Annotated in this window: 47 protein-coding genes, 3 rRNA genes and 1 pseudogene (2 of these 51 running past the window's edge); 19 read left to right on the forward strand and 32 right to left on the reverse strand. The window is 70.8% G+C overall.

Features of this window, described 5'->3' with window-relative positions:
- Nucleotides 1-506, reverse strand: partial view of a hypothetical protein gene (locus tag B7C62_14130; GenBank protein ID ARF73278.1) — the beginning only. It extends 1,111 nt beyond the left edge of the window; only the first 506 of its 1,617 coding nucleotides appear in the window; its start codon is at nt 504-506; its stop codon lies beyond the left edge, outside the window.
- 26 nt (nt 507-532) lie between these two features.
- On the reverse strand, nt 533-1,126 hold the full coding sequence (locus tag B7C62_14135) for a deaminase (protein ID ARF73279.1): 594 nt from the start codon (nt 1,124-1,126) through the stop codon (nt 533-535).
- Between the two features lie 328 nt (nt 1,127-1,454).
- Here B7C62_14135 and B7C62_14140 point away from each other — a divergent pair, with 328 nt between their 5' ends.
- The 4 genes from B7C62_14140 to B7C62_14155 all read left to right on the forward strand — a co-directional run bounded on the left by B7C62_14140 (nt 1,455) and on the right by B7C62_14155 (nt 4,149).
- Nucleotides 1,455-2,180, forward strand: a complete 726-nt coding sequence (locus tag B7C62_14140; protein ID ARF73280.1) for a hypothetical protein — start codon at nt 1,455-1,457, stop codon at nt 2,178-2,180.
- A 169-nt stretch (nt 2,181-2,349) separates the two neighbouring features.
- Entirely contained in the window at nt 2,350-3,165 is an 816-nt protein-coding gene (locus tag B7C62_14145; protein ID ARF73281.1) for a hypothetical protein, read from the forward strand.
- Nucleotides 3,166-3,312: 147 nt separating this feature from the next.
- Nucleotides 3,313-3,654 carry a hypothetical protein gene (locus tag B7C62_14150; protein ARF73282.1) on the forward strand — a complete coding sequence of 114 codons (342 nt, stop codon included), beginning with the start codon at nt 3,313-3,315 and terminating at the stop codon, nt 3,652-3,654.
- An 18-nt stretch (nt 3,655-3,672) separates the two neighbouring features.
- Nucleotides 3,673-4,149: a hypothetical protein gene (locus B7C62_14155; GenBank protein ID ARF73283.1), complete on the forward strand. Its 477-nt coding sequence runs from the start codon at nt 3,673-3,675 to the stop codon at nt 4,147-4,149.
- 22 nt (nt 4,150-4,171) lie between these two features.
- Here B7C62_14155 and B7C62_14160 read toward each other — a convergent pair whose 3' ends face one another.
- The 6 genes from B7C62_14160 to B7C62_14185 form a co-directional block, all read right to left on the reverse strand.
- Nucleotides 4,172-5,182, reverse strand: a complete 1,011-nt coding sequence (locus B7C62_14160; protein ID ARF73284.1) for a delta-aminolevulinic acid dehydratase — start codon at nt 5,180-5,182, stop codon at nt 4,172-4,174.
- Between the two features lie 119 nt (nt 5,183-5,301).
- Nucleotides 5,302-6,972, reverse strand: coding sequence for a bifunctional uroporphyrinogen-III C-methyltransferase/uroporphyrinogen-III synthase (locus B7C62_14165; protein ID ARF73285.1), 1,671 nt, complete (start codon nt 6,970-6,972; stop codon nt 5,302-5,304).
- The gene (locus B7C62_14170; GenBank protein ARF73286.1) at nt 6,969-7,955 is read right to left on the reverse strand and encodes a hydroxymethylbilane synthase; all 987 of its coding nucleotides are present in this window, start codon (nt 7,953-7,955) and stop codon (nt 6,969-6,971) included. Before B7C62_14170 ends, B7C62_14165 begins: the two co-directional genes overlap by 4 nt.
- The gene (locus tag B7C62_14175) at nt 7,952-9,451 is read right to left on the reverse strand and encodes a glutamyl-tRNA reductase (GenBank protein ARF73287.1); all 1,500 of its coding nucleotides are present in this window, start codon (nt 9,449-9,451) and stop codon (nt 7,952-7,954) included. The genes B7C62_14170 and B7C62_14175 overlap by 4 nt, the downstream gene beginning before the upstream one ends.
- A complete protein-coding gene (locus B7C62_14180) occupies nt 9,448-10,215 on the reverse strand; it encodes a redox-sensing transcriptional repressor Rex (GenBank protein ID ARF73288.1) in 768 nt (255 codons plus the stop codon). Before B7C62_14180 ends, B7C62_14175 begins: the two co-directional genes overlap by 4 nt.
- A gap of 272 nt (nt 10,216-10,487) precedes the next feature.
- Nucleotides 10,488-10,763, reverse strand: a complete 276-nt coding sequence (locus B7C62_14185) for an NrdH-redoxin (GenBank protein ARF73289.1) — start codon at nt 10,761-10,763, stop codon at nt 10,488-10,490.
- A 136-nt stretch (nt 10,764-10,899) separates the two neighbouring features.
- Here B7C62_14185 and B7C62_14190 point away from each other — a divergent pair, with 136 nt between their 5' ends.
- From B7C62_14190 to B7C62_14200, 3 genes are all read left to right on the forward strand, one after another.
- Complete coding sequence (locus B7C62_14190) at nt 10,900-11,844, forward strand: hydrolase (GenBank protein ID ARF73290.1); 945 nt, start codon at nt 10,900-10,902, stop codon at nt 11,842-11,844.
- A 246-nt stretch (nt 11,845-12,090) separates the two neighbouring features.
- On the forward strand, nt 12,091-12,870 hold the full coding sequence (locus tag B7C62_14195; GenBank protein ARF73291.1) for an RNA polymerase subunit sigma-24: 780 nt from the start codon (nt 12,091-12,093) through the stop codon (nt 12,868-12,870).
- 209 nt (nt 12,871-13,079) lie between these two features.
- Nucleotides 13,080-14,315 (forward strand): hypothetical protein, encoded by a 1,236-nt coding sequence (locus tag B7C62_14200; protein ID ARF73292.1) that lies wholly within the window; start codon nt 13,080-13,082, stop codon nt 14,313-14,315.
- Between the two features lie 74 nt (nt 14,316-14,389).
- Here B7C62_14200 and B7C62_14205 read toward each other — a convergent pair whose 3' ends face one another.
- From B7C62_14205 to B7C62_14255, 11 genes are all read right to left on the reverse strand, one after another.
- A complete protein-coding gene (locus tag B7C62_14205; protein ID ARF73293.1) occupies nt 14,390-15,484 on the reverse strand; it encodes a glycerol acyltransferase in 1,095 nt (364 codons plus the stop codon).
- Nucleotides 15,485-15,499: 15 nt separating this feature from the next.
- Complete coding sequence (locus tag B7C62_14210; protein ARF73294.1) at nt 15,500-16,591, reverse strand: NAD-dependent dehydratase; 1,092 nt, start codon at nt 16,589-16,591, stop codon at nt 15,500-15,502.
- A 171-nt stretch (nt 16,592-16,762) separates the two neighbouring features.
- Nucleotides 16,763-16,861, reverse strand: coding sequence for an AURKAIP1/COX24 domain-containing protein (locus tag B7C62_14215; protein ID ARF73295.1), 99 nt, complete (start codon nt 16,859-16,861; stop codon nt 16,763-16,765).
- A 131-nt stretch (nt 16,862-16,992) separates the two neighbouring features.
- On the reverse strand, nt 16,993-17,238 hold the full coding sequence (locus B7C62_14220; GenBank protein ARF73296.1) for a transcriptional regulator: 246 nt from the start codon (nt 17,236-17,238) through the stop codon (nt 16,993-16,995).
- 95 nt (nt 17,239-17,333) lie between these two features.
- Nucleotides 17,334-18,149, reverse strand: a complete 816-nt coding sequence (locus B7C62_14225; GenBank protein ID ARF73297.1) for a hypothetical protein — start codon at nt 18,147-18,149, stop codon at nt 17,334-17,336.
- Between the two features lie 106 nt (nt 18,150-18,255).
- Nucleotides 18,256-19,428, reverse strand: a complete 1,173-nt coding sequence (locus tag B7C62_14230; protein ARF73298.1) for an acetoin utilization protein AcuC — start codon at nt 19,426-19,428, stop codon at nt 18,256-18,258.
- Nucleotides 19,397-20,614, reverse strand: coding sequence for an MFS transporter (locus B7C62_14235; protein ARF73299.1), 1,218 nt, complete (start codon nt 20,612-20,614; stop codon nt 19,397-19,399). Before B7C62_14235 ends, B7C62_14230 begins: the two co-directional genes overlap by 32 nt.
- A gap of 72 nt (nt 20,615-20,686) precedes the next feature.
- On the reverse strand, nt 20,687-21,331 hold the full coding sequence (locus tag B7C62_14240) for a hydrolase (protein ARF73300.1): 645 nt from the start codon (nt 21,329-21,331) through the stop codon (nt 20,687-20,689).
- A 72-nt stretch (nt 21,332-21,403) separates the two neighbouring features.
- Nucleotides 21,404-21,520: ribosomal RNA gene (rrf, locus tag B7C62_14245) — 5S ribosomal RNA — on the reverse strand.
- A gap of 75 nt (nt 21,521-21,595) precedes the next feature.
- Nucleotides 21,596-24,745 (reverse strand): 23S ribosomal RNA (locus tag B7C62_14250).
- 274 nt (nt 24,746-25,019) lie between these two features.
- Nucleotides 25,020-26,551, reverse strand: a 16S ribosomal RNA gene (locus B7C62_14255).
- Together the 16S, 23S and 5S rRNA genes form the textbook arrangement of a ribosomal RNA operon.
- A 155-nt stretch (nt 26,552-26,706) precedes the next feature.
- Between B7C62_14255 and B7C62_14260 the strand changes: the two are divergent.
- Nucleotides 26,707-27,037, forward strand: a pseudogene (locus tag B7C62_14260) (hypothetical protein).
- Between the two features lie 222 nt (nt 27,038-27,259).
- On the opposite strand, the gene B7C62_14265 reads toward B7C62_14260, so the two are convergent.
- The 5 genes from B7C62_14265 to B7C62_14285 all read right to left on the reverse strand — a co-directional run bounded on the left by B7C62_14265 (nt 27,260) and on the right by B7C62_14285 (nt 31,079).
- Nucleotides 27,260-28,069: a pyrroline-5-carboxylate reductase gene (locus tag B7C62_14265; protein ID ARF73301.1), complete on the reverse strand. Its 810-nt coding sequence runs from the start codon at nt 28,067-28,069 to the stop codon at nt 27,260-27,262.
- A gap of 124 nt (nt 28,070-28,193) precedes the next feature.
- On the reverse strand, nt 28,194-28,964 hold the full coding sequence (locus B7C62_14270) for an antibiotic ABC transporter permease (GenBank protein ID ARF73302.1): 771 nt from the start codon (nt 28,962-28,964) through the stop codon (nt 28,194-28,196).
- A complete protein-coding gene (locus B7C62_14275) occupies nt 28,961-29,761 on the reverse strand; it encodes a multidrug ABC transporter ATP-binding protein (GenBank protein ID ARF73303.1) in 801 nt (266 codons plus the stop codon). Before B7C62_14275 ends, B7C62_14270 begins: the two co-directional genes overlap by 4 nt.
- A 355-nt stretch (nt 29,762-30,116) precedes the next feature.
- The gene (locus B7C62_14280; GenBank protein ID ARF73304.1) at nt 30,117-30,659 is read right to left on the reverse strand and encodes a hypothetical protein; all 543 of its coding nucleotides are present in this window, start codon (nt 30,657-30,659) and stop codon (nt 30,117-30,119) included.
- A 69-nt stretch (nt 30,660-30,728) separates the two neighbouring features.
- Entirely contained in the window at nt 30,729-31,079 is a 351-nt protein-coding gene (locus B7C62_14285) for an SH3 domain-containing protein (GenBank protein ID ARF73305.1), read from the reverse strand.
- Nucleotides 31,080-31,222: 143 nt separating this feature from the next.
- Between B7C62_14285 and B7C62_14290 the strand changes: the two genes are divergently transcribed.
- A complete protein-coding gene (locus B7C62_14290; protein ID ARF73306.1) occupies nt 31,223-33,376 on the forward strand; it encodes a serine/threonine protein kinase in 2,154 nt (717 codons plus the stop codon).
- Between the two features lie 285 nt (nt 33,377-33,661).
- On the opposite strand, the gene B7C62_14295 is transcribed toward B7C62_14290, so the two are convergent.
- The 4 genes from B7C62_14295 to B7C62_14310 all read right to left on the reverse strand — a co-directional run bounded on the left by B7C62_14295 (nt 33,662) and on the right by B7C62_14310 (nt 38,263).
- On the reverse strand, nt 33,662-35,512 hold the full coding sequence (locus B7C62_14295; protein ARF73307.1) for a dihydroxy-acid dehydratase: 1,851 nt from the start codon (nt 35,510-35,512) through the stop codon (nt 33,662-33,664).
- Nucleotides 35,513-35,690: 178 nt separating this feature from the next.
- Nucleotides 35,691-36,308 carry a TetR family transcriptional regulator gene (locus B7C62_14300; protein ARF73308.1) on the reverse strand — a complete coding sequence of 206 codons (618 nt, stop codon included), beginning with the start codon at nt 36,306-36,308 and terminating at the stop codon, nt 35,691-35,693.
- The gene (locus tag B7C62_14305; protein ID ARF73309.1) at nt 36,305-37,162 is read right to left on the reverse strand and encodes a hypothetical protein; all 858 of its coding nucleotides are present in this window, start codon (nt 37,160-37,162) and stop codon (nt 36,305-36,307) included. Before B7C62_14305 ends, B7C62_14300 begins: the two co-directional genes overlap by 4 nt.
- A gap of 150 nt (nt 37,163-37,312) precedes the next feature.
- The gene (locus B7C62_14310; protein ID ARF73310.1) at nt 37,313-38,263 is read right to left on the reverse strand and encodes an exopolyphosphatase; all 951 of its coding nucleotides are present in this window, start codon (nt 38,261-38,263) and stop codon (nt 37,313-37,315) included.
- Nucleotides 38,264-38,303: 40 nt separating this feature from the next.
- Here B7C62_14310 and B7C62_14315 point away from each other — a divergent pair, with 40 nt between their 5' ends.
- Nucleotides 38,304-39,146, forward strand: coding sequence for a hypothetical protein (locus B7C62_14315; GenBank protein ARF73311.1), 843 nt, complete (start codon nt 38,304-38,306; stop codon nt 39,144-39,146).
- Nucleotides 39,147-39,183: 37 nt separating this feature from the next.
- On the opposite strand, the gene B7C62_14320 is transcribed toward B7C62_14315, so the two are convergent.
- Nucleotides 39,184-41,004: a hypothetical protein gene (locus B7C62_14320; protein ARF73312.1), complete on the reverse strand. Its 1,821-nt coding sequence runs from the start codon at nt 41,002-41,004 to the stop codon at nt 39,184-39,186.
- A gap of 371 nt (nt 41,005-41,375) precedes the next feature.
- Here B7C62_14320 and B7C62_14325 point away from each other — a divergent pair, with 371 nt between their 5' ends.
- Nucleotides 41,376-42,788: a DNA repair protein RadA gene (locus tag B7C62_14325; GenBank protein ARF73313.1), complete on the forward strand. Its 1,413-nt coding sequence runs from the start codon at nt 41,376-41,378 to the stop codon at nt 42,786-42,788.
- An 80-nt stretch (nt 42,789-42,868) separates the two neighbouring features.
- Nucleotides 42,869-43,993: a DNA integrity scanning protein DisA gene (locus B7C62_14330; protein ARF73314.1), complete on the forward strand. Its 1,125-nt coding sequence runs from the start codon at nt 42,869-42,871 to the stop codon at nt 43,991-43,993.
- A gap of 220 nt (nt 43,994-44,213) precedes the next feature.
- Here the strand turns inward: B7C62_14330 and B7C62_14335 are convergent, their stop codons facing one another.
- A complete protein-coding gene (locus tag B7C62_14335; GenBank protein ID ARF73315.1) occupies nt 44,214-45,077 on the reverse strand; it encodes a hypothetical protein in 864 nt (287 codons plus the stop codon).
- A gap of 233 nt (nt 45,078-45,310) precedes the next feature.
- Here B7C62_14335 and B7C62_14340 point away from each other — a divergent pair, with 233 nt between their 5' ends.
- The 5 genes from B7C62_14340 to B7C62_14360 all read left to right on the forward strand — a co-directional run bounded on the left by B7C62_14340 (nt 45,311) and on the right by B7C62_14360 (nt 50,217).
- A complete protein-coding gene (locus B7C62_14340; protein ID ARF73316.1) occupies nt 45,311-46,249 on the forward strand; it encodes an adenine glycosylase in 939 nt (312 codons plus the stop codon).
- Nucleotides 46,250-46,456: 207 nt separating this feature from the next.
- Nucleotides 46,457-47,170: a SigE family RNA polymerase sigma factor gene (locus B7C62_14345; GenBank protein ARF73317.1), complete on the forward strand. Its 714-nt coding sequence runs from the start codon at nt 46,457-46,459 to the stop codon at nt 47,168-47,170.
- A gap of 128 nt (nt 47,171-47,298) precedes the next feature.
- Complete coding sequence (locus B7C62_14350; GenBank protein ARF77160.1) at nt 47,299-47,994, forward strand: hypothetical protein; 696 nt, start codon at nt 47,299-47,301, stop codon at nt 47,992-47,994.
- A 17-nt stretch (nt 47,995-48,011) separates the two neighbouring features.
- Nucleotides 48,012-48,725 carry a DNA-binding response regulator gene (locus B7C62_14355; GenBank protein ARF73318.1) on the forward strand — a complete coding sequence of 238 codons (714 nt, stop codon included), beginning with the start codon at nt 48,012-48,014 and terminating at the stop codon, nt 48,723-48,725.
- Between the two features lie 154 nt (nt 48,726-48,879).
- Nucleotides 48,880-50,217: a two-component sensor histidine kinase gene (locus B7C62_14360; protein ARF73319.1), complete on the forward strand. Its 1,338-nt coding sequence runs from the start codon at nt 48,880-48,882 to the stop codon at nt 50,215-50,217.
- A 256-nt stretch (nt 50,218-50,473) separates the two neighbouring features.
- On the opposite strand, the gene B7C62_14365 is transcribed toward B7C62_14360, so the two are convergent.
- Entirely contained in the window at nt 50,474-51,184 is a 711-nt protein-coding gene (locus B7C62_14365; protein ARF73320.1) for a peptidase, read from the reverse strand.
- A 458-nt stretch (nt 51,185-51,642) separates the two neighbouring features.
- Here B7C62_14365 and B7C62_14370 point away from each other — a divergent pair, with 458 nt between their 5' ends.
- Nucleotides 51,643-52,035 (forward strand): hypothetical protein, encoded by a 393-nt coding sequence (locus B7C62_14370; GenBank protein ID ARF73321.1) that lies wholly within the window; start codon nt 51,643-51,645, stop codon nt 52,033-52,035.
- Nucleotides 52,032-55,322 carry an ATP-binding protein gene (locus tag B7C62_14375; protein ARF73322.1) on the forward strand — a complete coding sequence of 1,097 codons (3,291 nt, stop codon included), beginning with the start codon at nt 52,032-52,034 and terminating at the stop codon, nt 55,320-55,322. Before B7C62_14370 ends, B7C62_14375 begins: the two co-directional genes overlap by 4 nt.
- A 90-nt stretch (nt 55,323-55,412) precedes the next feature.
- Here B7C62_14375 and B7C62_14380 read toward each other — a convergent pair whose 3' ends face one another.
- Nucleotides 55,413-57,671, reverse strand: the 3' portion of a protein-coding gene (locus B7C62_14380; GenBank protein ARF73323.1) for an NDP-hexose 4-ketoreductase. 273 nt of this gene lie beyond the right edge of the window; only the last 2,259 of its 2,532 coding nucleotides appear in the window; its start codon lies off the right edge, out of view; the stop codon is at nt 55,413-55,415.

Genomic DNA, 57,671 nt, shown 5'->3' on the forward strand with positions numbered 1-57,671 from the left:
CGCGTGACGACGACGGCATGACCCTGTTCATGTGCGCGCGGGTTGTTCCAGTCGTCGCACGGCGCGAGGACCAGGCCCAGCTCGGTCGCGCTGCGCCACTCCACGTCGTGCACCTGCCGTGGGTACCGCAGGGCGGAGACCACATCGCCGGTGTCCAGGCGGATCAGCAGCAGTTCGCCCTCGAACGAGTAGCCGCCGTCGTAGCTCCCGGTGCCGACGGCCAGCAGGGGGAGGCCGGGGTGAAAGGCGAGGGACCGTACGGGGTACCGGGACCGCACCAGGTTCCGGCACCGCAGGCCGTCCTGCTCGTAGATCCCGATCCGGTGTCCCGTCCACCCGGATTCCGCGGCCGCGCCGCCGCTCCACTGGACCGGCCCGAGGTCCCCGCCCACGGCAACCCTCCGCGCACGCTCGTCGACGACGGCCGACGCCGGTTCTCCGATCTCGGCGAACGGCCCGCCGCCGAACACGCGCCGGACGACGGGGACACGGGTCGTACGGGTCATACAGGGTCCCTCCCAGGGGCAGCGGCTCAGTCGCCCCGGACCGTCGCGTACCGCAGGAGCACCACCCCGTTGCCGAACGCCCGGGTCTCCAGCAGCCGCAGCCCCTGACGGCTGTCCACGTCCCGGAAGAAGGGGCGCCCGCGCCCCAGGAGCACGGGGTGAACGTAGACACGGTACTCATCCACGAGATCCAGCCGCCGGAACGTCTCCAGCAGCCCCGCCCCACCGGCCACCAGGTCCCCCGATGCGGCATCCCGCAGACCGCGCACCTGCTCGGGGTCGACCTCGCGCAGCAGGGTCGCGTTCGGCCCCACGGTCTCCAGCGTCCGGGAGTACACGTACTTCGGCATCCCGCGCCAGATGCCCGCGAACTCGGCCATCGGCCCTTCGTTGGCGGGGTCCTGATCGGCGGTCGGCCAGAACTCCTCCATCAGCTCGTAGGTGACGCGCCCTTCGACGAACGCGCCCATCGTGCGGAGGTAGTCGTTGAAGTGCTGGTGCAGCTCCTCGTCGACGGTGTGCCAGTCGATGTCGTGACCGGGCCCTTCGAAGAAGCCGTCGAGGGAGACCGAGACAGAGAAAACGATCTTGTTGGTGGGCGTGTTCACGGACGTGTTCATGGGAACCACCTGCCGGATCGGCCCGATCGGCGATGACCGGGCGGCGCACAACGGGGCACGACGATACGTTCCCCGCAGCCGATCCACCGGGACATGGGCCCTTCCGCGACAGGCGTCGCCCTTGGGGTCGGTGTTCCCGGGCCGGGGCGCGTACGGTCAACGGCTCCGGCGGGGCGTCAAGTCCAGCATGCCCACCGCACTCAATCGTGCGGATATGCCCCTGTCAGGGGCCTGCGGGGCTTCTTGATCACTTAGCGTCGGCCACGCACTCCGTTGGACTTCACCGATGCCGTCCGCTCGAAGCGCGGGCGCGAACGAAGGGCTGGTCATGCCGAAGATCAAGGCGGAATTCAGGATCAACTCGAAGACGTGGGCCACCTTCGACGGATACGTGGAGCCGGACACCGCGACCGGCTACCGGTTCGAAGGCACCATCACCGCCATCACCATGCTCGACCGCAGCAGCGCCGACTTCCCCAACAAGGTGCGTATCGGGCACGGGGGCACCAAGAACAAGTACGAGCGCCTGGAGTTCGAGATCCAGGGCGTCGAGACGGAGAACACCTTCACGGTGAAGGGCCACGGAAGCCGCCAGGCCAACGACACCGTGGACTTCTACGTCGGCCTGAACAACGGCGTGACCGGCTCGTTCAAGGACGGCCCGGAGGTGACCACCGCGGTCGGGGGCCCGTCCCAGAAGCTCACCCCGGTGTACCAGAAGCGGGACTCCTACGACGCCCTGACGTACGACGTGCGCTTCGACGGTTCGGCCCGCGCCGACGGGGAGACCGGATTCGTCCTGACCGGGGCCTTCGACGGGTCCGACGGCCCCGGCACGATGACGACCCAGTCCGCGACCCTCGGGTACAAGACGGACAGCGGCTCCTGGCAGTACAAGACCTACGCGTTCAAGGACCTGCCGCAGGAGATCAGGGTCGTCGGCACCCGCAAGCCCGGTGAGGGGCTGACGCTGCAACTGGGCGCCACCAGCGGCGTCGCGAACATCTATGAGTACGGCGACCAGGAAAAGGTGACGCTGCCCGACACGTTCTGACCGGCATCTGCCGAAGCGACTCCGCAGCTTCGAGACTCCGAAGCTCCGAAGCTCCGAAGGCCCCGGCCCTCCCGCCGATCCGGTGGGAGGGCCGCCCGGTTTCGGCGGCCGGACCGCTCAGAGCCTTCCATCCCTGGCGTTGTCAGTGCCGCCGCCTAGGCTCCCCACCATGGCGACGCTCCCGAACCCCCTGCCCTCCCTGGCCACCTCCGGCCTGGACCTCCCGCCCGGCTCCCTGGTGACCGACACGATCGACGGCCCCTGGGACGAACCGCTGCTCTGGTACGCGGACGGGCCCGCCGCTCCCCGTGACTGGGCGGCCCTGCGCACGGCCGGGCGGCGGCTGGGCCTGCTGCCGGTGCTGGTCCACGGCGGCTCGCGCGACCAGTGGCCCGAGGAGTGGGACCTCTGCCCGGACACCACGACGTACGCGGGCGACCACGACGCGGACGAGGTGCTGGCGGGGTACTGGACGGCGTACGCGGACGACGAGGTGGACTCCGGGGAGGGCGGGGAGGGTTCGGGCCACGCCCCCTGGCCCGGTCTCGCCCCGGCGCCCGCTCAGGAGGGCCCGGGCGACCCGGACACAGCGGCGGCCGAGCTGGCCGACTTCATCACAGCCGACCCGGACGGCTGGCTCTCCGGGTCCCGGCTCGCGCTCGTCCCGGCCCGCCGCAGCGCGGACATACCGGCGGCGATGGGCTGGTCGGGCCCGATGAACCACGAGAACGACGTGGCCCGGCTCTGCGCGGTGCTCCGCTCCTGGGAGGACCGCTACGACGCCCGGGTCGTGGTGCTCGGCTTCGACACGATGATCGTCTCCGTGGGGCGCCCGCCGACCACACCGGAGGAGGCCCACGCCCTGGCCGCCGAGCACTACGCGTTCTGCCCGGACAACATCGACCAGTCCCCGCCGTACGATCTGGGCGTCTACGCGGAGAAGCGCGTGCTCGATCAGGAAGTGTGGTCGTTCTGGTGGGACTGACGGGCGGGTGGAACTGACGGGCTTATGCCCGGTGCCCGGGCCTGCCTGCCGGATGTACCGGATCTGCCGGATCTGCCGGATCTACCGACGGACGACTGAGCCCCGGTACTCATGCGGGCGCCGGGCCCACCGGGTTCACTCGTACGCATGCGCGACATCACACGTGACCCCCGCGGCTGGATCGCCCCGCTGACCGCCACCCTCGTGACGGTACCGGCGGGGTTCATCGCCCTGCTCTTCGGCGGCCTCACCCCGATGGCGTGCGACGCGTGCAACGGCGCGGCGGCCGACCGCTTCGACGCGAGCTTCGGCCCCGCGTGGACCGTCCTGTGGGTGGGGCTGCTCATCGCCCTGCTGGTGCTGATCGCGGGCTGGACCACCCCCTGGCAGGTTCGCAACGCGTCCCGCCGTCTGGCCCTGGCGCTCACCGCGCCTGCCACCGTCCTGGTCACTTTCGTAGCATTCATGGCACTGGTCGACTGGCCCTGACAGAAAGTGTCCACCCCCATGAACGACACGAACCCCCCGACCACGGCAGCCGCGGCAGCGGCCGAAGCCGCCGAACGCCTGATAGCCGAGTTCCGCGCCCTGCCCCCGGGCAGTGACCGCAAGCGCGAGATCATCACCGAACTGGACGCCAACGCCCAGGCGTTGCCGTTCCTCGTGTCGGTGGTCGCCGACGCCGAGGAGTACGGCCTCGCCCGCGTCGAGAGCGCCACCGTCCTGCGCCTCTGGCCCCCGGCCGACCCCGACCTCCGCCGCCGCGCGGGCCGTGCCCTGCTCACCGCCCTGCGGGACCCGGAGGAGGACCTCGTCCGCCAGTACGCGGCGATGTCGCTGGCGCCCTACACGTCCGACCCGCTGGTGGCGATGGCCCTGGACTCCACCGCCCGCGCGGACCAGGACCCGCTCGTACGGGACAGCGCCCGCTTCTCCATCAAGGAGGCCCACCGGCTCCAGGAGACCGGAGCCGGCGGCCCCTGAGACCTCGGCCCCCGGCCGGGGTTCAGCCCCGGCCCGCGTCCCGGCCGAGCCACTGGGCGACCTCGGTCGCCCAGTAGGTGAGGATCATCTGCGCCCCGGCCCGCCGGATACCGGTCAGGCTCTCCAGGACCGCCTTGTCCCGGTCGATCCAGCCCTTCTCGGCGGCGGCCTCGATCATCGCGTACTCGCCGCTGATCTGGTACGCCGCGACCGGCACGTCCACCGCGTCCGCGACCCTGGCGAGGATGTCCAGATACGGTCCGGCGGGCTTCACCATGACCATGTCGGCGCCCTCCTCCAGGTCGAGCGCCAGCTCCCGCAGCGACTCCCGGGCGTTGGCCGGGTCCTGCTGGTAGGTCTTGCGGTCGCCGCTCAGCGAGGAGCCGACGGCCTCGCGGAAGGGCCCGTAGAAGGCGGAGGAGTACTTCGCGGTGTAGGCGAGGATCGACACGTCCTCGTGGCCGGTCTGGTCCAGGGCGTCCCGGATCACGCCGACCTGGCCGTCCATCATCCCGCTGGGGCCCACCACATGGGCCCCGGCGTCCGCCTGGACCTGGGCCATCTCCGCGTACCGCTCCAGGGTCGCGTCGTTGTCCACCCGCCCGTCGGCGTCCAGGACCCCGCAGTGACCGTGGTCGGTGTACTCGTCCAGGCACAGGTCCGACATGACGACCAGGTCGTCCCCGACCTCCTCGCGCACCGCCCGCAGAGCGACCTGGAGGATGCCGTCCGGGTCGGTGCCCGCCGTGCCCTGGGCGTCCTTCTTCGCGTCCTCCGGCACCCCGAAGAGCATGATCCCCGAGACCCCGGCCGACACCGCCTCGACGGCCGCCTTCCGCAGGGTGTCCAGGGTGTGCTGGTGCACGCCGGGCATGGCCGAGATGGCGACCGGGGCGTCGATGCCCTCCCGTACGAACGCGGGGAGGATCAGGTTCGCCGGGTCGAGCCGGGTCTCGGCGACCATCCGCCGCATCGCCGGGGTCGTCCGCAGCCGCCGGGGGCGGGAGCCGGGGAAGTTTCCGTACGCAGTCATCCTCCGACGATAGACCCGCCCCCACCGCCCGCTTACCGACACCGGCGCCGGGAAAGACCGGGCAACGACAGCGGGCCCGGCCGCCGAAGCGACCGGGCCCACTCACCGCCGTAACGCTGTTACGTCGTCGTCCGGCGCCTGCGCGCGCCCGGGCGGCGCTCGCTCGGCCGGGTCACCGGGTCACCGGCCTCCTTCGCCGCGTCGCGCCGCTGCGCACCGAAGGCGGAGAGCGCCTCGGCGAGCTTGTGCACGGACGGCTCCGGGGACAGGACGTCCACGCGCAGGCCGTGCTCCTCGGCGGTCTTCGCGGTGGCCGGGCCGATACACGCGATGACCGTGACGTTGTGCGGCTTGCCCGCGATGCCGACCAGGTTCCGGACGGTCGAGGACGAGGTGAACAGGACCGCGTCGAAGCCGCCGCCCTTGATCGCCTCGCGGGTGTCGGCAGGCGGCGGCGAGGCGCGGACCGTGCGGTACGCGGTGACGTCGTCGACCTCCCAGCCCAGCTCGATCAGCCCGGCCACCAGGGTCTCGGTGGCGATGTCGGCGCGCGGCAGGAACACCCGGTCGATCGGGTCGAAGACCGGGTCGTAGGGCGGCCAGTCCTCCAGCAGCCCGGCGGCGGACTGCTCGCCGGAGGGCACCAGGTCCGGCTTGACGCCGAAGTCGACCAGCGCGGCGGCCGTCTGCTCGCCGACGGCCGCGACCTTGATCCCGGCGAAGGCCCGGGCGTCGAGCCCGTACTCCTCGAACTTCTCCCGGACCGCCTTGACGGCGTTGACGCTGGTGAAGGCGATCCACTCGTAGCGCCCGGTGACCAGGCCCTTGACCGCGCGCTCCATCTGCTGGGGCGTACGCGGCGGCTCGACGGCGATCGTCGGGACCTCGTGCGGGACGGCACCGTACGAACGCAGCTGGTCGGAGAGCGAGGCGGCCTGCTCCTTCGTGCGCGGGACGAGCACCTTCCAGCCGAACAGCGGCTTGGACTCGAACCACGCGAGCTGGTCGCGCTGGGCGGCGGAGCTGCGCTCACCGACCACGGCTATGACCGGCCGGTGCCCCTCGGGGGAGGGCAGCACCTTGGCCTGCTTGAGGACCTGGGCGATCGTCCCGAGGGTCGCCGTCCAGGTGCGCTGGCGGGTGGTGGTGCCCGCGATCGTCACGGTGAGCGGGGTGTCGGGCTTGCGGCCCGCCGAGACCAGCTCACCGGCTGCGGCGGCGACCGCGTCCAGCGTGGTGGAGACGACGGCGGTCGCGTCGCTCGCGCCGACCTCGCTCCAGCACCGGTCGGATGCGGTACGCGCGTCGACGAAGCGCACGTCGGCGCCCTGCGCGTCCCGCAGCGGCACCCCGGCGTACGCGGGCACGCCGACGGCGTTCGCGACGCCCGGGACCACCTCGAAGGGCACCCCGGCGGCGGCGCAGGCGAGCATCTCCGCACCCGCGTTCCCGTCCAGGCCCGGGTCCCCGGCGACAGCGCGGACCACCCGCCTGCCGCCCTTCACGGCCTCCATGACAAGATTGGCCGCATCCCTGAGAACGGGTACTCCGGCGGTTGTTGACGCCACGTCAACAACCGTCAGCTCAGGCGTGCTCACGCCTGCCCGCGCATGCCCGCGGACGACGTCGAGCACATCGGGCTCGGCGACAAGGACGTCCGCGCTCGCAAGCGCCTCGACGGCGCGCAGCGTCAGCAGTCCCGGGTCGCCGGGACCGGCGCCGAGGAAGGTGACCTGGCCTTGTGGGGACAGGGGCGGAAAGTCGGATGCGGCGGGGCCGGTGGGGCTCAAAGTGCTCGCTCCCCCATAAGACCGGCCGCACCCTTGGCGAGCATCTCGGCCGCGAGTTCGCGTCCGAGGGCCGCCGCGTCGTCGTACGACGTGGGAACGGGACCGGTGGTGGACAGCTGTACCAGCGAGGAACCGTCGGTGGAACCGACGACTCCGCGCAGGCGCAGTTCGTTGACAACCTGTCCGTCGACCAGGAGGTCGGCCAGCGCACCCACGGGTGCGGAGCAGCCGGCCTCCAGGGCGGCGAGCAGGGCGCGTTCGGCGGTCACGGCGGCCCGGGTGTACGGATCGTCGAGCTCGGCGAGCGCGGCGGCGAGGTCGGCGCTGGACGCAGCGCACTCGATCGCCAGTGCTCCCTGGCCGGGAGCGGGCAGAACGGTGTCGACCGGCAGGAAGTCGGTGACCTCACCGGTGCGGCCGAGGCGGCTGAGCCCGGCGGCGGCGAGGACCACCGCGTCGAGCTCCCCGTCCCGCACGAACCCGATCCGGGTGTCGACGTTGCCCCGGATGGGGACGGTCTCGATCCGCAGGCCGTGCGAGCGGGCGTACGCGTTCAGCTGCGCCATGCGGCGCGGCGAACCGGTGCCGATGCGGGCGCCGTCGGGCAGCTGCGCGAAGGTCAGCCCGTCGCGGGCCACCAGGGCGTCGCGCGGGTCCTCGCGCTGCGGCACGGCGGCGAGCAGCAGCTCCTCGGGCTGGCTGGTGGGGAGGTCCTTGAGCGAGTGGACGGCGAAGTCCACCTCGCCCCGCAGCAGCGCCTCGCGCAGGGCCGCGACGAACACACCGGTGCCGCCGATCTGCGCCAGGTGCTCGCGGGAGGTGTCACCGTACGTGGTGATCTCGACGAGCTCGACGGCGCGCCCGGTCACCTCGCGGACGGCCTCGGCCACCAGGCCGGACTGGGCCATGGCCAGCTTGGAGCGCCGGGTGCCCAGCCGGAGCGGCGCGGCGCTCCGCGCGTCCGGCGTTGAGTTGTCGGTCATGACCGCCCTCTATTCGGGTCGTTCAGGTCGGCCCGGGAGACGGCGGCCACCGTCTGCGGGTCGAGGTCGAAGAGTTCGCGCAGCGCGTCCGCGTACCCGGCGCCGCCGGGCTCGCTGGCCAGCTGCTTGACCCGCACGGTGGGCGCGTGCAGGAGTTTGTCGACGACGCGGCGCACGGTCTGGGTGATCTCGGCGCGCTGCTTCTCGTCCAGGTCGGGGAGGCGGCCGTCCAGCCGGGCGATCTCCCCGGCGACCACGTCGGCGGCCATGGTGCGCAGGGCGACCACGGTCGGGGCGACATGGGCGGCGCGCTGGGCGGCGCCGAAGGCGGCCACCTCGTCGGCGACGATCGTGCGGACCTGGTCCACGTCGGCGGCCATCGGGGCGTCGGCGGAGGCGTCGGCGAGCGACTCGATGTCGACGAGCCGGACACCGTCGATGCGGTGGGCGGCGCCGTCGATGTCGCGCGGCATGGCGAGGTCGAGCAGGGCGAGCCGCACCGGGCCGGTGGACTGCGCGGGCAGCGTGACGCGGCGCGGGGCCTCGGGCGCGGAGGTGGCGGAACCGTTCTCCACCCAGGCGGCGTGCTGGTCGACGTCGGCCGGGGCCGGGATCGGGGCGAGGGCGACGGCGGGCGCCCGGTCCGGGACGTCCAGGGTGACCCCGAGGGCGTCCGCGAGGGCGTCGGCGGTGAGGACGAGGCCGGTGGAGCCGGTGCAGGAGACGACGATGTCGGCACGTGTCAGTTCGTCGCCGACCGCGGACATCTCGACCGCGTGCGCGCGGACGGTGGTGTCGTCGCCCTGCTGGAGGATCTCCACCAGCCGGTCGGCGCGGGCGCGGGTCCGGTTGGCGACGACGATCTCGGCGACCCCGGTCCGGGCCAGGGTGGCGGCGGCCAGCGAGGACATCGATCCGGCGCCGATCACCAGGGCGCGCTTGCCCCGGGCCCAGAGACCCGGGTCGGCCCCGGCGGCGAGTTGCTGGAGCCCGAAGGTGACGAGCGACTGCCCGGCCCGGTCGATCCCGGTCTCGCTGTGGGCGCGCTTGCCGACCCGCAGGGCCTGCTGGAAGAGGTCGTTCAGCAGCCGTCCGGCGGTGTGCAGCTCCTGGCCGCGCGCGAGCGCGTCCTTGATCTGGCCGAGGATCTGGCCCTCGCCGACGACCATCGAGTCCAGCCCGCAGGCCACCGAGAAGAGGTGGTGGACGGCCCGGTCCTCGTAGTGCACATAGAGATACGGAGTGAGCTCGTCCAGTCCGACGCCGCTGTGCTGGGCGAGCAGGGTGGAGAGCTCGGCGACGCCCGCGTGGAACTTGTCCACGTCCGCGTACAGCTCGATGCGGTTGCAGGTGGCCAGCACGGCGGCCTCGGTCGCGGGTTCCGCGGCGAGGGTGTCCTGGAGCAGCTTGGCCTGGGTGTCGGCAGCGAGGGAGGCCCTCTCCAGTACGGAGACGGGGGCGCTGCGGTGGCTCAGTCCGACGACGAGGAGGCTCATGCGGGCATCACGGCGGGCATGTCCCCGTCGGGTCCCTTCCGGCTCGCGGGCGTGGCACGCATCGGCGGGGCCTCGGGGTCCTCGCCCTCCACGGGCGCGTCCTCCCCGGCCTTGCGCTGCTCGTGGAACGCCAGGATCTGGAGCTCGATGGAGAGGTCGACCTTGCGTACGTCGACGCCCTCGGGCACCGAGAGCACGGTCGGCGCGAAGTTCAGGATGGAGGTCACCCCGGCGGCCACGAGCCGGTCGCAGACCTGCTGGGCGGCGCCGGGCGGGGTGGTGATCACACCGATGGACACACCGTTGTCGCTGATGATCCGGTCCAGGTCGTCCGTGTGCTGGACGGCGATCCCGGCCACCGGCGTACCGGCCATGGCGGGGTCGGCGTCGATCAGCGCGGCGACCCGGAAGCCGCGGGAGGCGAAGCCGCCGTAGTTGGCGAGGGCCGCGCCGAGGTTGCCGATGCCGACGATGGCGACCGGCCAGTCCTGGGTGAGGCCGAGCTCGCGCGAGATCTGGTAGACGAGGTACTCGACGTCGTACCCGACACCGCGGGTGCCGTAGGACCCGAGGTAGCTGAAGTCCTTGCGCAGCTTCGCCGAGTTGACGCCGGCCGCGGTGGCCAGTTCCTCGGAGGAGACCGTGGGGACCGATCGCTCGGAGAGCGCGGTGAGGGCGCGCAGGTACAGCGGAAGTCGGGCGACGGTGGCCTCGGGAATTCCTCGGCTACGGGTCGCCGGTCGGTGAGTTCGGCCAGTTGCCACGGTGCTCCTGCGGGATGAGCGGGGCTGCAGGCGGCCGTATGTCCCAAGACCGCCCCGTCGAATGCAGGCTATGTCTTTGTGAACGCGTGCACAAAGATGGTGTCCGTTTTGTCCGGTCAAAGTGACCGGGGTCACGCACATACCCCGTGCGATCCCGGAACCAAGGACCGCATCAGCCCGTTGCAGCCTCGAAGGGGGCAAAGCGGTACACACTCCTCACGTCCACTCCCCCGAGACCACTCAAAACGCCCATGATGTTAACCGAGTTTCACTCACGCACCCAGTGCCTTGCGCAGCCTCTCCGGGTCCACCCGCCAGAACGTGTGCTGTTCGCCGTCGATCAGCACCACCGGGATCTGCTCCCAGTACTCCTTGTACAGCTCCTCGTCCTCGGTGATGTCCTTCTCCACCCACGACGCACCGGTCTCCCCGCAGACCGCGTCCACCACCGCGCGGGCGTCCTCGCACAGATGGCAGCCGGGCTTCCCCACCAGGGTGACCACCCGGTCGGCGGGCTTCTTCTTCGTACGGCGCAGCAGAGGACTCATGCCTTCATTCTGCGCCCGGCCGCCCCTCGCTCCGGACCGTCCGGAATCGCCCGATTAACGATCCGGCCCCGCAGAGTTCACGCCACCGCATCCCGGCAGGTCGGGCACGTACCGGCGGACTGGCTATGCTCACCGCATGGCCGCTCTTGGATGGCTCACACCCCGTAGGCGTTCCGCGACTGCACGGAGCGTCCTGGCAGGCGAGGCAGCGGCCGAGGCCGCGCGCAAGACCTCGGCCGAGGACGAATCCGCCCTGCTGGCCAAGTCCCCCGAGGAGACCCCCGAGGAACCCGCGTTCCCCGTCGCCGGGGACGACCGCGCCGCCGCCTTCTTCGACCTCGACAACACCGTCATGCAGGGCGCCGCGATCTTCCACTTCGGCCGGGGCCTGTACAAGCGGAAGTTCTTCGAACGCCGCGAGCTCACCCGGTTCGCCTGGCAGCAGGCGTGGTTCCGGCTGGCCGGTGTCGAGGACCCGGAACACATGCAGGACGCCCGCGACAGCGCCCTGTCCATCGTCAAGGGCCACCGCGTCTCCGAGCTGATGTCCATCGGCGAGGAGATCTACGACGAGTACATGGCCGACCGCATCTGGCCCGGCACCCGCGCCCTGGCCCAGGCCCACCTGGACGCGGGCCAGCGCGTCTGGCTGGTCACCGCCGCCCCGGTGGAGACGGCCACCATCATCGCCCGCCGCCTCGGCCTGACCGGCGCGCTCGGCACCGTCGCGGAGTCGGTCGACGGCGTCTACACCGGCCGCCTGGTGGGCGAGCCCCTGCACGGCCCCGCCAAGGCCGAAGCCGTACGCGCGCTGGCGGCGGCCGAGGGCCTCGACCTGGAGCGGTGCGCCGCCTACAGCGACTCGCACAACGACATCCCGATGCTCTCGCTGGTCGGCCACCCCTACGCGATCAACCCGGACACCAAGCTCCGCAAACACGCCCGCGCCCTGGACTGGCGGCTGCGCGACTACCGCACCGGGCGCAAGGCGGCCAAGGTCGGCATCCCGGCCGCCGCCGGGGTCGGCGCGCTGGCGGGCGGCACCGCCGCCGCGCTCGCCCTGCACCGCCGCCGTCGCTGAACGCGACGCGAGAGCGGCAGAGCGACAGATCGCGAAGCAATTCGATCAATAACTGATCACGATGCGCTACTCGTTGCGTCACTTAGCGATACAAGAAACGACGTAATCGGTGATTTAGACAACTGGGTGTAGCGCCGCCTGCACGAAGCGTTATTCTCCTCAGACGCATCACGGAGACCGTCACTCGCTACGACGAGTGATGTTTTTCGAACTGCTCGTGATGGAAGCTCTGCCTCTGGGAGTCCCGTGTACCCACACGTCGGGGTTGACGCCTCGGGCCTGGCTACGCTGCGTGCATCGGTCATTGACCGCCTGCGCGGCTTCGTCCCCACCGCGTACGCCGTCCCCGCCTTCGCCACCCCTGCACCTGTCGGCCCGTGCTACGCCATGGCCGAACGCAGTGCGGCGGTCGGAAGACGCAGTACCCGCGCCGCCGCCTCGACCACGTCGACCGTCCGCCGTCCCACCGCCGACAGCGACAGCGCGCGCATGATGGACCTCGTCGAGCGCGCACAGGCCGGAGAGGCGGACGCCTTCGGCCGCCTGTACGACCAGTACAGCGACACCGTGTACCGGTACATCTACTACCGCGTGGGCGGCAAGGCGACCGCGGAGGACCTCACCAGCGAGACCTTCCTGCGCGCGCTGCGCCGTATCTCCACCTTCACCTGGCAGGGCCGCGACTTCGGCGCCTGGCTGGTCACCATCGCCCGCAACCTGGTCGCCGACCACTTCAAATCCAGTCGTTTCCGACTGGAAGTGACCACCGGCGAAATGCTCGACGCCAACGAGGTGGAGCGCTCCCCGGAGGACTCCGTCCTGGAGTCCCTCTCCAACGCCGCACTGCTCCAGGCCGTGCGACGGCTCAATCCGCAGCAGCAGGAGTGCGTCACCCTGCGCTTCCTCCAGGGCCTCTCGGTCGCCGAGACGGCCCGGGTGATGGGGAAGAACGAGGGCGCGATCAAGACCCTTCAGTACCGCGCCGTCCGGACGCTCGCCCGGCTGCTGCCGGACGACGCCCGCTGACGGACACCACACGGACTGGTCCGATCATCTTTCGTGCGTACATCTTTCGTGCGTAACCCAAGTGCCGCGCCACTCGTTGTGCCGGTTGCAGGCCCCCTGTCGTCACCCCCTGTCCGCGACCGCTCACTCCATCGAGTGGAAGCGCTCAAGGTGTGCAACTTCCGGACCGCCAGGGGAGTCGACCGTCATGACGAGAGGAGGTGCCGCCAGTGATCGCAAACGTTTCGGCACACCGGCGGGCGAACGCCTTCGCCCAGGCCCTGGAGGAGCAGAACCCCCAGGGTGCGGCGGCCGTACAGCCCGAGGAGCCGGCCGCCCAGGCCGACCGCGGACCGCTGTTGGCCCTGGCGAACGGCCTCGGTGAGCTACCGAAGCCGCAGTTGGACCCCGAGGTCAAAGTGGTGCAGCGAGCCCAGCTCGTCGCCGCCATGGAGGCCATGTTCGCCGAGGGCGGCGCGTCCACGGGCCCTACGGTGCCCGTACAACGGGGCAAGGGGGCCCACCGGGCCTCACCACTGCGCAGACTGCGTCCCCGCTCCCGCTGGGCGAAGGGGCTGACCGCCGGCGGGCTCACCGTGGGTGTGGCAGCGGGCGCGTTCGGCGGAGTGGCCGCTGCCAGCTCCGACGCCCTGCCCGGTGACTCGCTGTACGGGCTGAAGCGCGGGATGGAGGACATCAGCCTCGGCATGACCAAGGGCGACGCCGACCGCGGCGCGGCCTATCTCGACCAGGCGTCCACCCGGCTCAACGAGGCCCGCAGACTCATGGAGCGCGGCCGGGCAGGCCAGCTGGACCACGAGTCCCTCGGCGCCGTCAGACGCGCGCTCAACGGCATGTCCCACGACGCGTCCGAGGGCCACCGCCTGCTCCACTCCGCGTACGAGCGCGACGGCTCCATCGGCCCCATCCAGACCCTGGACTCCTTCTCCCGCTCGCACCGCGCCACCTGGAGCAGCCTCCGCGACCGGCTGCCCGTCCAGCTCACCGACGTCAGTAACGAGGTCAGCTCGGTCTTCGAGGCCATGGAGGACGACGTGGCCCCGCTCCAGTCCCTCCTGCCCCGCCCCCCGGGCACGAGCAGCCAGGACACCGGCCGCACCGACACCACCACCCCGGACACCGGCACCCCCCGGACCGACGACGCCCCCGCCCCCGCGCCCCCCGACCGGTCCGAGGGCCGCCCCGACTCCAGCACCGCACCGAAGCCCTCGGGCTCGTCGGGCTCCTCCGGCTCCACCGGCACGGCCCCCGAGAACGGCCTCCTCGGCGGCGGTACGGACGGACTGCTCGACGAGCTCCCCACGGACGGGCTCACCCAGCCGTCCCCGGAGAGCAGGCCGAGCACCACGCCGCGCCCCGCCCCGGACGTCACCCTGCCCCCGCTGCTCCCCGGGCTCCTCCCCGGCCTGGGGATCGACGGGGAGAACCTCAAGCCGAAACCGTAGGCGCGGAAAATACGGAGAGGGGGCCGGTACGCACAGCGCGTACCGGCCCCCTCTCCGTACCCAGGACGCCCGGTTCAGAAGAAGACCGACCTCCGCTGCACCAGCAGCTTGTACAGCGTGTGCTGGATCTGCTCCCGCACCTGGTCCGTCAGGTTGAACATCAGCATCGGGTCCTCCGCCGCCTCCGGCGGATAGCCGTCCGTCGGGATCGGCTCACCGAACTGGATCGTCCACTTCGTCGGCAACGGCAGCGCGCCCAGCGGCCCCAGCCACGGGAACGTCGGCGTGATCGGGAAGTACGGGAAGCCCAGCAGCCGGGCCAGCGTCTTCGCGTTGCCGATCATCGGGTAGATCTCCTCGGCGCCCACGATCGAGCACGGCACGATCGGCGCCCCCGCCCGCAACGCCGTCGAGACGAACCCGCCCCGCCCGAACCGCTGGAGCTTGTAGCGGTCGCCGAACGGCTTGCCGATGCCCTTGAAGCCCTCCGGCATCACCCCGACGATCTCGCCCAGCTCCAGCAGCCGCTGCGCGTCCTCCGCACAGGCCAGCGTGTGCCCGGCCTTCCGCGCCAGCTCGTTGACGACCGGGAGGTGGAAGACCAGATCGGCGGCGAGCAGCCGCAGATGGCGCTCGGCCGGGTGGTGGTCGTGCACCGCGACCTGGAGCATCAGCCCGTCCAGCGGCAGCGTCCCGGAGTGGTTGGCCACGATGAGCGCCCCGCCCTCCGACGGGATGTTCTCGATGCCCTTGACCTCGACCCGGAAGTACGTGTCCGCCAGCGGCCGGAGCGCCGACATCAGGACCTGGTCGGTGAGCTCCTTGTCGTAACCGAACTCGTCGACCTCGTAGTCACCGGTGACCCGCCGCCGCAGGAACGCGAGCCCGCCCGCGATCCGCCGCTCCCAGCCACCGTCCGCCCCCGCCGAGGGCGCCGGGGACGCCGAGGACGCCGGGGACACCGAGGGCTCCGGCGGCTCCTGGGGCTCCTGCGCGCCCGCCCCGCCCTCCGGGGCGGGCTCGGGCAGCCGGCCGCCCGGCAGGGCGCTCACAGGGGCCGTGGAGCCGTCGCCCCGGCCACCGGCGCCGGTCCGGCGCCGGGCCGGACGTGAGCCGCCGCCGGACCGCGAACGGTCGTCGTCGAACGGAATGACCTTGGCGTCCGCCATCGTCGGTGCGCTCCTCTACCTGGCGCCGTGAGTCGTCTGTACCGCACCGGTCCCGCGTTCCCGCGACCCGGCACCCCCGCCCGGCAGCGGCAGTGCCGCCAGCCGGTCCACCGCTCTGCCCGCCGTCTCCGGCGGCAGCAGACCGGGCCCCCGGCTCCGCGCGAACTCCGCGAAGGTCTCGGCCGTGGTGAACGCCGGGCGGAAACCGAGGGTCTCGCGCATCTGCACGGTCGAGACCACCCTGCCATGGGTCAGCAGCCGGATCTGCTCCGGCGAGAAGTCGGTCATCCCGATCGTCCGGAGCGCCGAGCCGACCCAGGTGACGGCGGGCAGCAGCACCGGCACGGTCGGCCGCCCCAGCCGCCGCGAGCACTGCGAGAGCAGCAGCACGCCCTCCCCGGCGATGTTGAAGGTCCCGCTGTTCAGCGTCCCGCGCCGGGGCTCGCGCGAAGCGATCCCCAGGACGTCGATGACATCGTCCTCGTGCACGAACTGGAGCCGGGGGTCGTAGCCGAAGACGGTCGGCAGGACGGGCAGCGAGAGGTAGTCCGCGAGCGGCGAATCGGGCCTCGGCCCCAGGATGTTGGCGAACCGCAGCACGCAGACCGCGACGTCCGGGCGGCGGCGGGCGAAGCCCCGTACATACCCCTCGACCTCCACCGCGTCCTTCGCGAACCCGCCGCTCGGCAGCGACTTGGGCGGGGTGGTCTCGGTGAAGACCGCCGGATCGCGGGGCGCCGACCCGTACACGCTCGTACTGGACTTCACCACGAGCCGCTGCACGGTCGGCGACTTCTGGCAGGCACCGAGCAGCTGCATGGTGCCGATGACGTTGGTCTCCTTGATCGCCGTCCGGCTCGCGGTGCCGAGCGCCTTGCCGGAGACGTCCAGGTGCACGACCGTGTCGACGGCGTACTCGGCGAGAATCCGCGCCAGGGCGGACTGCCGGATGTCCGCGCGGACGAACTCCACGTCCCCCAGGGGATGCGCGGGCGCGACCGCGTCCACGGCGATCACCCGGTCCACCCCGGGCTCCCGCTGGACGCGCCGGACGAAGCGGCCCCCCAGCTGCCGGGCCACTCCTGTGACGAGGACGACCTTCCCCACGACCCGCGCCTTCCGTCGGACCGGGAAGCGAGACCTGCTTCCCGCGGTAACTTCCCTGGCGGTCACCGTAGCGGGTGGACGCCGTCCTGTGACGACCCCGTGCCCCGAAACGCACCGCAGCCCTCCCACCGGAACGGCGGGAGGGCTGCGGATCTCACGAACTGCGTTCGCTTACTTCTTGTTGCGACGCTGAACGCGCGTGCGCTTGAGCAGCTTGCGGTGCTTCTTCTTGGCCATCCGCTTGCGCCGCTTCTTGATAACAGAGCCCACGACTACCCTCGCTCACTTCTTTTTCACTGGTGCGGGGCGTCTGGGCCCACACGACCTACGTCGGCCTAGCCTACCCGCCACTGGGTGAGGGACGTAATCCGAGGGCAGACCTCAGGCGTCCGAGGGCGGCGTCAGGCTGATTCCACCCCCACAAAGGACTCGCGGAGATACTCGTGAACCGCTTGCTCCGGCACCCGGAAGGACCTTCCCACCCGGATCGCCGGCAGATGACCGCTGTGCACCAAGCGGTACACGGTCATCTTCGACACTCGCATGACCGAGGCGACTTCCGCCACGGTCAGAAACCTGACCTCGTTGAGAGGCCGTTCGTTGTCAGCAGCCATGACCCACCTGTACCTTCCGCACCGGACGCGCACCGGCTTCCCCTCCGGTGACTCTTCGTCGCTGTGCGCTCACTCCCCAGATTAGGTGCGGGTGGTGCGAGTGGGGAAGAGGAGGGACGACCGGGCCGTCACGAGGGCAGATCCGCACGCTGGAGCACATAGCGCGTCAGTGGCCGGTAGTAGTGCGAGCGGACCCCGTCGTCGAGCGGCACGGCGACCGAAACCCGCCCCTCTGCCTCGCCGACGAAGAGCGCCGGATCGTCCGTATCCGCCGGTCCGATCGCTTCGATACCGAGCTGACCTGCACCGCAGACCCACCCGTGGTCCCCGATCACCAGCTCCGGAAGCACCCCGTGCCGCTCCGCCGCGTCCTGGAGCGCCACCCTGACCGGCAGCGGGGAGTGGGTGTGTGCGCCGGTTTCACCACCGGTGGGGCGCCCCCCGGGTTCGCGCACCAGGGCGACCCCCCGTACGTAGTCGAGACGGTACGTACGTACGCCGAACCGGGTCGTTATGTCGATACATCGCCCCTGCGCGGGGGTGAGGACAGGGCATCCCGCCGCCGACAAGGCGTCTGCCAGCCCGGCGTAGAACCCCAGCAGCCGGTGCGGATGCCCGGTCCCCAGCAGCACCGGAGCCCGCCGCGCCGCCGCGCGCCCCAGCCGTTCCGCGAACGCGTCCAGCGCGGCCACCGTCCGCTCCGGGTCGATCGCGTCGGGGCCCGAGACATGCGCGGGATCGGCCGAGACCCCGCACCGCTCCGCCATCAGCCGCAACAGCTCCGGCTCGTCCCAGGACCGCTCGGGCGTGAGCCCCAGCGTCACCCGCGGATCGCGCGCGGCGAACAGCCGGTAGCTGCGCAGGCTGTTCTCGCGCGGGGTGGCCACGGGCCCGGCCAGCCGGGCCGCCAGCAGATGGGCGCGTAACGCTCCGGTGCTCAACACCCCATGGATGCTGCCGCACCGGCCCGCCCCGGTGCCGGGATTCCCGCTTTCACCCCACCGTTGGCGTAACCGCGCGGCACAATGCCCCACCCGGTACGCGCCGGGCTCAGGCGAGCAGCCCCCGCAGCGGGAACGCGGCCTTACGGGTCGCGAGGACGGCCTGGTCGAGCCGGTCCGCCGGGTCGTACCCGTCCTCCCAGGACTGCCAGGAGGGCGTACGCCCGTCGGTCATCCGGCCGGGGCCCAGCTGCCGCGTACGGGCATAGACGAGATCCCGCCACGACGACGGCACCACCGACTCCGGATCGACAGGAGCATGCGCGGCGATCCCGACCAGATGCGTCCACGACCGGGGTACGACGTCCACCACCGCGTACCCGCCCCCGCCGAGCGCCACCCACCGCCCGCCCTCGGCGTACCGGTGGGCCAGCTCGTGGCAGGACTCCATGACCGCCCGCTGCGCGTCCAGCGACACGGCGAGGTGGGCGAGCGGGTCCTCGAAGTGCGTGTCGGCCCCGTGCTGCGTCACGAGCACCTGGGGCCGGAAATCGGCCAGCAGCTCGGGCACGACGGCGTGGAAGGCCCGCAGCCACCCGGCGTCCCCGGTCCCGGCGGGCAGCGCCAGGTTCACCGAGGAGCCCTCCCCCGCCCCGGCCCCGGTCTCCTCCGGCCACCCGGTCTGCGGGAAAAGGGTCCGGGGATGCTCGTGCAGCGAAATGGTGAGCACCCTCGGGTCCTCCCAGAACGCGGCCTGCACCCCGTCCCCGTGGTGGACGTCCACATCCACGTACGCGACCCGCTCGGCGCCCAGCTCCAGCAGCCGGGCGATGGCGATGGCCGGATCGTTGTAGATGCAGAACCCGGCGGCCGCCCCCGGCATGGCGTGATGCAGCCCCCCGGTGAAGTTCACGGCGTGTTCGGTCTCACCCCGCCACACGGCCTCGGCGGCCCCCACGGAGAGCCCGGCGATCAGTGCGGACGCCTCGTGCATCCCGGCGAACGCCGGATCATCGACGGTCCCGAGCCCGTACTCCTGGTCGGCCGTCCGGGGGTTGGCCGAGGCCGCCCGCACCGCCGACACATAGTCCTGCCGGTGCACGAGCCGCAGGGTGGAGTCCCCCAGGGCCCTGGCCCCCCGCAGGTCCACCGCCTCGTCCAGCCCGAACGCCCGCACCAGCCCCATCGTCAGGGCCAGCCGGACCGGGTCCATGGGGTGGCTCTCCCCGAAGTCGTATCCCGTAACTGCGTCATCCCACATCAGCTGTGCGCGGCCGCTCATGCCCGCCACCGTATCGGGCGGTCTCCGACGCGAACGAGCGGGCATACACCAGCGTCACCAGCACCAGAACCATCGGTACGAGCATGGCCCCCCGATAACTCCACGCGTCGCCCACAACCCCCACCAGCGGCGAACCCACCAGGAACCCCACATAGTTGAAGATATTGAGCCGGGCCACGGCGGCGTCGCTGTTCCCCGGGAACATCCGCCCGGCCGCCGCGAAGGTCTGCGGCACGATCACACAGAGCCCGAGCCCCAGCAGTGTGAACCCGAGCATCCCCACCCAGGCCCCAGGCGCCCCGGCCACCACCGCGAACCCGCAGGCCGCCAGCAGACTCCCGCCCCGCACGACGGCGGCCGCCCCGAACCGCCGCACCCCGAGATCCCCGACGGCCCGCCCCAGCAGGGTCGTCACCATATAGACGTTGTACGGAACCGTCGCCAGCTGCTCGGAGCTGCCGAGCACGTCCTGGAGGTACTTGGCACTCCAGTTGGAGACGGTCGCGTCACCGATGTACGCGAAGCACATCACCAGGCAGAGCGGCAGCAACAGCCCGAACGGCACACCCCCGCCCGCACGTGCTCCGCCGACCTCCCCCTCCTCGCCCTCTCTCCCCTCCGTGTACCACCGGCTGCCGACCAGCACGGCGGGCAGCAGCACAGCCACCACCGGCAGGTACGACACGAACAACGACAGATCCCAGCGCGCCCCGGCCCAGGCCAGGGACGCCCCGACGATCCCGCCGAAGCTGAACGCGGCGTGGAACCCGAGCATGATGCTGCGCCCGTACGCCCGCTGAAGGCTGACGCCCATCATGTTCATCGAGGCGTCGAGCGCCCCGACCGCCAGCCCGAAGACGCCGAGCGCCACGGCGACCTGCCACATCTCCCGCCCCGCGCCCGCACCGAGGAGGGCGAGCAGGACGAGCGGCTGGGCCCACCGCAGGACGACACCGGGCCGCACCCGCCCGACCAGCTTCCCGGTGAACACACTGCCGACCCCCGCCAGAACGGGAACGGCGGCGAGGAAGGCGGGCAGCAGCCCGTCGGATATCCCGTACTGGTCCTGAAGGGCGGGGATACGCGTCACCAGGAGAGCGAAGGCCACCCCCTGGGCGCCGAAGCTCAACGCCAGTGAAGCCCGGCCGTACCGCAGCCCCGGGCCGACCGCGCCCGGAGGTGTCATGCCTCCATCTGTCATGCCCGCGTCTGTCATGGCCGCGAGCGTAGGCCCAGGCTCTACCCATGGGTAGATGGATCAGGCGAGCAGTTCCGGGAGTTGGGACATGTCCGAGAAGTACCCGGTCACTCCGGTCAGCCGGTCGGCGGGCATCATCGACGTGAACCCGTACACGTCCATGCCCGCGGCCCGGGCCGCCTCGACCCCGAGCGGACTGTCCTCGATGACGACGCACCGCTCCGGCGCGACGCCCATCCGCTCGGCGGCGTGCAGAAACAGGTCCGGTGCAGGCTTGCCCCGCCCGACATCCTCGGAGCTGAAGATCCACTCCTCCTCGAACCACTGGTCGATCCCGGTCTTGCGGTGCCCGACCCGGATCTTCTCGTGGCTCCCGGACGAGGCGACGCAGTAGTCGACCCCGTCGGCGACGAGCTTGCCGAGCACGTCCTCGGCCCCGTCCACCGCGACCAGCTCCTGCTGGAAAGCGGCAAAGGTACGGGCGTAGAGGGTGGCCTCGAAGTCCGCGGGGAGCTTCTCACCGCCCCGCTCCTCGACGAGGTCGTGCACCCGGTGCACGGCGGCCCCCATGTAGTCGCGGAGCGACTCCTCGTACGAGGTGGGGTGACCGAGCTCGGTGAGGTAGCCGGCGAGGATGGTGTTGGCGATCGGCTCACTGTCGACGAGCACACCGTCGTTGTCGAAGATGACCAGTTCGTAGCGCATGGTTCGACCCTAGACGTTCAGAACGCAGGAAAGCCCCGCACCACAAGGGTGCGGGGCTTTCCCACAAAGATTGTTCGGCGGCGTCCTACTCTCCCACAGGGTCCCCCCTGCAGTACCATCGGCGCTGAAAGGCTTAGCTTCCGGGTTCGGAATGTAACCGGGCGTTTCCCTAACGCAATGACCACCGAAACACTATGAAACTTTGAACAAACCGGGTGTTGTCACGGCTGTTCGTTATTTCAGAACTAACACAGTGGACGCGAGCAACTGAGGACAAGCCCTCGGCCTATTAGTACCAGTCAGCTCCACCCGTTACCGGGCTTCCACATCTGGCCTATCAACCCAGTCGTCTACTGGGAGCCTTAACCAATCTAGTTGGTGGGAATACTCATCTCGAAGCAGGCTTCCCGCTTAGATGCTTTCAGCGGTTATCCTTTCCGAACGTAGCCAACCAGCCATGCCCTTGGCAGAACAACTGGCACACCAGAGGTTCGTCCGTCCCGGTCCTCTCGTACTAGGGACAGCCCTTCTCAATATTCCTACGCGCACAGCGGATAGGGACCGAACTGTCTCACGACGTTCTAAACCCAGCTCGCGTACCGCTTTAATGGGCGAACAGCCCAACCCTTGGGACCGACTCCAGCCCCAGGATGCGACGAGCCGACATCGAGGTGCCAAACCATCCCGTCGATATGGACTCTTGGGGAAGATCAGCCTGTTATCCCCGGGGTACCTTTTATCCGTTGAGCGACAGCGCTTCCACAAGCCACTGCCGGATCACTAGTCCCGACTTTCGTCCCTGCTCGACCCGTCGGTCTCACAGTCAAGCTCCCTTGTGCACTTACACTCAACACCTGATTGCCAACCAGGCTGAGGGAACCTTTGGGCGCCTCCGTTACTCTTTAGGAGGCAACCGCCCCAGTTAAACTACCCATCAGACACTGTCCCTGATCCGGATCACGGACCCAGGTTAGACATCCAGCACGACCAGAGTGGTATTTCAACGACGACTCCACAACCACTGGCGTGGCCGCTTCACAGTCTCCCACCTATCCTACACAAGCCGAACCGAACACCAATATCAAACTATAGTAAAGGTCCCGGGGTCTTTCCGTCCTGCTGCGCGAAACGAGCATCTTTACTCGTAGTGCAATTTCACCGGGCCTATGGTTGAGACAGTCGAGAAGTCGTTACGCCATTCGTGCAGGTCGGAACTTACCCGACAAGGAATTTCGCTACCTTAGGATGGTTATAGTTACCACCGCCGTTTACTGGCGCTTAAGTTCTCAGCTTCGCCACCCCGAAGAGCAGCTAACCGGTCCCCTTAACGTTCCAGCACCGGGCAGGCGTCAGTCCGTATACATCGCCTTACGGCTTCGCACGGACCTGTGTTTTTAGTAAACAGTCGCTTCTCGCTGGTCTCTGCGGCCACCCCCAGCTCACGGAGCAAGTCCGATCACCAGTGATGGCCCCCTTCTCCCGAAGTTACGGGGGCATTTTGCCGAGTTCCTTAACCATAGTTCACCCGAACGCCTCGGTATTCTCTACCTGACCACCTGAGTCGGTTTAGGGTACGGGCCGCCATGAAACTCGCTAGAGGCTTTTCTCGACAGCATAGGATCATCCACTTCACCACAATCGGCTCGGCATCAGGTCTCAGACTATGTGCACGACGGATTTGCCTACCGTGCGTCCTACACCCTTACCCCGGGACAACCACCGCCCGGGCTGGACTACCTTCCTGCGTCACCCCATCGCTTACCTACTACAAGTCTGGTTCATCGGCTCCACCACTACCCTCAACTCCGAAGAGATCGGGCCGGCTTCACGGACTTAGCATCGCCTGATTCAGTACTGGGCGTTTCAAAGCGGGTACCGGAATATCAACCGGTTGTCCATCGACTACGCCTGTCGGCCTCGCCTTAGGTCCCGACTTACCCTGGGCAGATCAGCTTGACCCAGGAACCCTTAGTCAATCGGCGCACACGTTTCTCACGTGTGTATCGCTACTCATGCCTGCATTCTCACTCGTGAACCGTCCACAACTCGCTTCCACGGCTGCTTCACCCGGCACACGACGCTCCCCTACCCAACCCAACAGGCGTTGGCCCTATATGTTGGATTGACACGACTTCGGCGGTACGCTTGAGCCCCGCTACATTGTCGGCGCGGAATCACTTGACCAGTGAGCTATTACGCACTCTTTCAAGGGTGGCTGCTTCTAAGCCAACCTCCTGGTTGTCTCTGCGACTCCACATCCTTTCCCACTTAGCGTACGCTTAGGGGCCTTAGTCGATGCTCTGGGCTGTTTCCCTCTCGACCATGGAGCTTATCCCCCACAGTCTCACTGCCGCGCTCTCACTTACCGGCATTCGGAGTTTGGCTAAGGTCAGTAACCCGGTAGGGCCCATCGCCTATCCAGTGCTCTACCTCCGGCAAGAAACACACGACGCTGCACCTAAATGCATTTCGGGGAGAACCAGCTATCACGGAGTTTGATTGGCCTTTCACCCCTAACCACAGGTCATCCCCCAGGTTTTCAACCCTGGTGGGTTCGGTCCTCCACGAAGTCTTACCTCCGCTTCAACCTGCCCATGGCTAGATCACTCCGCTTCGGGTCTAGAGCGTGCAACTCAAACGCCCTGTTCGGACTCGCTTTCGCTACGGCTTCCCCACACGGGTTAACCTCGCTACACACCGCTAACTCGCAGGCTCATTCTTCAAAAGGCACGCAGTCACGACACACCGAGCAAGCTCGATGTGCGACGCTCCCACGGCTTGTAGGCACACGGTTTCAGGTACTATTTCACTCCGCTCCCGCGGTACTTTTCACCATTCCCTCACGGTACTATCCGCTATCGGTCACCAGGGAATATTTAGGCTTAGCGGGTGGTCCCGCCAGATTCACACGGGATTTCTCGGGCCCCGTGCTACTTGGGTGGTTCTCAAACGAGCCGTCAATGTTTCAGCTACGGGGGTCTTACCCTCTACGCCGGACCTTTCGCATGTCCTTCGCCTACATCAACGGTTTCTGACTCGCCTCACAGCCGGCAGACTGTGAAAGAGAACTCCCACAACCCCGCATACGCAACCCCTGCCGGGTATCACACGCATACGGTTTGGCCTCATCCAGTTTCGCTCGCCACTACTCCCGGAATCACGGTTGTTTTCTCTTCCTGAGGGTACTGAGATGTTTCACTTCCCCTCGTTCCCTCCACACTGCCTATGTGTTCAGCAGCGGGTGACAGCCCATGACGACTGCCGGGTTTCCCCATTCGGAAACCCCCGGATCAAAGCTTGGTTGACAGCTCCCCGGGGACTATCGTGGCCTCCCACGTCCTTCATCGGTTCCTGGTGCCAAGGCATCCACCGTGCGCCCTTAAAAACTTGGCCACAGATGCTCGCGTCCACTGTGCAGTTCTCAAACAACGACCAGCCACCCACCACCCCGTCCTGAGGACGAGTTCACTGGGGCCGGAACGAAGGAACAACCTTACGGCCGTACCCTCAGACACCCAACAACGTGCCCGACACGATACTTCGCTCATCACGTTCCACGCTCCGAAGAGCAGTACTAGTGACAACCAAACCATCGTGCCGAATAGTCAACGTTCCACCCATGAGCTGACCACCGTCGAACATTTGCCGACGTAGTGGCTCTGGATTCCCGAAGGAATCTAGATGCTCCTTAGAAAGGAGGTGATCCAGCCGCACCTTCCGGTACGGCTACCTTGTTACGACTTCGTCCCAATCGCCAGTCCCACCTTCGACAGCTCCCTCCCCACAAGGGGGTTGGGCCACCGGCTTCGGGTGTTACCGACTTTCGTGACGTGACGGGCGGTGTGTACAAGGCCCGGGAACGTATTCACCGCAGCAATGCTGATCTGCGATTACTAGCAACTCCGACTTCATGGGGTCGAGTTGCAGACCCCAATCCGAACTGAGACCGGCTTTTTGAGATTCGCTCCGCCTTACGACATCGCAGCTCATTGTACCGGCCATTGTAGCACGTGTGCAGCCCAAGACATAAGGGGCATGATGACTTGACGTCGTCCCCACCTTCCTCCGAGTTGACCCCGGCAGTCTCCTGTGAGTCCCCATCACCCCGAAGGGCATGCTGGCAACACAGAACAAGGGTTGCGCTCGTTGCGGGACTTAACCCAACATCTCACGACACGAGCTGACGACAGCCATGCACCACCTGTATACCGACCACAAGGGGGCACCATCTCTGATGCTTTCCGGTATATGTCAAGCCTTGGTAAGGTTCTTCGCGTTGCGTCGAATTAAGCCACATGCTCCGCTGCTTGTGCGGGCCCCGTCAATTCCTTTGAGTTTTAGCCTTGCGGCCGTACTCCCCAGGCGGGGAACTTAATGCGTTAGCTGCGGCACCGACGACGTGGAATGTCGCCAACACCTAGTTCCCAACGTTTACGGCGTGGACTACCAGGGTATCTAATCCTGTTCGCTCCCCACGCTTTCGCTCCTCAGCGTCAGTAATGGCCCAGAGATCCGCCTTCGCCACCGGTGTTCCTCCTGATATCTGCGCATTTCACCGCTACACCAGGAATTCCGATCTCCCCTACCACACTCTAGCTAGCCCGTATCGAATGCAGACCCGGGGTTAAGCCCCGGGCTTTCACATCCGACGTGACAAGCCGCCTACGAGCTCTTTACGCCCAATAATTCCGGACAACGCTTGCGCCCTACGTATTACCGCGGCTGCTGGCACGTAGTTAGCCGGCGCTTCTTCTGCAGGTACCGTCACTTGCGCTTCTTCCCTGCTGAAAGAGGTTTACAACCCGAAGGCCGTCATCCCTCACGCGGCGTCGCTGCATCAGGCTTTCGCCCATTGTGCAATATTCCCCACTGCTGCCTCCCGTAGGAGTCTGGGCCGTGTCTCAGTCCCAGTGTGGCCGGTCGCCCTCTCAGGCCGGCTACCCGTCGTCGCCTTGGTAGGCCATTACCCCACCAACAAGCTGATAGGCCGCGGGCTCATCCTTCACCGCCGGAGCTTTCAACCCCCACCCATGCAGGCAGGAGTATTATCCGGTATTAGACCCCGTTTCCAGGGCTTGTCCCAGAGTGAAGGGCAGATTGCCCACGTGTTACTCACCCGTTCGCCACTAATCCACCCCGAAAGGCTTCATCGTTCGACTTGCATGTGTTAAGCACGCCGCCAGCGTTCGTCCTGAGCCAGGATCAAACTCTCCGTGAATGTTTACCCGTAATCGGGTGCACACACACGAGAGCGGAACAACCGGTCGGAATAAGACCCGTTGTTCACAGCGTCCTCGCTGTGTTCATTGCCTGCCCGATGCCACCCGAAGGCGACCCGTGCAGGACTTTCAAAGGAACCACCAACCCCCACGAGTGTGGAGGCCGGGGTATCAACATATCTGGCGTTGACTTTTGGCACGCTGTTGAGTTCTCAAGGAACGGACGCTTCCTTCGGTCCCGTATCACCGGGCCCCTCCGGGCGCTTCCCTTCAGTTTTTTCTTTGTCCTGCTGTCTTGCGTTTCCGACTCTATCAGACCCTTTTCAGTGTCTGACCCCCGGTCGAAGCGGGGCGCTTTCGAGGTTCTTCGCTTTCGCGTTTTCCCTTTCCGGCGAGTCCGACTCTATCAGATCCTTTCGGGCCTGACTCCCAGTCAGCGGGGCTTGTCCTCCCGGCCGTTGGGCCGTTCCGACGAGTGAGACTTTAGCGGAATCCTCGCCCCCGACGCTAATCGGGGTGCGTTCCTTCGAACGCGGATTCCTCATTTCGCGAATGCGCACGAAAAGGCAGGCGACATGGAGTCGCTCGCTGATCGTGGTTACTGCGGAATGGCTGTCCGGGGACCGACCGGGGTCGGCGCTCACGTCGGACAACTCGGAGCACACTACGGACCCGGCCGGGGTGTGTCAACCCCCGGCCGGGGCGGGGGTCAGCCGTTGCCGGAGGCCAGTTCGCGGCTGCGGTCGCGGGCGGCTTCGAGGGCGGCGATGAGGGCTGCTCGTACGCCGTGGTTCTCCAGTTCGCGGATGGCGCTGATCGTGGTGCCGGCGGGGCTGGTGACGGCCTCGCGGAGCTTGACCGGGTGTTCGCCGCTGTCCCGGAGCATCACGGCGGCACCGATCGCGGCCTGGACGATGAGGTCGTGGGCCTGGGCACGGGGCAGGCCCAGCAGGATGCCCGCGTCGGTCATGGCCTCGACCAGGAAGTAGAAGTAGGCGGGGCCCGAGCCGGAGAGGGCGGTGGCCGCGTCCTGCTGGGACTCCGGGACGCGCAGGGTCTTGCCGACGCCACCGAAGATCTCCTCGGTGGTGGTGAGGTGCGCGGCGGTGGCGTGGCTGCCCGCCGAGATGACGGACATGCCCTCGTCCACCAGGACCGGGGTGTTGGGCATGACCCGGACGACCGGGGTGCCCTGGGTGAGCCGGTCCTCGATGAAGGTGGTCGTGATGCCTGCCGCCGCGCTGATGACCAGGCGGTCGGCGCCGACGTGCGGGGCCAGTTCGTCGAGGAGCCTCCCCATGTCCTGCGGCTTCACCGCGAGGATGAGGATGTCCGCCGCCTTCGCTGCCTCGGCGTTGCTGGCCGACTCGACTCCGTACCGCGTGTGCAGCTCCTGGGCGCGTTCGCCTCGGCGGGTGGTCACCAGGAGGTCGGCCGGTCGCCAGCCCGCCCGGATCATGCCGCTGAGGAGGGCCTCGCCGATCTTGCCGGTGCCGAGGACTGCGACTGTCTGGGTCATGTGTTCACCCTCCGGGCGGTGCTGGGGTCGGGATGGGGCGGACGGCCTCGGATGCGTCGCCCGTCATGGCCGTCGTCGTGTTTCGTCATCCTTGCACCGGGGGCCCCGGGCGTGCGGCGGTGTCTCAGGGCGTGCGGCGGCGCAGGGTGATCGCGCCCAGGCAGAGGACCAGGAGGGCGCTGCCCGCGACGACCGCGATGTCCCGGAGGAAGTCGCCGGTGGGCGCGGAGTGGTGGACGACCTGGTTCATGCCGTCGACGGCGTACGACATGGGCAGGACGTTCGAGATCGCCTCCAGTACCGGGTGCATCCGGTCGCGCGGGATGAACAGGCCGCAGAGCAGGAGCTGGGGGAAGATCACCGCGGGCATGAACTGGACGGCCTGGAACTCGGACGCGGCGAACGCGGAGACGAAGAGGCCCAGCGCCGTGCCGAGGAGGGCGTCGAGCAGGGCCACCAGGAGCAGCAGCCACGGTGAGCCGGTGACGTCCAGGCCGAGGAACCAGACGGAGACGGCCGTCGCCAGGGCGGACTGGACGACGGCGATCGCGCCGAACGCGAGGGCGTACCCCGCGATCAGGTCGCCCTTGCCGAGGGGGAGGGCGAGGAGGCGTTCGAGGGTGCCCGAGGTGCGTTCGCGCAGGGTGGCGATCGAGGTCACCAGGAACATCGTGATCAGCGGGAAGATGCCGAGGAGCGAGGCCCCGATCGCGTCGAACGTCCCGGGGGCGTCGTCGAAGACGTAACGGAGCAGCGTGATCATCGCGACCGGGACGACCAGGAGGAGCGCGATCGTGCGCGGGTCGTGGCGGAGCTGGCGCAGGACCCGGGCCGCTGTGGCCGTCGTACGGGACGGGGTCAGGGGGCCGGGCGGGGTGGCGGTCGTCGTGGTCATCGGCCTGGGTCCTCTCCGTGCGTGGCTGCCGCTTCGTCGACCAGGCGGAGGAACGCCTCCTCCACCGTCCCGGTGCCCGTGCGGGTGCGGAGTGCCTCGGGGGTGTCCTCGGCGAGGATGCGGCCTTCGCGCATCAGGAGCAGGCGGTGGCAGCGTTCGGCCTCGTCCATGACGTGGGACGAGATGAGGAGGGTGGTGCCCCGGTCGGCGGCCAGGCGGTGGAAGAGGTCCCACAGGTCGCGGCGGAGTACGGGGTCCAGGCCGACCGTCGGTTCGTCCAGGACCAGCAGGTCGGGGGTGGAGAGCAGGGCGACGGCCAGGGAGACGCGGCTGCGCTGGCCGCCGGAGAGCGCACCGGCGAGGGCGTCGGCATGGCTGGTGAGGTCCACCTCCTCGATGGCACGTGCCACCGCGGTGCGGCGGGTGTCCCGGTGGGCGCGGCCGGGGTGGAGGACGGCGGCGAAGTAGTCGAGGTTCTGGCGGACGGTGAGGTCCGTGTAGACGGAGGGCGCCTGGGTGACGTACCCGATGCGGGGGCGCAGGGCCGGGGCTCCGGCGGGGTGGCCGAGGACGGTGAGCGTGCCCGTCACCTTGGCCTGGGTACCGGCGACCGCGCGCATCAGGGTCGTCTTTCCGCAGCCCGAGGGGCCCAGGAGGCCGGTGATGGTGCCGGGGCGGAGGGTGAAGTCGAGGCCGCGCAGGACCATGCGGTTCCCTCGTACGACGGTGAGGTCGCGGGCCTCGACGGCTGGGGGCGGGCGGTCTTTTCCGGGCCTGTCGGGTTCGTAATTCATCATGTGATGAATTACAGACCTGATGAGCCCCCGCAGTCAAGGGGGGCGGGGAGTGCCGGGGCACGGCGAGGCCGCGGTGCTGGAACCGGGAGGTGGTGCCGGTGCGGTCGAGGGGTCCGGAGTTCTCGTCGTACGCGGACGTCCTGACGGCCTGCCGGAAAGTGCGGCCGGAAGGCGCGGCCGGGGCTGGGCAGGCTGCGGCCGGGGCTGGGCGGGCTGTGGCTGTGGCTGTGGCTGTGGCTGTGGCTGTGGCTGTGGCTGTGGCTGTGGGACAACGGTCGCACCGGCCACGCCTGCGCCGCCGGGCCGGAGGGGCGGGCCGCTCAGCGCGAGCCCGGCGGGCGGATCGCTCCGTACGTCAGCGGCGCTTCGAGCGCTTGCGGGCCGCCGGGTTGCCGGTGCGGGTCGAGCGGCGCTTCTCGAACTGGGCGCGGGCCGTCTCGTACTCCGTGCGGCGCAGCTTCTCGCCCGGCGCCTCGATGAGCGAGCGGACGAAGTAGGCGAGCAGCGAGCCGACGAACCCGATGGACTTCAGGCCGCGCAGGCTGTCCTCGCGGGCCGGGTCCTTGGGGCGGGCGCCGAAGCCCTCCCAGGTCTTCCGGAACGCGATCGCACTGCAGACCGCGAACATCACGATCACCAGCATCCCGACGATGCTGCCGACCTCCGCGATCTCCAGGCCCTGGTAGGCGAAGCGCAGGACGAAGCAGGCGGCCGCCGCGGCGACGAGCGAGCCCACCGCGACGCCGACGCGCCGCAGCCCGTAGCCGCCGTCGCGGTCGACCCAGGTCGTCCCGAAGAAGCGGATCGGCTCGGGCTGCGGGCCGGGAGGGGTGGAGGCGCCGCCGGAGCCGTTCGCTCCGGCGGGCCGGGTGCCGGGGGTCTCGCTGTTCTCGCTCACGGGGTCGATTATCCCCGGGCGGGGGCCGTTCCGTGAGACGCGGCCGTACGGGGCCGGTGAGGCGGGCGGTCAGTCGCAGCGCGGGGCGATGTAGCCGTCGCTGCCGGTGTACACGTAGGCGTCCGAGACGAACTGGCCGTTGGCGATGTTGTCCCAGAGGTTCGACGTGCCGTACGGGCCGGTGACCCGCTCCCCCGGCTTCTGGCAGTAGATCGGGATGCGCATCCCGACCGGGAGCGTCCGCACGATCCGGTAGCTGGTGCCGGGGCCGGTGCGGACGTTGACCCGGTAGCCGGGGGCGATCGGGTACTTGGGCAGGGCGGCCGGTGCCGCCGCCGCAGCCGCGGCGGTCGTGGTGGATTCGGCCGCCTCGGCCGTCGTCCCCTCCGCCTGTTCGATGGTCTGCTCGTCCTTGCCCATCAGGGCCTCCCCCACTGAGAAACGATGTGAACGATGTGTTCGAAGGCGTACGACGCGCAGGCTAACAAGCCCCACGCCGCTCGCACGCACCATCGACTAGGCTCCGTGCGTCGCGCTTGCGCATCACAACACGGGGGTGGGCGATGCCGCCGCTGCCAGGGGCCGGAGCGCATCCGGAAGCGGAGTTTCCGGAATACGCGGGTACCTACCGCCTTGAGGCATGTCTCGGCTCGGGCGGCATGGGCGTCGTCCACCTGGCGCGCTCCGCCTCCGGGCTCCAGCTCGCGGTGAAGGTGGTGCACCGGCCGTATGCGGCGGACCCCGAGTTCAGGGCCCGTTTCCGGCAGGAGGTGGCCGCCGCGCGACGGGTCAGCGGGGCGTTCACCGCGCCGGTCGTGGACGCCGATCCGGAGGCCGTACGGCCCTGGATGGCCACCCTGTACGTGCCCGGGCCGACCCTCGCCGAACAGGTGAAGCGGAACGGCCCGCTGGCCCCCGCCGAGCTGCGCAGGCTGACCGCCGGACTGGCCGAGGCGCTGCGGGACATCCACCGGGCGGGCGTCATCCACCGCGACCTGAAGCCGAGCAACGTACTGCTCTCCGACACCGGCCCGAAGGTCATCGACTTCGGGATCTCCCGCCCGTACGACAGCGATCTGCGCACCGAGACCGGCAAGCTGATCGGCTCGCCGCCCTATATGGCGCCCGAGCAGTTCCAGCGGCCCCGGGAGGTCGGGCCGGCCGCCGATGTGTTCGCGCTGGGGGCGGTGCTCGTCCACGCGGCGACGGGGCGGGGGCCGTTCGACTCGGACAGCCCGTACATCGTGGCGTACCAGGTGGTGCACGACGAGGCGGATCTGAGCGGGGTGCCGGAGGATCTGGCGGAGCTGGTCGGCCGCTGTCTGGCGAAGGACCCGGCCGCGCGGCCGACGCCGGACGAGGTGATGGCGGAGCTGCGGCCGCCGTCGTACGAGGCCGCCGCGTTCATACCGGCCCAGCGGCGGCCCGCCGCGGTCACCGTCGTCCCGGTGGCGGAGCGGGAGGGGGCCGAGGACGCCACGCATGTGCGGGCGGCGGCGCCTCCTGCCCGGCGCGGGCGGCTGGTCCTGGCCGCCGCGCTGCTCCTGCTGGTGGCGGGGGCGGGCGCCGGGGGGTTCGCGCTGTGGGGCGGCGGGGACGGGGACGGCGGTTCCGTGGAGGCGCCGGAGCGGAAGGCGGCGCAGGAGGCCGTCTTCTCGCCGTGGAGCATCGCGCTGCGGACCTCCGGGAGCGCCACCCCCGTGTGCTCCTCCGCCGGGGCGGGCGCGGCGCTGTACTGCGCGGTGGACGGGTCCGGGACCGCGCGGATCGACCCCGCGAACGGGCGCGTCCTCTGGTCGGACCGGAACACCGCGCTCCGGGACGCGTCGGCACCCATCGTCTCGGGCGGGGTGGTGCTCTCGGCGGGCCCGGACGGGAAGCTGCGCGCGTACGACCCGGTGAAGGGCGCCCCCGTCCGGGAGACCGGGGTCTCCGCGAGCCCCGGCTCGGCGTTCCCGGCGGGCTCCACCCTGCTGGTCGTCGCGGACGGCGGCACGGTCACGGCGCTGGACGGCACGAGCGGGGTGGCCCGGTGGAAGGGCCCGCTGACGGGGCACGTACGGCCGGACTTCGGGCTGTACGACGAGGCGTCCGGCCTCGCGTACGCCTCCGAGCACTCGCCCGACGGCGTCTCCACCCTGGTGACCGCCGTGGACGCGGCGACCGGCCGGGCCGTGTGGCAGCGGCGGCTGGACGGGATGCTCACCCCGGTCTCCACCGCCGGGGCCGGGGAGCTGGTCCTGACGTCGATGAACCGGGACGCGGAGATCGACGGGCTGGTGCGGTACGCCCCCGACGCGCGGGAGGCCACCCGGATCGGGCTGCCCTTCCGGCTGGACGAGCCGCAGGTGGTCATGGCCGGGGACGCCGCGTATCTGCTGGGCCGGGGCGGTTCGCTGCTGGCCGTGGACACGGGGGTGGGCGGCGAGGGCGGGAAGGCCGAGCTGTGGCGGCTGGAGACCGGGGTGGGGAGGGGGTCCGCGCCCGTGCTCGGGGAGGGCGGGCGCCTGTACTTCTCGGCCGCCGACGGGCGGCTGCTGGCCGTCGACACCGTCCGGGGTGCGCTGGTGGGGCAGACCCGGGCGCGGCTGAGCGGGGGGAAGCTGACGTACGCCTCGGTCCTGCCCGCTCCGGTGGCGGCGGGGCGGATGGTGGTGGGGACGGCTCCGGACGGGTCGGTCTTCGCGGTGGACGGGCGGGAGCCGGGGGGCTGGTGAGGGGGCGGGCCTGGCGCCGGGGGCCGGGGTTCGGGGGGGCCGGGCTCCGGGGGGCCGGGCGCCTTGGAGGCGGGTGCCCTTGGGGGTTCCCCGGTGCCCTCCGGGGGCGTAAACCCTCGGCCCCTCCCGAGGTGCGGGCCCGGCCCGGTTGCCCCCGGGGCGCCGCCCCGGACCCCGCTCCTCAAACGCCGGAGGGGCTGAGAATGCGGGACCGGCCACCGGGAGGGGGCGCCCCGCCTCGGCGAGCCGGCGCTCGGAGGGGCCGTCGGCCCCCGCCCCCGGAGGTCAGCCCAGCTTGGAGACGTCCCTGACCGCGCCCCGGTCCGCGCTCGTCGCCATCGCCGCGTACGCGCGCAGCGCCGCCGAGACCTTGCGGTCGCGGGCCTTGGGTGCGTACACGCCGTTCAGCGCCTCGCGGCGGGTGGCCAGTTCGGCGTCGTCGACCAGCAGCTCGATGGAGCGGTTCGGGATGTCGATCCGGATGCGGTCGCCGTCCTCGACCAGTGCGATCGTGCCGCCGGAGGCCGCCTCGGGCGAGGCGTGGCCGATGGAGAGGCCCGACGTACCGCCGGAGAAGCGGCCGTCGGTGACCAGCGCGCAGACCTTGCCCAGGCCCCGGCCCTTGAGGAAGGACGTCGGGTAGAGCATCTCCTGCATACCGGGGCCGCCGCGCGGGCCCTCGTAGCGGATGACGACGACGTCACCGGCCTTGATCTCCTTACGGAGGATCTTGTCGACGGCCTCGTCCTGCGACTCGCAGACGACGGCCGGGCCCTCGAAGGTCCAGATCGACTCGTCGACACCGGCCGTCTTCACGACGCAGCCGTCCTCGGCGAGGTTGCCCTTGAGGACGGCGAGGCCGCCGTCCTTGGAGTAGGCGTGCTCGACATCGCGGATGCAGCCGCCCGCCGCGTCCAGGTCGAGGGTGTCCCACCGCTCGGACTGGGAGAACGCGGTCGCGGAGCGGACGCAGCCGGGGGCCGCGTGCCAGAGCTCGACGGCCTCGGGGGACGGGGAGCCGCCGCGCACGTCCCAGTTCTTCAGCCACTCGGCGAGGGTGTCGGAGTGCACGGAGTGGACGTCCTCGTTGAGCAGGCCGCCCCGGTGCAGTTCGCCGAGCAGGGCGGGGATGCCGCCCGCGCGGTGGACGTCCTCCATGTAGTACGTGCCGCCGGGGGCGACGTTCGGGGCGACCTTGGAGAGGCACGGCACGCGGCGCGAGACCTCGTTGATGTCCGCCAGGTCGTAGTCCAGCTCGGCTTCCTGGGCGGCGGCGAGCAGGTGGAGGATCGTGTTGGTGGAGCCGCCCATGGCGATGTCCAGCGCCATGGCGTTGTCGAACGCGGCGCGGGTGCCGATGGCGCGGGGCAGGACCGTCGCGTCGTCCTGCTCGTAGTAGCGCCGGGTGATCTCGACGACCGTGCGGCCCGCGTTCTCGTACAGCGCCTTGCGGGCGGTGTGGGTGGCGAGGACCGAGCCGTTGCCGGGGAGGGAGAGGCCGAGGGCCTCGGTCAGGCAGTTCATCGAGTTGGCGGTGAACATGCCGGAACAGCTGCCGCAGGTGGGGCAGGCGTTCTCCTCGATACGGAGGATGTCCTCGTCGGAGATGGACTCGTCGACCGCGTCGCTGATGGCGTTGACCAGGTCGAGTTTTCGCACGGTCCCGTCGACGAGGGTGGCTTTGCCTGCCTCCATCGGGCCGCCGGAGACGAAGACGGTCGGGATGTTGAGGCGCATGGCGGCCATCAGCATGCCCGGGGTGATCTTGTCGCAGTTGGAGATGCAGATCAGCGCGTCGGCGCAGTGCGCCTCGACCATGTACTCGACGGAGTCGGCGATCAGGTCGCGCGAGGGCAGGCTGTAGAGCATGCCGCCGTGGCCCATCGCGATGCCGTCGTCCACGGCGATGGTGTTGAACTCGCGCGGGACCGCGCCCGCCGCCTGGATCGCCTCGGAGACGATCCGGCCGACCGGGGCGAGGTGGGTGTGGCCGGGGACGAACTCGGTGAAGGAGTTGGCGACCGCGATGATCGGCTTGCCGATGTCCGCGCTCGCTACGCCCGACGCGCGCATAAGGGCGCGCGCGCCCGCCATGTTGCGTCCGTGGGTGACCGTGCGGGACCTCAGCTGGGGCATCGTCGCTCGCTCCTTCGGCAGGGAGACTGCCTCCGACAGATAAAGAAAGACCACTTCGAGCGTACGCCCCGAATCCAAGATCTGGACAGGCTGTCCGGAATACGGGACACGGTGGCCGCTGGGTGGGCACCGGAGGGCAGGGGAACGGGGCCCGCGCGGGGCCCGGAGCCCGTACGGCTCAGCTCTCCGTCAAGTATCTCTGGAGCGTCGGCGCCACCATCGCGACGATGTCCTCCGGGTCGGCCGAGGCGAGCGGCTCGGCGCGGATCACGTACCGCAGCATCGCGATGCCGATCATGTGCGAGGCGGCCAGCTCCGCGCGGAAGGTGGCGTCCGGCACGTCGAGGTCCGCCGCGATCCGCTCCAGCAGCCGCCGCAGGACGAAGCCGCGCAGCACCTTCGCCGCCGCCTCGTGGGTGAGCGCCGAGCGCAGGACCGCCAGGAGCGGGGCGCGGGTGGCGGGGTTCTCCCATACGGAGAGGAAGTAGTGCGCCAGCCGCTCCCCGAGGCCCTCCGGGGGGCCGCCGAGGACCTCGGGGATGACGAGGGCCGGTTCGAAGGAGAGCTCGACGGCGGCGGCGAAGACCTCGTCCTTCGTACCGAAGTAGTGGTGGACGAGGGCCGCGTCGACCCCGGCGGCCTTGGCGACCTGGCGGATCGAGGTCTTGTCGTAGCCGCGCTCGGCGAACTCGGTACGGGCCGCCCGCAGGATGCGCGTACGGGCGTCGGGTCCCTCGGCGGCGGCCTTGCGGGAGGGGCGGCCCCGGCGCCGGGGGGCGGGCGCGTCCTCGGTCACGGGCGGCGGGGCCCGGGGGCCGGGTCGGTGGGGGCGGAGGTGGGCGCGATGGTCGAGGCCAGGTGGAGGCGGGTGAAGGCCAGAGCCTCGGCGAGGTCGGCCTCGCGTTCGGCGGAGGACATCGCGCGGCGGGTGTTGACCTCGATGACGACATGGCCCTCGAACGACGTACGGGCGAGCCGCTCCAGCAGCTCCGCGCAGGGCTGGTCGCCCCGGCCGGGCACCAGGTGCTCGTCCTTGGCCGAGCCCTTGCCGTCGGCGAGGTGGACATGGGCGAGCCGGTCGCCCATGCGGTCCACCATGGCGAGGCTGTCGGTGCGGGCGGTCGCGGTGTGCGAGAGGTCGACCGTGAAGTGGCGGTAGTCGTCGTTGGTGACGTCCCAGTCGGGGGCGTACGCGAGCATCTCGCGGTCCCGGTAGCGCCACGGGTACATGTTCTCGACGGCGAACCGGACGTCCGTCTCCTCCGCCATCCGCCAGATCCCGGTCACGAAGTCCCTGGCGTAGGTGCGCTGCCACCGGAACGGCGGGTGCACCACGACGGTGGAGGCGCCGAGCCGCTCGGCGGCGGCGCGGGCCCGCTGGAGCTTGACCCAGGGGTCGGTGGACCAGACCCGCTGGGTGATCAGGAGGCAGGGCGCGTGGACCGCGAGGATCGGGACCCGGTGGTAGTCGGAGAGCCGGCGCAGGGCCTCGATGTCCTGGCTGACGGGGTCGGTCCAGACCATGACCTCGACACCGTCGTACCCCAGACGCGCGGCGATCTCGAAGGCCGTCGCGGTGGACTCGGGGTAGACCGAGGCCGTTGACAGGGCGACCTTCGCATCGGGGATGCGCACCACTGGTTCTGCCACCTGGACAGCGTACGGGCAGTGGTGCGCCGCGCCGAGGGGCCCCGGCGGAAAGTGATCAGGGCCATGGGCATGAGTACGCGGGGAGGGCCGTCGTCCCGGGAGCGCGGCCGGGGAGGGCCGTCACCCCGGGAGTACGACGGCGGGGTGCCGTCACCCCGGCAGCGCGGCCCGCTCCACCGGGAGGTGGTCCAGGCGGCGCAGGATGACGCCCTCGCGCAGGGCCCAGGGGCAGATCTCCAGCTCCTCCACCCCGAACAGGTCCATCGCGGCCTCGGCCACCAGCGCCCCCGCGAGCAGCTGGGCGGCCCTCCCCTCGGAGACGCCGGGCAGCCGGCCGCGCTCCTCGACCGTCATCGACGCCAGCTTCGGGACCCACTCCTCCAGGGCGCTGCGGCTGAGGCAGCGCTGCACGTAAAGGCCCTCGGTGGAGCGGGCGGCCCCAGCGATCCGGGCGAGCTGCTTGAACGTCTTGGAGGTGGCGACCACATGGTCCGGGCGGCCGGAGCGGCTGAAGACGCCCACGGTCCGCGCGATGCTGGCCCGGACGTGCCGTCGCAGCGCCCGGACCTGCTCGGGGCCGGCCGGGTCGTCCGGCAGCCAGGTACCGGTGAGGCGGCCCGCGCCGAGCGGCAGGGAGACGGCGGTGTCCGGCTCCTCGTCGATCCCGAAGGCGATCTCCAGCGAACCGCCGCCGATGTCCAGGACCAGCAGCTTCCCCGCCGACCAGCCGAACCAGCGGCGGGCGGCCAGGAAGGTGAGCCGGGCCTCCTCCTCGCCGCTCAGGACGGCGAGGTCGACGCCGGTCTCGACCCGTACGCGCTCCAGGACCTCGTCCGCGTTGGTCGCCTCGCGCACGGCGGAGGTGGCGAACGGGAGCACGTCCTCGCACCCCTTGTCCTCGGCGGCCTGGACCGCCCCGGCGATCGTCGCCACGAGCCGGTCGATGCCGAGCGGGCCGATGGCACCGTCCGCGTCGAGCAGCTCCGCGAGCCGCAGCTCCGCCTTGTGCGAGTGCGCGGGCAGCGGGCGGGCGCCGGGGTGGGCGTCCACCACCAGCAGATGAACCGTGTTCGACCCCACGTCGAGGACTCCGAGTCTCATGACCGGAACGCTACTGCTCCATTGGACCTACTCTGGGCGCGTGCCAAAGACGAAAAAGGCTAAGCAGGACAAAGCCACGAAGAAGCAGAAGTCGAACAAGCAGGCAGCACGGCCGGAGGCGAACGGACCGGACCCGTCCGACGAGAAGGGCCTCGACTTCGCGCGGGCCTGGGTGGAGTTTCCCGACCCGGGCGACGACGAGCAGGTCTTCCGCTGCGATCTGACCTGGCTGACCTCCCGCTGGACCTGCATCTTCGGCAGCGGCTGCCAGGGCATCCAGGCGGGCCGCGCGGACGACGGCTGCTGCACGCTGGGCGCGCACTTCTCCGACGAGGACGACGAGAAGCGGGTGGCCGAGAACGTGGCACGGCTCACTCCCGAGCTGTGGCAGTTCCACGACGTCGGTACGGAGACGGGGTGGGTCGGCGTCGACGAGGACGGCGAACGCCAGACGCGCCGCTGGGAGGGGTCCTGCATCTTCCAGAACCGGCCGGGATTCGCCGCCGGGGCGGGCTGCTCGCTGCACATCCTGGCGCTGCGGGAGGGCAAGGAGCCGCTGGAGACCAAGCCGGACGTGTGCTGGCAGCTGCCGGTACGGCGTACGTACGACTGGATCGACCGGCCCGACGACACCCGGGTGCTCCAGGTGACGATCGGTGAGTACGACCGCCGGGGCTGGGGGCCGGGCGGCCACGACCTGCACTGGTGGTGCACCTCGGCCACCTCCGCGCACGGGGCCGGGGAGCCGGTGTACGTCTCCTACCGCCCGGAGCTGATCGAGCTGATGGGCAAGGAGGGGTACGACCGGCTGGTGGAGCTGTGCGAGGAGCGGCTCGCCTCGCTGCTGCCGATGGCGCCGCATCCGGCGGACCCGCAGGTCTGAGAGCGGCACCCGGCGTGTGCTTTCCGGGCGCCCGTCGTCACTCCGTCGGGTCCGGGGGGCCCGGGTCCGGTGAGGGCGGGGGCGGGTCGGTGGGGGCGGGGTCCGTCGGCTCGGGCGGGTCCGTCGGGTCGGTGGGCGTCGGGTCCGTCGGGGTGGGGTCCGTGGGGGCCGGGTCGGTGGGGCCGGGGCCCGGGCCCGGATCGGTCGGGCCGGGGTCCGTGGGGCCCGGGTCGGAGGGGCCGGGGCCGGGCCGGGTCGGGCCCGGGTCGGTCGGGCGCGGGTCCGTGGGGCCGGGGGAACCGGGTGCGGGGCGGGTCGGGCCGGGCTTGGAGCCGGTCGGCGGGGCCGTGGCGCCGTGACCGTCGATGATCACGGCGGAGCCCGAGGGGTCCAGCGTGATCCGGGCCCGCCACGGGCCGCCCGGGGCCGCCGCGTGGTTCACCGCGGCCGTGATCGTGGTGCTCTTCCCGGCCGCCAGGGTGCCCGACGTACGGCTCAGGTGCAGCCACCGCGCGTCCGTGGCCGCCGACCATTCGACCGGGCCCCGGGCGGAGGCGGTCAGCGTGATGGCCGTGAGCGCGCCGGTGGTCCGGGCGGTGACGGTCAGCCGGCCCGCGCCCTCGCGGTCGCCGCCGGTGCTGACGACCTCGGCCGTGACGTCCGGGGAGTGCACCCCGCGCCGGTCGCCGGGGCGGGCGCTGCCCGCCTTCTCGTACGGGGCTCCGGGGTCGCCGCTCATCTCGCCCGCGCCGTCGATCTCGGTGGCGGTGACCTTGGAGCCGTCGTGGCCCTCGCCGGTGACCGGGGCGCCCCGGTACGCGGCCCACAGGGCGATCACCGGGGCGGCGACCACGGTGGCGACCACCGTCGTCGTGACGACCCGGGCGCGCAGCCGGTCCCGGCGGGCGGCGTGGTCCTTGGGGTCCAGCGGGTAGCCGGTGCGGCCGAAGCGGGGGCCGCCCGAGCGGGAGCGCCGGGCCTGGGCGCGGGCGACGTACACGGAGGGGCGGGGGGCCTCGACGAGCGGCAGCGGTGCGGCCGGGGCGACGGCGGCGCCGGGCCAGGGGCCTGCCGCGTCGACCCGTTCGGCGGCGCGGCGGCACCGGGGGCAGTCGTCGACGTGCCGGACGAGCTCGCGGCGGAGTGCGGCGGAGAGCAGCACCTGGTGGTCGCCGGTGAGCCGGGCGACGGTGGGGCAGTCGGCGGTCTCCACGACGACGAGCGCGGCCCGGGTGCGCTCGACCTCGCAGGCGGCCGCCGCCAGGAGCTCCCGGGCGGTGACCGGCTCCAGGCCGAGCACGGAGGCGACGGCGCGGGGGGTGAGCCGGTGGCGTACGGCCAGTTCGAGCGCTTCGCGCTGCTCGGGGGTGGTACCGGCGGCCTCGGGCCAGGCCAGTGTGGCGAGCTCCCGCCTGCGTGCCTCGGCGGCCGGGGACTCGGCGGGGTCGGGGGTGGTGGCGTCCTCGGGGGTGGGGGGCGCGGGGTCCGGGGCGGGCGGTGCGGGCTCCGCCTTCGCGGCCGGGGCGGTGGCGGGTCTGCGGTGGGACTGGCGGCCCCGCCTGCGCTCGGTGAGGGTGCGCAGACAGGTCCACCGGGCCAGGGCGTAGAGCCAGGATTGACGTTCCTCCTCGGCCTCGGGGCACCGGGCTTCGTGCCGGTCCGCGATGGCCAGGACCGCACCGAGCGCCTCGGTCGCCGCCTCGTGGTCGCAGAGGACGGAGAGGCAGTAGGTGAAGAGGCCGTCGAGGTGCGGTTCGTAACGTGCGGCCGGCCGCCGGTCCGAGGCGTGAGGCGCTCGTCGGTGCGCCCGGTGTGCGCCGGTGGTGTGCGTGGGGGCCTGCATCCTGCTGCTCGTCACCCGGCGACCGTAGGCAGAGGAGTACGTGCCCTTGGCGCCCCTTGAGCGCATTTCATCCTTACGGGTGAAGGTATCGCCCGAAAGGGGACGGAGACCGACGGGACCGGCAGGGATCAACGGGGATCGACGGGATCAACGGGGATCACGGATTTCCGGCCGTGGCGCTTCCGGCTCCGCTCCCGACGCCCGCCCCGACGCTTCCGCTGTCCGCCCCCGGTGCTTCTGTGCGCCCTCTGTGCGGAGGGGCCGCCCCGCGCCCCTGTGCGGCGGGCGTGATCAGCCCGCCCGGCGGGGTGTCCGGGCCCTGCCCGGCGGTCGTCGCCGGGCCCACCCGGCGGGGCGTTGTCAGACCCCACCGATACGGTGACGCCATGGCTGCCCGTACGAAATCCGCGAAGGACCGGCCGTCCTACCGCTGCACCGAATGCGGCTGGACCACCGCCAAATGGCTCGGCCGTTGCCCCGAGTGCCAGGCGTGGGGGACGGTCGAGGAGTTCGGCGGCGCGCCCGCCGTGCGCACGACCGCCGCAGGCCGGGTCTCCACCGCCGCGCTGCCGATCGGCCAGGTCGACAGCCGTACGGCCACGGCGCGCTCGACCGGTGTCGGCGAGCTGGACCGGGTGCTCGGCGGCGGACTCGTGCCGGGGGCCGTCGTGCTGCTGGCGGGCGAGCCGGGGGTGGGCAAGTCGACGCTGCTGCTGGACGTGGCGGCCAAGGCAGCGAGCGACGACCACCGCACGCTCTATGTGACCGCCGAGGAGTCCGCGAGCCAGGTCCGGCTGCGGGCCGACCGCATCCGGGCGATCAACGACCACCTCTACCTCGCGGCGGAGACGGACCTGTCGGCGGTGCTCGGGCACCTGGACGCGGTGAAGCCCTCGCTGCTGATCCTGGACTCGGTGCAGACGGTCGCCTCGCCCGAGATCGACGGCGCGCCCGGCGGGATGGCCCAGGTCCGGGAGGTCGCCGGGGCGCTGATCAGGGCCTCCAAGGAGCGCGGGATGGCCACGCTGCTCGTCGGCCATGTCACGAAGGACGGGGCGATCGCCGGGCCCCGGCTGCTGGAGCACCTGGTCGACGTGGTGCTCTCCTTCGAGGGCGACCGCCACGCCCGGCTGCGCCTGGTGCGCGGCGTCAAGAACCGTTACGGGGCGACCGACGAGGTCGGCTGCTTCGAGCTGCACGACGAGGGCATCACCGGGCTCGCCGACCCCTCGGGCCTCTTCCTGACCCGGCGCGACGTCGCCGTCCCGGGCACCTGCCTCACGGTGACGCTGGAGGGCAAGCGGCCCCTGGTCGCCGAGGTCCAGGCGCTCACCGTCGACTCGCAGATCCCCTCGCCCCGGCGCACCACCTCGGGCCTGGAGACCTCCCGGGTCTCGATGATGCTCGCCGTCCTGGAGCAGCGCGGCCGGATCAGCGCGCTCGGCAAGCGGGACATCTACAGCGCGACGGTGGGCGGGGTGAAGCTCACCGAGCCCGCCGCCGACCTCGCGGTCGCGCTGGCGCTGGCCAGCGCCGCCAGTGACACCCCGCTCCCGAAGAACCTGGTCGCGATCGGTGAGGTGGGGCTCGCGGGCGAGGTCAGAAGGGTGACTGGGGTCCAGCGGAGACTGGCCGAGGCTCACCGTCTCGGCTTCACCCACGCCCTGGTGCCGACCGACCCGGGACGGGTTCCTTCGGGTATGAAGGTCACAGAAGTCGCCGACATGGGGGACGCTCTGCGGGTCCTCCCGCGCCGGTCTCGTCAGGAGGCACCGCAGGAGGACAACGCGCGCCGGTAGACTTTGCCCTGGTCTCGCCCGCCCGTGGACACGGCATGGGGGACGCAAGGGCACCGCAAACCTGTGACCGGAGGAGTGCAGTGGCAGCCAACGACCGGGCGACAGCGCCCGGAAAGTCCGGCCAAGGCACCGGTAACGAGGCGCTGATGCGCGCCTCGTTGAGCGCGGTCGCGCCCGGAATGGCCCTGCGGGACGGCCTGGAGCGCATTCTCCGGGGCAACACCGGCGGGCTGATCGTCCTCGGTATGGACAAGACCGTCGAATCGATGTGTACCGGCGGGTTCGTGCTGGACGTGGAGTTCACCGCGACCCGGCTGCGCGAGCTGTGCAAGCTCGACGGGGCGCTGATCCTCGACAAGGACATCACCAAGATCCTGCGGGCCGGGGTGCAGCTGGTCCCGGACGCCTCGATCCCCACGGAGGAGACGGGCACCCGGCACCGTACGGCGGACCGGGTCTCCAAGGCGTGCGGCTTCCCCGTCGTCTCGGTCTCCCAGTCCATGCGCCTGATCGCGCTGTACGTGGACGGGGAGCGGCGGGTCCTGGAGGAGTCCTCCGCGATCCTGTCCCGGGCCAACCAGGCGCTCGCCACGCTGGAGCGGTACAAGCTCCGCCTGGACGAGGTGGCCGGCACGCTCTCCGCGCTGGAGATCGAGGACCTGGTCACCGTCCGGGACGTCACGGCGGTGGCGCAGCGGCTGGAGATGGTGCGGCGGATCGCGACGGAGATCGCGGAGTACGTGGTCGAGCTCGGCACCGACGGACGCCTTCTCTCGCTCCAGCTGGACGAGCTGATCGCGGGCGTGGAGCCGGAGCGGGAGCTGGTGGTCCGGGACTATGTGCCCGAGCCGACGGCGAAACGGTCGCGCACGGTGGGAGAGGCGCTGACGGAGCTGGACGCGCTGAGCCACACGGAGCTGCTGGAGCTGCCGGTGGTGGCGCGGGCCCTGGGATACAGCGGCTCGCCCGAGACGCTGGACTCGGCGGTCTCCCCGCGGGGCTTCCGGCTGCTGGCGAAGGTGCCGAGGCTGCCGGGGGCGATCATCGAGCGGCTGGTGGAGCACTTCGGCGGCCTCCAGAAGCTGCTGGCGGCGAGCGTGGACGACCTCCAGACGGTGGACGGCGTCGGCGAGGCCCGGGCGCGGAGCGTGCGGGAGGGGCTGTCGCGGCTGGCGGAGTCGTCGATCCTGGAGCGGTACGTCTGATTTCTGGCCGGGTTTGACCGGGGAGGTCGTCCTTTGCGGGCGGCCTCCTTTTGCGTGCCGTCCACCGGGGCCGGAGGTTCCGTCCTCAAACGCCGGACGGGCTGGGATGGCCCGCCTCACCCGGTCCTGTGAGGGCGACGCCCGTCCACGCAGACGGGGCCGTCCTCAAACGCCGGACCGGCTGGAGTGGTGGCGACGGGCGGGCTGAAATCGTGGGCGGTCAGTCCTTCTTCAGGACGAAGGAGGCCGGGCGGATCTTGGTGTTCGGGGCCTTCGCTTCCAGCAGGTATGTGCCCGGGCCCGCCTTCGTGGCCGGTGGGGTGGCGCAGTTGGGGGCGGAGCGGACGCGGTTCCACTCCACCGCGTGCATGACCGTCGCCCCGGCCGGGACCTGGAAGAAGAGCGGGTCCGGGTTCGCGGGGCAGTCCTTCGAGGACCAGATCACGTCGTCGTTCTTCTGCCCGGCCTCGGTGACCGTGAGCACCACGTTCTTCGGCCCCAGGTCGGCCTTGCAGGTGGCCGACGAGGTGTTGCGGGCGATGATCTCGAACTCGGGGCGGTCGTCGGGGCCGTACGTGACCTTCGTGCGCAGGGTCAGCTCCACCGCGCCCGGCTTGCACACGGGGAGCGGGGAGCCCGCCGGGACCTGTCGGCCCGTGGAGCCGCCGCCCGATCCCGTACCGCCACTGCCCGAACCGGCCGTGCCCGCACCGCCGGTTGACGTACCGTCAGATCCCGTACCGTCACTCGCGCCGCCGGAACCCCCGCCCGTGGCGCCGTCGCCGGGGCCGATCGAACCGGCCGTGCCGCCCGAGCCGCTCTCCCCGTCCGCGTCGTCCGACTCGTCGCGCCCGCCCGGCCGTTGGGTGATCGCCGGGCCGGAGCTCGACGGGCCGGGGGTGATCGACTTGACCGGGTCGGAGCCGCCGGGCTTGGCGTCGTCCTTGGTGCCGCCGGAGCCCGCGGAGGTGACCGCCCAGGCGATCAGGGCCGCGAGGAGCGCAACCAGAAGCCCCGCTACCGCCCTTCGTCGCCAGTAGATGCTGGAGGGAAGCGGACCGACCGGATTGCGCATAGATCCCACGGGTCGAACTCTACGAGAGATCGGGGCCGCTTCAGGCCCCACCCGCCGCTCCGGTCACAAGTTTTGCCGATCATCATCAGGTTCTGCCGATGATCATCACGGGGGCCGGTCGCGGGAGTTCGGTCACAGGGGACAGAACGGGTGGCGTTCTCACCCTCCGGGACCGCCGCGCGGGCCGACACCCCCGTACCCGTGACACCGCTCCCGCCTTCCGTGTCAGGATCGTCGGTGCGATGACTGCCATGACTTCGACTTCACCCCAGACGCCCCAGACGCCCCAGGGGCCGCAGACGCCCCCCGCCGCCGCCCTCCACACCCCCGTCATCGGGTGGTTCGAGCAGCACGCCCGCGATCTCCCCTGGCGCCGCCCCGAAGCGGGCGCCTGGGGGGTGATGGTCAGCGAGTTCATGCTCCAGCAGACTCCGGTGAGCCGGGTCCTCCCGGTGTACGAGCAGTGGCTGGCCCGCTGGCCCCGCCCCGCCGACCTGGCCGCCGAGGCGCCCGGGGAAGCGGTCCGCGCCTGGGGCAGGCTCGGCTACCCGCGCCGCGCGCTGCGGCTGCACGGGGCCGCGCAGGCGATAACGGAACGGCACGGCGGTGACGTACCGAGCGAGCACAGCCAACTGCTGGCGCTGCCCGGGATCGGCGAGTACACGGCGGCGGCCGTGGCCTCGTTCGCGTACGGACAGCGGCACGCGGTGCTCGACACCAACGTCCGCCGGGTGTTCGCCCGCGCCGCGAACGGCATCCAGTACCCGCCGAACGCCACCACCGCCGCCGAGCGCAAGCTCGCCCGCGCCCTGCTCCCGGACGAGGACGAGCGCGCGGCGAAGTGGGCGGCGGCCACGATGGAGCTGGGCGCGCTCGTGTGCACCGCGCGCAACGAGAGCTGTGAGCGCTGCCCGATCTCCGCGCACTGCGCCTGGCGGCTGGCCGGGAAGCCCGCGCACGAGGGGCCGCCCCGGAAGGGCCAGACGTACGCGGGGACCGACCGGCAGGTGCGCGGGCGGCTGCTCGCGGTGTTGCGCGATGCGCTCACCCCCGTACCGCAGGCCGCTCTGGACGCGGTGTGGGAGGAGCCGGTGCAGCGGGCCCGGGCGCTGGACGGGCTGGTGGCCGACGGGCTGGTCGAACCGCTGGCGGACGGCCGGTACCGGCTGCCGCTGACGTGAACGGTGACGTGAACCGCCGGTGTGGACCGGTGACGTGGACCGGTGCTGTGAACCGCCGATGTGATGCGGTCCTGAACCGGCGCTGTTACACAACCGATGGACAGCCGTGCGTCGGTGTACGGCTGCTCCGCACAACCTCGTGACAACGCCTCCGTAGCGTCTCCGACAGCAGTACACGGGGATTCCACGGGGACGGAGGCGGTTGTCATGGCGCAGGGCGAGGTGCTCGCGTTCGAGGACTACGTACGCACACGGCAGGAGGCGCTGCTGCGCAGCGCACGGCGTCTGGTTCCCGACCCCGTGGACGCGCAGGACCTGCTCCAGACCGCGCTGGTGCGGACGTACGGCCGCTGGGACGGCATCGCCGACAAGTCCCTCGCCGACGCCTATCTGCGCCGCGTCATGATCAACACCCGTACGGAGTGGTGGCGGGCGCGCAAGCTCGACGAGGTGCCCACCGAGCAGTTGCCCGACGCGAGCGTCGACGACGGCAGCGAGCAGCGTGCGGACCGCGCCCTGCTGATGGACATCCTCGGCATCCTGGCTCCGAAGCAGCGCAGCGTCGTCGTGCTGCGACACTGGGAGCAGATGAGTACGGAGGAGACGGCCGCGGCGCTCGGCATGTCGGCCGGTACGGTCAAGAGCACGCTGCACCGGGCGCTGGCGCGTCTGCGTCAGGAGCTGGAGAGCCGTGAGCTGACGAGCCGCGAGGCGGTCGCCCGCGAGACCGGGAGCCACCGGGGAACCGGGAGCGGCCCGGAGGCCGGGGGCCGCCGGGAAGCCGGGAGCCACCGGAGTGCGGCGCCCGCCGCCACCGGCCGGGTTCCGGCCCAGCGGTCGAAGGTCACCTCCGTCGTGGGAGCGCGGGCGCAGCGGAACGGGCGTCATGACGAGCGGGGGCGGGAGCGGTGCGCGGCCTGACAGGCAGCAGCGACGGCAGCGGGAACGGCGGCCGGAGCGAGGGGGACGGCGTCGGCGGCGGCGGGACGGGTGCCGACGACGGGAGCCCCTCCGGGAGACCCCGCCGGAACGGCAGGTTCCGGGCAGGGATGGCGGCGAGTGGTACGGCCCTGGCCGGACTCGCCGCCTTCGGGCTGTTCTGCGTCGGCTGCTCCACCGGCGGCACCGGCACCCGCGACGAGGGCCCGGCCGGCGGCCAGTCGGTCGCCCAGGTCTCCCCGCGCCCCGTCCCCTCCGGCACGACCCCCGTCACCCGGCGTGTCAACGTGGTGGCCCTCGTCAAGGGCGATCCCGCGGTGAGCGAGCAGGTCAAGGACGTGCTGGAGCCCTGCGCCGGCAAGGCGTACCCGGTCGACACCTCCTACGGCTCGATGACCGACGGGCCGTCCGCCGATGTCGTGGTCAACGTGATGAGCTGCGCCGATTCGGTGGGGATCGGCACGTATGTCTACCGCGCGCGCGAGGACGGCTCGTACGAGAACGTCTTCATGGCCGAGGTCCCCGCCGTCTACGGAACCATCGACCGGGGCGACCTCGTGGTGACGACCCAGGTGTACCGGGAGAAGGACCCGATGGCCTTCCCGTCCGGCTCCGAGGTGGTCACCTACCGTTGGACCGACGGGCGCTTCGCCGAGCACGACCGGGTGCACAACGACTTCAGCCGTGGCCTCGACGACACGGACGGTGAACTGCCCGCACAGACGGAACCGGTGGAACCGGACGAGCCGGAGGAGCGGGCCGAGCCGGACGAGCCGGACGAGCAGGAACGATCGAGCGGGAACTGAAAGCGGGAAGCAGGCGCATGGCCGAGACCCACGTCCTCTTCGTCGAGGACGACGATGTCATCCGTGAGGCCACCCAGCTCGCTCTGGAGCGGGTCGGCTTCACGGTCACCGCGATGCCCGACGGGCTCTCCGGCCTGGAGGCGTTCCGGGCCGACCGGCCGGACATCGCGCTGCTCGACGTGATGGTGCCGGGGCTCGACGGGGTGAGCCTGTGCCGCCGCATCCGGGACGAGTCCACCGTCCCCGTGATCATGCTCTCCGCGCGGGCCGACTCCATCGACGTGGTGCTCGGCCTGGAGGCGGGGGCGGACGACTACGTCACCAAGCCCTTCGACGGCGCGGTCCTGGTCGCCCGTATCCGCGCCGTACTGCGCCGCTTCGGCCACGCGGCCGGACCGGAGGGCACGGGCCGGAGCGGTACGGAGGGGGAGGCCGAGGGGCTCGGCGGGGTGCTGGTCTTCGGCGACCTGGAGGTCGACACGGAGGGCATGGAGGTGCGGCGCGGCGGTGAGCAGGTGGCGCTGACGCCCACCGAGATGCGGCTGCTGCTGGAGTTCTCCTCCGCGCCCGGCACCGTACTCTCCCGCGACAAGCTCCTGGAGCGGGTCTGGGACTACGGCTGGGGCGGCGACACCCGGGTCGTGGACGTGCACGTCCAGCGGCTGCGCACGAAGATCGGCCAGGACCGGATCGAGACGGTCCGCGGCTTCGGCTACAAGCTGCGCGGATGAGGCGGCTGGGGGCAGGGCGACCGGTGAGGCGTCCGGGGGCGGGACGGCCGGTGGGACACCCGGGGGCAGGACAGCCGGTGGGGCGGCCGATGAGGCATCCGGGGGCAGGACAGCCGGTGGGACACCCGGGGGCGGGACGGCCGGTGAGGTGCCCGTGAAACGACTGGCCCTGCGGACCGGTGTCCGCTGGAAGATCAGCATCGCCATCGCCGCGGTCGGCGCGCTCATCGCGGTGGCGCTGAGCCTGGTGGTGCACAACGCGGCCCGGGTCTCCATGATCGAGAACGCCCGCGAGGTGCAGCTGGAGCGGCTGCTGGGCGCGCAGCGGTTCTACGAGGCGACGGGCATGCAGAAGAACGCGCCCAAGTTCGGCGCGAAGCTCAACGACCCGACGATCCCGCCGAGCCTGCGCGACGAGGTCCGCAAGAACCGGCGGGCCACGCATGTGGCGCAGACCCCCGACGGGGTGCCCGATGTGTGGGCGGCCGTCCCGCTGGCCAACGGGGACGTGCTCTCGCTGCACACCCGGTTCGCGGACCGGTCCGCGACGATCATGAAGGACCTGGACCGGGCCCTGATCATCGGCTCGGTCTCCGTGGTCTTCGTCGGCTGCGCGCTCGGCGTCCTCATCGGCGGCCAGCTCTCGCGCCGCCTCCGGAAGGCGGCGGCAGCGGCGGGCCGGGTCGCCGAGGGCCACACCGACGTACGGGTCCGGGAGGCCGTGGGCGGGGTCGTCCGCGACGAGACGGACGAGCTGGCGCGGGCGGTCGACGCGCTGACCGACGCGCTGAACGAGCGGATCGAGGCTGAGCGCCGGGTCACCGCCGACATCGCCCACGAGCTGCGCACCCCGGTGACCGGGCTGCTCACGGCCGCCGAGCTGCTGCCGCCGGGCCGCCCGACCGAGCTGGTACGGGACCGGGCCCAGGCGATGCGGACGCTGGTCGAGGACGTGCTGGAGGTGGCCCGCCTGGACAGCGCGTCGGAGCGGGCGGAGCTCCAGGAGCTGCCGCTCGGGGAGTTCGTCAGCCGACGGGTCGGGCTGCTGGACCCGGACGTGACCGTGCGGGTGGTGCACGAGTCCTGGGTCTCCACGGACCCGCGCCGCCTGGAGCGCATCCTCGGCAATCTCCTCGGCAACGCGGCCAAGCACGGCTCCACCCCGGTGGAGGTCACGGTGGAGGGCCGGGTGGTACGGGTCCGGGACCACGGTCCGGGGTTCCCGGAGGAGCTGCTGCGGGACGGGCCGAGCCGGTTCCGTACGGGGTCGATGGACCGCGCCGGGCACGGGCACGGCCTGGGCCTGACGATCGCGGCGGGCCAGGCGCGGGTGCTGGGGGCCCGGCTGACCTTCCGGAACGCGGCGCCCTCGGGTGCGGCGGAGGGCACGGGGGGTGCGATCGCGGTGCTGTGGCTGCCGGAGCACGCGCCGACGACGACGGGGAGCTTTCCGGTGCTGCGGGTGGCGGAGGAGCGGCAGCCGCAGGGGTGAGCCCCCGGACCCGGGCCCTTCCGCCCTCCCGGCCGGCTGTCCGTCCGTCCGTCCGGTACAACGCCGACGGCGACCCCGAGGAGTGAGCCGTGAGGCTGTCCTCGACGTCGCCGTCGGTCGGGTGACCCGGGCGCACGCCCCGGGTACCGGGGTGTAACGGGTCCACTGAAACGCTCTTCGGTTGTGCTGCGCGCCCGCCGGGTACGGACCGGTTCGCCGGTCTCCGGGCCGGGGTCGCGCGGTTACGCCGGCCGGATCAGATGGAGACGTGCACCGAGCGGAGGAACGCGGCCGGGTTCAGCGCCGAGCCGTAGTTCGGGGTGGTGCGGATCTCGAAGTGCAGGTGCGGGCCGCTGGAGTTTCCGGTGTTGCCGGACAGGGCGATCTTCTGGCCCGTCTTGACCTTCTGGCCGATCTTGACGTTGACCTTCGACAGGTGCGCGTACTGCGAGTACTTGCCGTTGGCGTGCTTGATCACGACGGCGTTGCCGTACGCGGGGCCGTCACCGGCGCCGTTCGGGCCGGCCTTGACGACGGTGCCGGTGTGGACGGCCGAGACCGGGGTGCCGACCGGCACCGCGAAGTCCTGGCCGGAGTGCTTGGCGGCCCAGCGGGCGCCACCGTTCCCGTAGCTGGCGGTCAGCGTGTACTTCTTGACCGGGGACTTCCAGGAGGCGGCGTTCTTCTTCGCGGCCTTCTTCTTGTCCTCGGCCTTCTTCTTGGCGTCGGACGCCTTCTTCGCCGCCGCCTTCTTGGCCGCGTCGGCGGCCTTGCTCTGCGCGGCCGCCTGCTGGGCGACGGCCTCGGCGGCGGAACCCGGGGCAAGAGCGGCGGTACCGGTGGTACCGGATGCGAACGCCGTGCCTGCACCCAGCACCACGGACGCTCCCAGGCCGGCGGCCAGGACGGCGCCGCGGATACGGGAAGCGGTCGGGCGGATGGTGTGCTGGTTCGTTGCGCGCTTCATACGGTGAAGTCCTCCGAAGGTGAGTGGACCCGGCGTGCTGTCCGGGCTTGCTCAACCTTGGTAACCCGCCCCCCGGCCGATGCTCAAACACCCCATCTACGAAGAAAAGCCGTAGAGAGGGGCCCGGGAATTCGTCTCGGTTGTCCCGTTTCGGGGCCCGGGGCGGGCGACGAAATCCCTCACCCGAATGAGGTTTAAACGCTGTTCTGCGGGCACTTTTCCGGACATGGGGCCACGAACGGGCCGTATCGCCCGATGCTCCGGACCGGGCTCCGCCCGCCGGGCCGAAGGACCCTCCGCCGATCCCAGCGCCGTCTACGGCCGTGGATAGTAGGCATGTTTCGGCCTGTGCGCCTTGTCACCGCCGGTGGGACCTAAGTCCTTCCGATTCAGGACCTTCGGCCCGCTACGTCACTACGCTGACGGGAAAGCGGCACGCACCCCCGGGGGGACCCACCATGACGGCAGAGAGCACCCACGACCTGGACGGCATCGAGCTGGCCGATGCCGTGGAATCCATCCGCAACCAGCTGGTGGAGGCGGCTTCGCGGGCCACGGGGCGGCCTCTCGCCTTCGAGGTCGGGGACATCCAGATGGAGTTCACCCTCGAACTGCGCAAGGAGGCCAAGGCGGGCGGCAAGGTCAGGGCCTGGGTGGTCGAGGCGGGCGCCGACGCCTCCCGGGCCACGGGCCGCACGCACAAGGTGGCGTTCACCCTGAGCCCCCGGAACGCGGTGACCGGGGAGGCATGGGAGATCGGCACGGAGGACGACGGGAGTACGGCGGGGTTCGGGGCCACGGCGGGGTCCGGGGCCACGGCGGGGTCCGGTGACGGGCCGGTCCGCTCGTGAGCATCTCGTACGTACGCCCCACCCACCCCGCCGACCGTACGGTGGCCGTCTTCGGCGCCCTTCAGGGCAGCGGCGTCCTCCTCACCGACCGGCTGGTCCTGACCTGCGCCCATGTCGTCAAGACCGGGTCCATCCAGGTGGCCCACCCCGCCCGCCCGGACCGCGTACGGGCCACGGTCGCCTGGATCGACTACCGGCTGGACGTGGCCCTGCTGGAGGCCACCGGGCCGGTGCGGCAGGTCCCCCCGGCCCGGTTCGGCGCGGTAGACACCCGCCAGGCGATCCCCGGCTGCGATATCACCGGCTTCCCGCGCGTCCAGCGCTACGGCCCCGACCGGCGGCTGGAGGCGGACCAGTACACGGCGACGATCCTGCCCATGGCGGGACGGCTCCGTGACGTGCTGGTCTGCAATCTGGACGGCCCGCCGCCCGCCCGCCCGGACAGCGAACCCCCCGCCCTGTCCGGGCTCTCCGGCGGCCCGGTCTTCATGGGCGACGTGCTCCTGGGCATCGCCCGCCAGGTCCCGCAGGAGCGCGAGGGCCGACGCCTCGACTGCGTCCCGCTCGGCCCGGTGCTCGCGGCGCCCCCGTTCCGCCTCGCCCTCCAGCGGGCAGGCATCGAGCCGCGCCTCGAAAGCGTCCACGAAAGCTTTCCGCAGGACCAGCGGTACGAGGCCGAGTACGCCCAGGCCCTGGGCGCCAAGTACCGCCGTACGAAGATCTTCGGCCTGGACGAGCTGGACCGGCACGACTCCGAGTGGGACCTCGACACGGCCTATCTCAGCCTGGAGGCCCAGGCGCAGGACCGGACCCGGGACCGGGCCGCGCGGGACCTGGGGACCCCGGACCAGGCCGCTCCCCTCCCCCAGCGCATCGACACCCTCCTCACCGACCGCCCCCGCGTCCTGCTGCGCGGCGACGCGGGCGCCGGGAAGACGACCCTGCTGTGGTGGCTGGCCGCCCATGCCTCGGCCCGCACCCTCCCCGACGACCTGGCCCCGCTGAACGGCCTGGTCCCCTTCGTCGTACCCCTGCGCTCCCTGCGCGCTCGCGGCGGTACGTTCCCGGGCCCGGCGGAGCTGTCGACCGTGGCGGGACTGGTGATCGACAGGGCCCCGGAGGGCTGGGCGGGCCGGGTCCTGGCGTCCGGGCGGGCGTTACTGCTCGTGGACGGCCTGGACGAGGTGCCGCCGGAGGACCGGGAGCAGGCACACACCTGGCTCTCCCAGCTGCTGCGCCGCTATCCGGAGACCCGGTGCGTCACGACCGTACGGCCGCTCGCTGTCGAATCGGACTGGCTGCGCTCGGACGGCTTCGCCGAGTTACGCCTGCTGCCCATGCGGAACGAGGACATCCAGGCGTTCGTCGTCTCCTGGCACCGGGCGGCCCGGCTCTCCGAGGAGGACGACGCCGACCGCCTGGACGAGCTGGAACGCGACCTCTCCCGCCAGTTCGACCAGAACCCCACGCTCCGCGACCTGGCCCGTACGCCGCTGCTCTGCGCGGTGATCTGCGCCCTGCACCGCCGCCGCGAGGGCCTGCTCCCGGAGACCCGGTGGAGCCTGTACCGCTCGACGCTGGAAATGCTCCTGGGCCACCGCGACCGCATCCGCCGGATCGACGGTCCCGAAGGCATCGAGCTGGACATCGAGGAGCACACCCAGCTGCTCCAGCGGATCGCAGCCTGGCTGGTCCGTGAGGGCCAGTCGGAGTTCACCCGGAACCAGGCGCTGCGCCAGATCCGGCGCGCACTGGCCGGAATGGAGCGGGCGAGCCACCAGGGGCGGCCCGAGGCGATCCTCACCCACCTGCTCAACCGCAGCGGCCTCCTCCAGAAGAACGCCGATGACGCCTACCAGTTCATCCACCGGACCTTCCAGGACTACCTGACGGCGAAGGAGCTGATCGAGGACGAACATCTGAAGGAGCTGCTGCGCCACGCGGACGAGGAGTCCTGGCACGACGTGATCCTGCTGGCGGCGGGGCACTGCGGCCGACGTCAGCTCGCCGCGCTGGTGGGCGGTCTGCTGGACGCGGGGCTGAAACACGAGGCCGGAACGGACGAGCGCACCACCGTCCATGTGCTGGCCGCGCTGTGCGCGCAGTACGCGACTTACCTGGACGGCCCGGTACGGTCCCGGGTCCGGGCAAGCACAGCGGCGCTGTTCCCGCCGTCCACCAGCAGCCAGGTGCGTTCACTGGCCCGGCTGGGGTCGGCCGCACTGGAGTTTCTGCCCGACCCGGGGCGCATGTCCGGCGACAGGCAGCGCATCCAGAAGGTGGCCGAGCTGATCGTGGATGTCGGAGGAGCCTCCGCCGTCGCCCACGCCGGCGCGTGGGTCCTGGCGCACCCGTACCTGAGCAACGCGTTCGCGAGCACCTGGGAGCGCTTCCCGCCCGAGGAGTATGCCACTGAGGTGCTGGCCCACTGCGACCTCACGAAGACGATCCTCTCCGTGAGCAACCGGAAGCAGTTGGGGGCGCTGCGGCACCTTCCCTCCCTGCGCGCCCTGGAACTGCGCTCGGACCTGCCCGAGGCGGAGATCGGCACGGCACTGGAAGGCTCCCGGCTCGGCACGCTTCTCCTCGTGAAGAACGAGCGGCTCACCGGGGTCCCGGACCTGAGCGCCGTCGCGGAATCCCTGAAGTGGCTGGGCATCCATCAGTGCCCCGGAGTCCGGGACCTGGGACCACTGGCCGGGCTCCGCAACCTGAGGCACCTGGACCTGGACACGCGGGAGCTGCGGCTCGGGGAGCTGGCACCGCTGACGGAACTGCCCAGCCTGTCGGACCTCGCCCTGAACCACCTCGCTGCGGACCGGCTGAGCGAAATCGCCGTTCACCCTGGCGTCACCGAGCTGTCCCTGGGGAACGTCCGCCCTCTCGCGCTGGACGGACTCGACGCCTGGAAGTCGCTCACCGACCTGAGGGTCTCGGAACTCGCCGCGCTCGACGAGGCCCTCACCGCCCTGCGGGAGCATGCCCGGCTCGCCCGTCTCCGCCTCCCCGCGTTCCCTTGGGCGTATCGGCCCGCACGAAGCGTGTCCGCCCCGGGGATCAGGGACCTGTCCGTACAGGCCCCTCAGAGCGACGGGGACCTGGGGATGCTGCGATCGCTCTTCCCCGGGGTCGTCCACCTCACCCTGAACGCCTCCCGACGGAGCGCCCTGGATCTCACCCCTCTGCACGCCTGGCCGGACCTGGAGGTGCGGGTGACTGGACTGTCCCTGCACCGCCTCATCGGGGCGGAGGAGCTGAGCGGACGGCTCAACGTCTTCCCCTACTGACCCCGAAAAGGGGCTGCCCCGGACCCGGCCGTGAAGCCGATTCCGGGGCAGCCCCTTCACACATGCCAGGGCTCACGCCCTACCGACGCGTCACGCGTCCTTCGTCAGGTTCGGGCCCGCGCCGCCGCCTGCCGCCTGCTCGATCGGGGGAACGTCGGGCAGAGCCGACTTCTCCTCGCCGCGGAAGGTGAACGTCTTGTCGTCACCCTCGCCCTCGACGCCGACGACCACGATGTGACCGGGGCGCAGCTCACCGAAGAGGATCTTCTCGGAGAGGACGTCCTCGATCTGGCGCTGGATCGTCCGGCGCAGCGGCCGGGCGCCCATCACCGGGTCGTAACCCTTCTTCGCGAGCAGCGTCTTGGCCTCGCCACTGAGCTCGATGCCCATGTCGCGGTCCTTGAGACGCTCGTCGACCTTGGCGAGCATGAGGTCGACGATCTGGATGATGTCTTCCTCGGTCAGCTGGTGGAAGACCACCGTGTCGTCGACACGGTTGAGGAATTCCGGCCGGAAGTGCTGCTTGAGCTCTTCGTTGACCTTGACCTTCATGCGCTCGTAGTTGGTCTTGACGTCGCCCTGGGCGGCGAAGCCCAGGTTGAAGCCCTTGGAGATGTCCCGGGTCCCGAGGTTGGTCGTCATGATGATGACCGTGTTCTTGAAGTCCACGACCCGGCCCTGGGAGTCGGTCAGGCGACCGTCCTCCAGGATCTGGAGCAGGGAATTGAAGATATCGGGGTGGGCCTTCTCGACCTCGTCGAAGAGGACGACGGAGAACGGCTTGCGGCGCACCTTCTCGGTGAGCTGGCCGCCCTCTTCGTAGCCCACGTAGCCGGGGGGCGAACCGAAGAGGCGGGAAACCGTGTGCTTCTCGCTGAACTCCGACATGTCGAGGGAGATCAGCGCGTCCTCGTCGCCGAAGAGGAATTCGGCGAGCGTCTTGGAGAGCTCGGTCTTACCGACACCGGACGGACCGGCGAAGATGAACGAGCCACCGGGGCGCTTCGGGTCCTTCAGACCGGCTCGCGTACGGCGGATCGCCTGCGAGAGGGCCTTGATGGCGTCCTTCTGGCCGATGACGCGCTTGTGAAGCTCGTCCTCCATGCGCAGCAGACGGGAGGACTCCTCCTCCGTCAGCTTGAAGACCGGGATACCGGTGGCGGTGGCCAGGACTTCGGCGATGAGCTCGCCGTCGACCTCGGCGACGACGTCCATGTCGCCGGCCTTCCACTCCTTCTCCCGCTTGGCCTTCGCCGCCAGCAGCTGCTTCTCCTTGTCGCGGAGGGAAGCCGCCTTCTCGAAGTCCTGGGAGTCGATGGCCGACTCCTTGTCGCGGCGGACACCCGCGATCTTCTCGTCGAACTCGCGGAGGTCCGGCGGCGCGGTCATCCGGCGGATGCGCATCCTCGATCCGGCCTCGTCGATCAGGTCGATCGCCTTGTCCGGCAGGAAGCGGTCCGAGATGTACCGGTCGGCCAGGGTCGCGGCCTGGACGAGGGCCTCGTCCGTGATGGAGACCCGGTGGTGGGCCTCGTAACGGTCGCGCAGACCCTTCAGGATCTCGATGGTGTGCGGCAGCGACGGCTCCGCGACCTGGATCGGCTGGAAGCGGCGCTCGAGGGCCGCGTCCTTCTCCAGGTGCTTGCGGTACTCGTCGAGCGTGGTGGCACCGATGGTCTGGAGCTCGCCCCGGGCCAGCATGGGCTTCAGGATCGAGGCGGCGTCGATGGCGCCCTCGGCGGCACCCGCACCGACCAGCGTGTGGAGCTCGTCGATGAACAGGATGATGTCGCCGCGGGTGCGGATCTCCTTGAGGACCTTCTTCAGGCGCTCCTCGAAGTCACCCCGGTACCGCGAACCGGCGACCAGGGCGCCGAGGTCCAGGGTGTAGAGGTGCTTGTCCTTGAGGGTCTCGGGCACCTCGCCCTTGACGATCGCCTGGGCCAGGCCCTCGACAACCGCCGTCTTGCCGACGCCGGGCTCGCCGATGAGGACCGGGTTGTTCTTGGTCCGGCGGGACAGCACCTGCATGACCCGCTCGATCTCCTTCTCGCGCCCGATGACCGGGTCGAGCTTGGACTCACGAGCGGCCTGGGTGAGGTTCCGGCCGAACTGGTCGAGCACCAGGGAGGTGGAGGGCGTGCCCTCCGCGGGGCCGCCCGCGGCCGCCGTCTCCTTGCCGCCCGAGTATCCGGAAAGCAGCTGGATGACCTGCTGCCGCACCCGGTTCAGGTCGGCGCCCAGCTTCACGAGGACCTGGGCGGCGACGCCCTCGCCCTCGCGGATCAGGCCGAGCAGGATGTGCTCGGTGCCGATGTAGTTGTGGCCCAGCTGAAGGGCCTCGCGGAG

This window comes from Kitasatospora albolonga (assembly GCA_002082585.1).
GTDB lineage: Bacteria > Actinomycetota > Actinomycetes > Streptomycetales > Streptomycetaceae > Streptomyces > Streptomyces stephensoniae.

Bases quoted from the DNA above. Each gene is read 5' to 3' on its own strand.
- B7C62_14135 (ARF73279.1), bottom strand. From the start codon at position 1,126: ATGAACACGTCCGTGAACACGCCCACCAACAAGATCGTTTTCTCTGTC.
- B7C62_14140 (ARF73280.1), top strand. From the start codon at position 1,455: ATGCCGAAGATCAAGGCGGAATTCAGGATCAACTCGAAGACGTGGGCC.
- B7C62_14145 (ARF73281.1), top strand. From the start codon at position 2,350: ATGGCGACGCTCCCGAACCCCCTGCCCTCCCTGGCCACCTCCGGCCTG.
- B7C62_14150 (ARF73282.1), top strand. From the start codon at position 3,313: ATGCGCGACATCACACGTGACCCCCGCGGCTGGATCGCCCCGCTGACC.
- B7C62_14155 (ARF73283.1), top strand. From the start codon at position 3,673: ATGAACGACACGAACCCCCCGACCACGGCAGCCGCGGCAGCGGCCGAA.
- B7C62_14160 (ARF73284.1), bottom strand. From the start codon at position 5,182: ATGACTGCGTACGGAAACTTCCCCGGCTCCCGCCCCCGGCGGCTGCGG.
- B7C62_14170 (ARF73286.1), bottom strand. From the start codon at position 7,955: ATGACCGACAACTCAACGCCGGACGCGCGGAGCGCCGCGCCGCTCCGG.
- B7C62_14175 (ARF73287.1), bottom strand. From the start codon at position 9,451: ATGAGCCTCCTCGTCGTCGGACTGAGCCACCGCAGCGCCCCCGTCTCC.
- B7C62_14185 (ARF73289.1), bottom strand. From the start codon at position 10,763: ATGAGTCCTCTGCTGCGCCGTACGAAGAAGAAGCCCGCCGACCGGGTG.
- B7C62_14190 (ARF73290.1), top strand. From the start codon at position 10,900: ATGGCCGCTCTTGGATGGCTCACACCCCGTAGGCGTTCCGCGACTGCA.
- B7C62_14205 (ARF73293.1), bottom strand. From the start codon at position 15,484: ATGGCGGACGCCAAGGTCATTCCGTTCGACGACGACCGTTCGCGGTCC.
- B7C62_14230 (ARF73298.1), bottom strand. From the start codon at position 19,428: ATGAGCGGCCGCGCACAGCTGATGTGGGATGACGCAGTTACGGGATAC.
- B7C62_14235 (ARF73299.1), bottom strand. From the start codon at position 20,614: ATGACACCTCCGGGCGCGGTCGGCCCGGGGCTGCGGTACGGCCGGGCT.
- B7C62_14240 (ARF73300.1), bottom strand. From the start codon at position 21,331: ATGCGCTACGAACTGGTCATCTTCGACAACGACGGTGTGCTCGTCGAC.
- B7C62_14265 (ARF73301.1), bottom strand. From the start codon at position 28,069: ATGACCCAGACAGTCGCAGTCCTCGGCACCGGCAAGATCGGCGAGGCC.
- B7C62_14270 (ARF73302.1), bottom strand. From the start codon at position 28,964: ATGACCACGACGACCGCCACCCCGCCCGGCCCCCTGACCCCGTCCCGT.
- B7C62_14275 (ARF73303.1), bottom strand. From the start codon at position 29,761: ATGATGAATTACGAACCCGACAGGCCCGGAAAAGACCGCCCGCCCCCA.
- B7C62_14285 (ARF73305.1), bottom strand. From the start codon at position 31,079: ATGGGCAAGGACGAGCAGACCATCGAACAGGCGGAGGGGACGACGGCC.
- B7C62_14290 (ARF73306.1), top strand. From the start codon at position 31,223: ATGCCGCCGCTGCCAGGGGCCGGAGCGCATCCGGAAGCGGAGTTTCCG.
- B7C62_14295 (ARF73307.1), bottom strand. From the start codon at position 35,512: ATGCCCCAGCTGAGGTCCCGCACGGTCACCCACGGACGCAACATGGCG.
- B7C62_14310 (ARF73310.1), bottom strand. From the start codon at position 38,263: ATGAGACTCGGAGTCCTCGACGTGGGGTCGAACACGGTTCATCTGCTG.
- B7C62_14325 (ARF73313.1), top strand. From the start codon at position 41,376: ATGGCTGCCCGTACGAAATCCGCGAAGGACCGGCCGTCCTACCGCTGC.
- B7C62_14340 (ARF73316.1), top strand. From the start codon at position 45,311: ATGACTGCCATGACTTCGACTTCACCCCAGACGCCCCAGACGCCCCAG.
- B7C62_14345 (ARF73317.1), top strand. From the start codon at position 46,457: ATGGCGCAGGGCGAGGTGCTCGCGTTCGAGGACTACGTACGCACACGG.
- B7C62_14350 (ARF77160.1), top strand. From the start codon at position 47,299: ATGGCGGCGAGTGGTACGGCCCTGGCCGGACTCGCCGCCTTCGGGCTG.
- B7C62_14355 (ARF73318.1), top strand. From the start codon at position 48,012: ATGGCCGAGACCCACGTCCTCTTCGTCGAGGACGACGATGTCATCCGT.
- B7C62_14365 (ARF73320.1), bottom strand. From the start codon at position 51,184: ATGAAGCGCGCAACGAACCAGCACACCATCCGCCCGACCGCTTCCCGT.
- B7C62_14370 (ARF73321.1), top strand. From the start codon at position 51,643: ATGACGGCAGAGAGCACCCACGACCTGGACGGCATCGAGCTGGCCGAT.